Genomic DNA, 57,671 nt, shown 5'->3' on the forward strand with positions numbered 1-57,671 from the left:
TCCCGCGCCGAAATTTCGAGTCAGACTCGGAGGAGAAATTTAGAGACGCTACTTCGGAATTAGTTTCAGTAATAATTCTTTGTTATAACCAGGCACAATATTTAACCGAAGCTGTAGAAAGTATAGTTAAGCAAACTTACCAAAATTGGGAATGTTTAATTATTAATGATGGTAGTCTTGACCAAACATCTCAAGTAGCTATAAATTTAGTAAAAAAATATCCAGAAAAAAATCTCCGCTTGATAGAAAAAGAAAATACTGGAGTGCCAGATTCTAGAAACGTGGGAATAGATAATAGTTCTGGTAAATTTATTCTCTTTGTCGATGCAGACGACAAAATTCATCCTAATTTTATTGCAGAAACTTTAACTATCTTACAAACAAATCCACAAGTAGGTTTTGTTTATACGGATATTCAAAAATTTGGCTTTGAGCAGAAACTAGAAAGTTACGGAGATTTTAATGTCAAACGTTTTTTAAGTGAAAATCAAGCCCCAGTTACATCCCTATTTAGAAGAGAAATTTATCAACAAGTGGGTGGGTTTAAAAAAGTAATGAATGAGGGTTGGGAAGATTGGGAATTTTGGATTTCTGCATATCAAAAAGGTTGGTTAGGTTATCGACTAGAAAAACCTTATCTTTATTATAGACAACATCCTGTCGGTTCCCGCCAACAAAAGCTACATCAAAATTCAGTTAATTTGGCAGTTCATAAAGCTATAATTCTTTATCTCCACTCCCAGTTGTATAATCAGCAGGAAGTAGTTTGGTCAGAACAAATATTGTTTAAATATCAAAGCTCTCTCATCACAGAACTAGATCGACTTAAATCAAAATCATCTACTATGACAAATCTACCAATTCAATACCCACAAATATCACCACTTTCTGAAGTTAAAAATCGACCTTTTTGGTCTGTAATGATTCCTACCTATAATCCCACATCAACTTTAGAACAAACTTTAAAGTCTGTTTTGCAGCAAGCAGAAAATATTAATGAAATGCAGATAGAAGTTGTTGATGACTGTTCAACTCAGGTTGATGTAGAAGCGGTTGTTAAAAAAATCGGTCAGGGTAGGATTTCTTATTATCGCCAACCTGAAAATTTAGGATTAGTTGCTAACTGGAATGATTGTATTAAACGAGCATCTGGTCACTGGGTTCACATTCTTCATCAAGATGATTTAGTATTACTTGATTTTTATAGCAGCTTGAAAAATTTATTGGAAAAACAACCAGAAGTAGGAGCAGTATTTTGTCGCCATTATTATATAGATGAAAATAATAATCAAAAGATGCTCTCTCCATTGGAAAAAGAAACTCCAGGTATTATTCCTAACTGGTTAGAAAAAATTTCTGTTATGCAGAGAATACAATGTGCTTCAATAGTTGTAAAACGTAGCGTTTATGAAAAATTAGGAGGATTTTGTTTAGAAGCAAAGTCGGCAGCAGATTGGGAAATGTGGAAACGTATTGCTGCTTATTATCCTGTTAGTTATGAACCTCAAATTCTTGCTTGTTATCGTTTACATTCAACATCTGAAACTTCCCGGTTAATTAAGTTCGGCGGTAATATTTCTGATACTCGTAAAGCTATCGAAATTTCTGAGTCTTATCTGCCAAAAGAAATATCTAAAAAATTGTCTGATCGAGCTAGAGAACATTATGCTATTTCTGCTACTAAAACAGCACAACAAATGTTGAGTGTGGGAAAAGTAGAAGTAGCGATCGCTCAAATTCAGGAAGCTTTAAAATGTAGTCAGTCTTCCGAAGTAAAAGAGGGGATAATTTCTCTGTTTATTACTTCAGATGCCACTTTACAAATAGATGTAAATCAACTTTTATCTGAAGTTTCTAAATATGTGCAGGAATATCAAAAAGATAATTCTAAAAAGTCAGCTTTAGATAATCTACGTCAACTCCGACAACAAATTGCTAATTATTGGATAAATTTACCCACAGAAAAATTAGAAAGTGCTTATTTGGGGGATATGGGTAGAGCTAATCAAAAGTTAATTGGTAGTAATCTTAAATACGAAAAAATTTCAGATACGGAAAAATCCTTTGTTGACCAAATAGGAACTCATATTTCTCAAGGATTAGATCGACAAAACTCTATTCAATATCTCTTAGCTGCAACTCTATATTATTATCCCCATCAACTCTCGCCAAAATGGTTTGTAGAAGCGCCTATTCCCAAGTGGTTTGTTAATGACTACATTAAATTTATGATTGATGCTCCTAACTACTTTCAAGAAATAGGAGAGGCAGATAAATATTACCGTTATACTCTCGACTGGATTAATTATTTACATCAAAGAATCTTTAGTAATTCCGACTCAAAAATCTGGCAAGATATAGCTTGGTTTGTCGCCCATAAGTCTAACTTTATTCCTCTATACTTTAATAACGAAAATCTCAAAGACATATATATTAAGCGTGCGGAAATAATGGAACTAGGATTGCAAAGTCGAGGGTTTAATCTCGATTATGTATTTCCAGAGCGACCTGCTAATCGAAATAAAATTCGCTTAGGAGTTCTCAGCAGTCACTTTATTCCTCAAACAGAAACATTTTCTACTCTGCCATTTTTTGAACATTTAGACAAATCTAAATTTGAAATTATTTTATATGCCAAAAGTACCAGTGAATATCCCCTAGAAAAATATTGTCAAAGTCGTGCCGAGCAATTTATAAAACTACCAGATAACTTGATTAGCCAAGTTGAAACTATTCGTGCTGATGATTTAGATATACTTTTAATTGGTACCAATGTTACTGCTATTACTAATCCTATTACCTTACTTGCTTTGCATCGACTAGCGCGAATTCAAGTAACTTCAACCTCTTCTTGCGTAACAACAGGAATGAGACATATTGATTACTATATTTCGGGAAAATTAACAGAACCCCAAGAGGAAGCTCAACAACAATATCAGGAAAAACTAATTACCTTAAAAGGGGCAGCTCATTGTTTTAATTACTATGCAACTGAACCAGAAAAACCAGTTGTTAAACCAAGTCGAGAAAGTTGGGGAGTAAGCGACAAAAATATTGTATTTGTTTCTGGAGCTAACTTTTATAAAATTATTCCTGAACTGAGAGAAACTTGGGCAAAAATTATTGCTGCTCTGCCAAATTCTGTTCTAGTTTTATATCCCTTTAATCCTAACTGGACTAATAGTTATCAAGCTAGCACTCTTTTTGTTAATGATATGCGTTCCATATTTAACAAATACGGTATTGATAAAAAACGATTAATTGTAATTAAGACATTACCAAGTAGGTCCGATATTAAAGAGTGCTTGAAATTATGTGATGTCTATTTAGATTCTTATCCATTTGCCGGAGTAAATTCTCTCATAGAACCATTAGAAATAGGTATCCCAATAATTACAAAAGATGGGAATTCATTCCGCTCTTTAATGGGTAGTGCATTGTTGCGATCGCTCTCTATTCCTGACCTAATAGCTAACAGCAAAGCAGAATATATTAATCTAGCTATTAAGCTTGCCAATAATTTAGAATTTCGCCAACAAAAGCGACAAGAAATCAAGGAAAAAATGCAGCAAAATTCTTCATTTTTAGACAGTCGTAGTTACTCCGGAGAGATAGGTCAATTATTGCAAGAATTATTCCAAGAATGGAAAAACATTCATTCACCAAAAACTATAGAATCTCAAAATAATAATTCTCTGACTTCTGAATTTATCAATCGTTTAGTAGGTTGTGTAAATCTCTATAAAATTGATCCGACTGACCAATCATTAATCGAAGAATTACGTCAAATTCGTAAACAAATAGCTGATTTTTGGTTAGATGTATCCCCAAAAGAATTAGAAACTATTTATCAAGGCAGAATTAAACAAGCGTATCTAGAATTATTAGCAAGTGGGATTCAAAACGAACCTCAAACAGAAGAAGAAGAGAAATCTCTCAAAGAATTAGCTGATACAAGTATGGGTTTAACTAATCCTAAAGCTATTAATGCACTTTTAGGGGGAATGTTATATTTTCCTCCTGGTAAAATGTTAGTCCGAGATGCTAAAAATCGTTTGCCTCAGTGGTTAATTAATGATTATAAACAGGTATTTGAAAGTAGAGAAGTTGCACAGAAGTTGGAAAAAGCTTTTCAAACTAAGTCGCCTCATTTATCAGAAGATTCTATTGGTAGAGATGTGGAGACAAAACCCCTAAAAGCTGCTGAAGCTCAAACTGAGAAGAATGTAGTTTTAACAGAAAATAAGACAGATAATTTAGATTCTACCAACCAAAAGTTTCTGAATCAATTATTAGGTAGTGTGAATCTTTATTATATAGATCCGTCTGATGAATCTGTTGTTAAATACTTGCGTCAACTGAGAAAAAAAATGGCTGATTTTTGGATAAATTTAGAACCGCAAAAACTAGAAAATTTTTACTTGGGTGAAATGGGTAAAGGTTATCAAACATTACTCAATAGTCAGATTCAAAATGAATCTTTAATAGAACACGAACAGGAATTTTTACAAGAGTTAGCTACCCAACTTTCTCAAGGAATAGAAGCGCCGAAAGCCATAAATTATTTATTAGCTGCAATGTTATATTGTCTTCCACAGCAATTGCGAATAGAAGATATAACTAAATTGCCTCAATGGTTACTCGAAGATTATCAAAAGTTTGCGGGAAATTGAGCATGGTTTTTCAATTAAATTATTCTTCTAAATAGATAGATAAAATTATTTGTGCATTTACTAATCAAGGATATTCCTTTTGCCTCTTCCCTACCTCGTGCAAATATTAAATTAATTCTTTATTTACAGGTATTTATAATTACCGAAAAATCAAGGTACAAAGCCTTCTATTTCAATAGAAAAAAAGTGCTAGGATATCTCCTTATAATTCAATTTCCTCACGGTTTTAACCAGAGGTAATTATCTATTGTCCATTATCCATTAATGAAGCATAGCTAACCTATAAAGTTATGAACAAAATCTCCGGACAGGAATTGTTTATTCTCAGGAAATAGAAAAAATTGGTGGAAATGATGAAATTGAATCCATTGATAAAACTTATTTTTTCAGAAAGACGGAGAAATATTAGCTCAACAAAAACTTAAGTTTAATTATATTAAGCAATGGAAAAAAGAAGAAATTATGGAACAAGTTGGATTTACTTTTGTTAGTTTCCATGAAAGCCAAAAATTTCATGTTGATTGCAAAAAGTTAAACAGATAATCAAATAATTGTATCCATATTCAGTCTTATATAAATTCTCTCTGAAGTTCATCTAATTTTATCTCCCCTAACCCTCCTTTGGCAGGAACTAATACCAATTTGATAAATGTTTACTACAAATATCTAGGGGGATTTTTAGGAGTCAGGAGTTATAAGTCAGGAGTCGTATGGGAATAGTTTCAATACCATTTTTTAGTTCGTAAATCATCTTTTTTATCAAAGGGGCATTTGCTGTAAAATATTTTTATCCCCCTTACTATTCGTAACATTGTTTTGTCAAAATGGTATAATTACTTGCATTATTAAGAATAAACTGTATTCTGATCTAGAAAATTTGCATTTAGTTTTGGAAGATTGGCAATATTTACCCATCCGATGAATCTTTAGTTCAATAGTTGTGTCAAATTCAGAAAATAAATAACTGGTTTATTGATAAAAATTTTTAAATCAAATTATCGTGGTATAGTGACTGAAACTTAACTTATTTATTAGGGACTGCACTTTACTTCTGCAAAATTAACTATGAATAAATATACCAATATCGCTGATTATTACGATAGTTTTACTAATTATTACGATCTTTTGATGACTCAAGGCAATTATGATTATCAAGGAATGGCTAATGCAGTCTATTCTTTGATGAAAGATGGTCAGAAAAAAATACTAGAATTAGGTGTAGGAACAGGATTATTTGCTGAAAAATTATTGCTACTTGCTCCCGAAGCTGAATTTACAGGGGTGGATATTAGTTCATCAATGCTCAACATTGCCAGAAAAAGATTGGGAGAATGGGGAAAATTAGTCGAAGCAGATATCTATGATATGAACCTCCAAGAAAATTTTGATATTGCTGTTTCTAGTAGAGGAGTTTGGGTAATAAGTCAACGAGGCGATCGAACTGACTTAAGAAATCATATTAAGGATATTGATGAGGATATTAAGGGATTGATTAATGTTGCTAAACATTTGTGTCAAGATGGATTATTTCTGTTGAGTGTTCAAGGAGAACATAAAAGTCATCAACAAAATCTCCCTACAGGAATTGTTTATTCTCAGGAAATAGAAAAAATTGCCGAAAATGATGAAATTGAATCCATTGAGAAAAGTTATTTTTTTAAGAAAGATGGGGAAATATTAGCTCAACAAAAACTTAAGTTGAATTACATTAAGCAATGGAAAAAAGAAGAAATTATGGAACAAGCTGGATTTAGTTTTGTTAGTGTCGATGAAAGCCAAAAGTTTCATGTTTATCGCAAAAAATAGGGAATAGGGAGTAGGGAGTAGGGAGTAAGGAAGATGGTTTGGAGAATAGACATCTCCATAAAAGATAGCTGAATGCTTATCTCCAACTTACCCTGGATATTTCTGTTAACATAGTAGAGATTAATTTGAGTAAATTTAATTAAATATTATGAGTGTTGTTGCAGCCAGAAAATATTCAGATCGCTTAATGTTTGCTTCTGATAGTATTCGGGTTTCCGGTCATTTAAAGGAAACTCATCGTGTAACTGGAGACGAACAAGGTAAACTTTTTGAAGTTAATGGTTTAGTTATTGGTAGTGTTGGTTTGATTATGGAATTAAGTTTTATGCAGATTTTTGCCAGAAATCATAAACCAGCAGCGCCAACTGTAGAAGCTGTTTTAGATTTCATTGTTGAGTTTTACACTTGGGCTAAATCTAAAGATGATTCTTTTTCTAAGAGAAATGATTATTTAATTGGAATTGAGGGAGAAATTTTCCGCATTTGCGATAGTTATTTAGTAGAAAAAATCAACGAATTTGCAGCTATTGGTGCTGGAGAACATTTTGCTTTAACAGCAATGTATTTAGATAAAAATCCTCAAGAAGCTGTTGAAATTACTAATGAATTATGTGTTTATTGCTCCCCTCCAGTTAATGTTATTACTAAACAGCTTCATTTTAATGATTAGTTTGGTCTAGGTAAAGTAGGGAAATATGATAAGATTTGCTATTCAGGTAGTCTTATATATCTAGTGATTTATAGTCGAAGTAGGGAACAGGGAAAAGAAAAGGTCTCCAATTCTAGGTTTTAAAAGAATAGTATTTACTTACCTACTTAACTTTTTCGAGCAGATATCACTACTTATAAATCACTACCCCATTTAAACAGATAGATCAAAATTTCACCACTCTACCAAATAATTAGGGTTTGCTGAAAAAGTATTTTTAAGGAGTAGGGGAGTAGGGGAGTAATTTTTTGTCCTTGTCTATCCAAAATGCTAACTTTTTGAGAATTTTCAACTGAAACAGGCGAACTCTTTTCGACCATAAAAAAGCTTAAACCTTTATATGTTAATGCTTTAATATTTGATCGGTAAGCCCTAATTATAAAAAATCTCTAAAACCAATCTTCTTGGTCGTTATTGTGTTTTTTATAAACCTGACCTTTGCGATGAATGTCACGAGTTTTTGCATAGAGCTTTTCTTCAGTAAGTTCCCACTTTGCTAATAGTTTCTCTAAGTCTTCCTGAATATCTTTTGCCCCAGGAAAACCTCGATAACGAATTTTCAATCTTGCCAATTCTGCTAAGTTATAGTCAGTATTTTTTTCTGCTAATAGAATATTAACTATTTGTCTATCTTTATGATATTGGGGGTGCTGTTGTTCTTCTGATTTCATAAAACTAACGAAGAAGTAAGAAGGAATAAGTAATAAGTAATACTGATTTAATAAATGTTTGCTACAAATAGCTAGTGGATTTTTTAGGATTCAGGATAAACGAGTCAATAATCATAATGAATAGCTTCGATACCATTCTGAGTTCATAATTTATTTTTTTAGTCAAAGGTACATCTTCTGTAAAACCTTTTTATCGCCATTATTCTTCCTAACATTCTTTTTTATCGCTTGCTATAATAAGGAAAAAAAAAATTGGCTAAACTACTTTTTTATGACTAAACAAGAAGGAAGAAACAAAAAGGGTAAAAGCAATTTATGAATTGAGAGAAGATAAACAATTACTGCCGAACTACCCTTCCTTAAACCTAGCAGTAATTTTTCATTATTAATTGCTGATAACTGATAACTGATTTAACTCTCTAGATTATGCCACTTTTGAAAATGACTATCTTGATGATTATTTTGAGTATGATTGACTAAACTAGGCTGAATTTCTAGAGCTTTTTCTTGAAAAAAAAATGCCTCATAAAATCTGCCCTCTTGCTCCAAAACCTTGCCTAAATTCCAATAAGCTACTGCTAGATCTGGTTTCATTTTAATTGCTTTTCTATAATTAATCATTGCTGCATCAATTTGCCCTTTTTTATAAAACATACTCGCCAAATTGACAAGAGCTTCAATAAAATTAGGATTAATTTTTATTGCCAATGAATAAGCACGAATAGCAGCATCTATTTTATTTTGTGCTTGCAGGATGTTTCCCAAAGTTTTGTAGACTGGAGCAAAATTTGCCTGTTTTTTTAATGCTTTGTGACAAAGAGTGATCGCTTCTGTAAAATTTCCCTGATTATAATAAGTCTCGGCTAAATTATTAATAGTATAAACATCATTTTGTTCATATTTCCATAACTCTGAGTAATCGTTTTTTACCTGACTTAATTCAGTATAATTTTGAAATTTATTATTCTGTTTAAAAGTTTTTTTATCTTGTAAATTTTGATTCATCTTCTAGAAACTACCTATCTCAAGCAAATTTTCCCCTTTATTTCTTCCTTGTTCCTTCTCCCTTCTTCCTTATAAAAAAGAAACATGAGCACTGACAACTCGCCAACCAACAGAAGTACGCATCCAAGTTTGACTTTGCCTGCCAATTTTTCCAGTTTCTTGACGTTCAAATTCAGTATTTGCTGTAGCAAAATCTTCACCATAAGTTGTAATAACAGTATTCATTAATACTCGCTCTAAATTAACTTTTCCACGTGCTTTTCTAAAAGCTGATATTGCCTTATATCCATACAGATTTTCATTGACTCCATAACGGATAGTATGAGGACTATGCCAAAATAATTCATCTAAAACATCTAAATTATTACTAATTAAAGCAACTTCATATTGCTCAAATGCTGCTGTTACCTCTGCCACAACATCAGGAATATTAATCTCCATTTTTATACCAATTTCATCAACTTAGGCTACACTACTTATCTTATACTGAAACGTGAAATAATTTTCTGAAATTACTGAGTGCGTCAAAGTTTTGAACCTATAAAATCTTACTTTATAACTGTCTTGAGTGCGTCTTACATTCTGTTCGCGAAGCATTTCCGTAGGAAATAGGAATCTCAAAATTAGGCACTCGCTGACTTTTAACTTTTAAGTTCCTTGAAACAGTATAATTATCCTCCTAATCACAGTATTCTAAAAAATTTTCTGGAACTATTTTCAATTCTCCAGATTTAAATCTATCTATCAAAACCCAAAGCGCCGTTTTTTTTCGTTCCTTCTCCCAAAAAGTTAACTCCTTTATTTGATAAAACTTTGGGTCAACAAAATCACATTTATATAATTGAATTAACTCATGTCTTTCCTCTCCATTAAACATAAAAATATTTTCCATACATCCCAAATATTTAATATTAGTCAACTCAGCTTCAATCTCCTCTTTAAACTCTCTCTGTAAAGCATCACGACTATACTCTCCAAAATCAACACCCCCACCCAGAACCCGATAAAAAGTTTTCTGTTTTATAGAATCATAACCTTGAGAAATAAACAAGCGATCGCCATCTCTAATCAATCCCAAAGCTAGCACTCTAATTTTATTCTTTTTATTCATAATTTTCTCATATAAACAAAATAGTATAATACCTTTTTTAAGGATCTATAGCTTGCCATGAGTGAGATTTGTTATAACTACCTTTTTTAAATTTGCAATTAAACCTAATTATACTTCTGCACAAAAGCAAGCTAAGTAACTGGGAAAATTAATTTCCTATTATTTAGTTCTATCTCCTTGATAGGATAAGCTACAGAGACAAATGAGATGTGGAAATAATTTTCATTACTACTTACCGAAAAATTAAGGTTTAAAGCCTCTCATTTCAAGGATAAAAAAAGAAAAAAATTTCCTTTTAACCAATCCTCTTCTTAAAAAGAAGAGGTAATTATTAATTATTAATTGTTAATTGTTAATTGTTAATTGTTAATTGTTAATTGTTGATTATTAATTATTGAAATCTGCTCCTATCTACATAATTCTCTTCTCAATTATTAGTTTATATCAAATTCAACAAAGATAGTTAGAGTGTGGGAGTAAGTAGGAAAGTTGTATGCAAAGTCTTTAGGTCGTAGGGGAGTTGGAAAAACTATTTTCTCCTAGAAACAAAACTAAGGTTGCTTCTAACTACTACAAAAAAATCAATGTAGCAGTATTTTTTGAAACTGGTATTATGTCAGCCATCCAACTGCCTTCTTAGCTAAATTATTTATTCATAATTTACAAGTAAATTGCTGAATATAAAAAAAGGAAAGTACCATTAATTGTCATCATAAAAACCCTGTTCATACTTATTTTCTGGTACAGGCCAATCTTCATTTTGACCGCCAATAATCAGTTTTTCTATCTTGACCAAATCTTCACTTAATTGTTCAAAACTATTCACCAAAATATCAATTGCTAAAGCATCGCTAGTTCCCAAATCAAACCAACAACGACCCCATAATCCTTCATATTCTACATCTCCCATATTGTGCATAACAGCCATCATACTTTGACTAGCCACATCCTGACTATATTCCATATAACTAATCTCTATTCCTACTTCTTGAACTTGTAAATTTTCAGCATTAAACCCACCCAATTTTCCCAATAAAAACCATGAATCAAATAGTTCTTCTATGTAATGCTTTTCTGCCATAGAAGGAACAGTGCTAAACTCTAACCAAATCCACAGATCAAAAGGATTAAATTCGCGAAATTGTACTTCCATAAATATTTAAGTAGTCGTGCCAAATAAATTTCCTAGTTGAGAGAAGCAAATCTGTAGTGCGGGCATCTTGCCTGCTAGTATTGTACCTAACTGAGATGAAATTCACTATAAATTTTATGTAGGTACTTACAATGCCAAAATTTGCTTAGACTTCCTTAGATAGACTTGCAAAAAAACCAGAAAACTAACAAGAATAAATAAAACTTTCTAGCTACAAACCATTGGGTTAAGATATAGCATTCCTCATTTTTTGTGATGTACATTTATTTTTCTTCTTATGTGTTTCCTATTCCCTGTTACTTGTTCCCTAAAACCTAGAGGTTTCTAGCTCACCACTATAAAAATGTCTGATAAATTAATTTTGAGTTTTAAATTTGCGAAGAGTTGGTAATTCTGAAGGTCCCCATAAACCTAAACCATCTCTAATTGCATCTCGCATCGGGTCACAAGGGCGTTTACCATTATCTATATTATTAATATTTTTACACTGTTCAAAAAATATTTGTGCTACCAAGCGTCTTGGCATTTTGTCTGACTTCGCTAAAGCCTTATCAAAATTTTTCCTCGCTTTTTTTCTGATAGATAAATTATTATCTTTATCCCTAGCTTGAGCTACTAAAATTTGTGCTTTTAGGTAGTGTACTTCTGGATTTTCTGGAACTTCTGATAAAGCTTTATCTATATATTTTAAAGCTTTTTTGAGATTATCTAAATCTCGATAAGCGACTGCTAATCCCCGATAAGCTAAATGATGAGGATAAGCTTTTTCTTCTAATGTTTCTATTGCTTTAGCAGGGTCAGAAAATGGCAAATTTACTGCCAACATTAAATCCATATATCCTTTCAGCAAATTTAACTCTGGGTCCGATGAATTTATTCTTTCTGCTGTCTCAAAATGACTGAAAACTTTTCTGAGTTTTTCTAAAGCTTTCGGCGCTCCTTTTAACGTACCTTCAGTAGATATAATATAAGCACCTTCTAGAAAGTAACCTGTTGCAACGTAAATATTACCACGGACGGGATTAATTGCAATTAAATTTTCTGCTACTTCAGTAGTTTTTTGAGCATACAACTTTAGTGATTCCCAATTTTCATCTAAGAAATGTAAGGAAGATATCATGGCATAAACAAGAGGCTCATCTATCTCTTCAGATTCAGCTATTTTCAGATAATCTCTTGCTTCTTTATAATTTCCTGCTTCAAACATAGCTTGAAAAGCTGCTTCAGTTTTTTCTCCTATTTCGATAGGATTTTTTTGCCGAAATGGGTCTCCTGTTGCTGGAGTTACCCAAAAATTTAAACTGACTAAAGTAGCAGTAGAAAAAACTGATATTTGTTTCAATACTGGAAATTTTTGACACAAATTAAATAAGGTTTTTAGCATAAGTTATTTTAAGACTAACTATGATTTTTAATTTCTCAGATTTGTGTTATTATTTTAGCTAAATTATAACTATAATGTTTTTCTTTATTGGTAAAATACACAAGTTTTAGATTTTCAGAAGAAAGAGCAAAAAATACTGTATCTCATAAATATTAATTAATATGAGAACTGCCATCTAAATTCTTTAGACATTACTAAACCAAGAAATAATTTTAACACAAACTATGAATAATTGCTGAGTGTAAATAACAAATAAAGATATTTAATAAACTTAGTGTAGGATGGTTAAAATAACCAGTCAGTTACAAAATCCTCAAAGCCTTATCAATCTATAGTTTTAACTTTTAACTTTTAACTTCTAAATGCTATATCTCAAAAATTTGTATTATCATCCACCAGCTAGTACCACTCCTATCCTCAACAATATTAATATGGAACTAGCACCTCAACAAATGGGCTTAATTATTGGTCGTAGTGGTTCCGGCAAAAGTACATTATTAGAAATATTAGCTGGTTTAGCTCAATGTTCCAAAGGAGAAATATACTGGCGAGAACAAAAATTAACTTCCGAACATTTACAACAACTGGGTGGTTTAGTATTTCAATTTCCAGAAAGGCATTTTTGTGGCGCTACTATTCTAGAAGAATTACGGTTAGGTCATCCAGAATTACGGCCAGAACAAATATCTTTTGCCTTGGAAGAAGTAGGACTTCAGGACTTACCATTCAGCGCCTCGCCCCAAGCATTAAGTGGTGGCCAGCAACGTCGTCTTGCCTTGGCAGTACAATTAATTAGACAGCCTCATTTATTGATGTTAGATGAACCAACCGCTGGATTAGATTGGTCAATACGGAAGCAATTGGTAAATTTATTAGCTAAATTGAAAAATCATTGGAGTTTATTGGTTGTCACCCATGATTCGAGTGACCTTTTACCCATCGCTGATAAATGTTGGACTTTAGATAAAGGAAATTTGGAAAAGTCATAGGAAAATAACATCATATCTTTTCCTAAATAACAACAACTTCCTAAAATATAGGGTATTAAATTTGTGACTGAAACTGTATATATCGAAACCAGTATAATTGGCTATCTAACTATCAGATCGAGTAATAACTTAATCCTAATGGCTAATCGAAAAATTACTATTGATTGGTGGGAAAAATGCCGGAGTCAGTTCACACTTTACATCTCTCAGATAGTTTTAGATGAAGTAGCTTTATGAGATGCCGAAATAGCTACTAAGCGACTGGAAATTTTGCAAGATTTTCCCTTACTTGGATTAAGTTTAATGGTAGAAAACTTAGCCAAACAATTTTTGAGTCTCAGCAACCTTCCCCCTAAAGCTGCTAATGATGCCTTACATATTGCCCTGGCTACAGTCTATGGTTTAGATTACCTTTTAACATGGAATTGTAAGCACATTGCTAATGCCCAGATTCAGAAAAAATTAGGACAAATTAGCCGGGAATTTGGATATCCTCTACCAACTATTTGTACACCTTTGGAGCTAACAGGAGATTAAATAAATATGTGGGATAATGAAGTATTAGCAGAAATTTATAAATACCGAGAAGAATATGCTAAATCTTTTAATTATAACTTACACGCTATGGTTGAAGATTTAGAAAAAAAACAAGCTGCTAGTGGCAGACAAATCATTTCTACACCAATCAAACCTACTCAACAAAAAAACAAATCTTTAGTTGAAACTTAAAATTATGTACAGTAGTGAAACCCAGCAAAACTTTACTATAATATCGACTCTTATCTTTAAAATACTGAATAACAGCGATGCTACCGAATTTGATATTAAACGTAAATTTTATTTAGATTAAAAACTATGAATAATCTCAAATCTGAAGCTCAATTTGCCGTTTGTATTCAAAATAAAGATTATCCTGCTTCTTTGGAATTACATAAAATTTATGTGGTTTTAACTGATGAAGAGTCAATAAAAGATGGCGATTTAAGAATAGTTGATGAAAGTGGAGAAGATTATCTTTATCCTGCCGATTATTTTGTAATAATTGAATTACCAAAAGTTGTTCAAGGTTCTGTTTTAACTATTGCTTAATAGCGATCGCTACCTCAAAACTCTCAAAAATTACTACTCTCTAATAGTATTTATTATTACTTTTCCTCAGTTTCCATTTCTTTAATTAAATCTGATTTTTTAATAATATAAGATTTAAGTTTTGGTCTCTTAGAAGGGTTTTTTCATGTGGATAAATATCAATTGTCAAAAAGTATAGTAGGGTATGTTAATGAAATGTAACCCACCGCCTACTCCAAATTTTTCGGTGCGTTACTCTCACTCAGAGAGTTTGGTGTAAGCTTAACCACCTTCGAGGATTGCCCAAAACAAAAGTTGACTTTTTAAACAAAATGGAAGATAATTAAATATATAGATTAAATACATTCATCTAAAACTTTTTTTAAATACCTATATATGAAAAAACCATGCTAGAGAATCTAATCAAGTTTTTTGTCTATGAGACAAAAGGACATATTACAAAAATACAGTTAGTTAAGTTCTTATATCTCGCCGATCTTTACTCCGTCAAGTGGACAGGAAAACAACTAACTGAATTAGATTGGTATTATTATAAACACGGTCCGTGGCATGAAGATATAGATATGGCTCTAGAGCGCATGAATGGTAAAGAGATTTGTCAAGAATTAGAAGGACGGGTAAAATTTATTAAACTTGGTGTGGAAGCAGGAAAAACAGAGGACTTAAACTTACCTAGAAGTCTAATGTTAATGCTAGATAATATTAGGAGAGAATGGGCAGGTTCAGGTTCAGATAAACTTAATCAATTACTAGAATATGTTTATGAAACTGCTCCAATGGTAGCGGTGAAATGTACTTATGAACCAGAAGAAAAAGTTAAGCTTAACTTGCAAAAAGAAAGAGAAAAGCTAAATGAGGAGTTAGGACTTTAAAGTGGTTGAACAAAAAAACCAAACACCTAGAAAGGGTTGGATTTATATTATCGATCCCCAAAAAGTTTATTTGACTTGCAAATTAGGCCACACTTATTCATATAATATAGAACCTCTCGATTATGTTGAATGCCATCACCCATCTTGCAAACATACAGTGAATCCTAGCAGGGTTTTAAGAGGTAAACATCCCTATATTGTTTTGACAAGCGAAAAATTTTTAGATCAATCTGGATATATAAAAACTTTTAATGCTATTCCTTTAACTTCTCAAAAGACATATAAAGGTCTACCAACAGCCTATCCAATTAACCCAACAGCTAAAAATTGTTTAGACAAAAAATCTTTTGCCCTTGTTCATCAGATATGTACTATTGATGCTAATTACTTTAAAGATAGAGAAGGAAAATGGAAAAAACGGGTTGGACAACTAGACAAAGAAGATAGAGAAGAAATAGGAAAACGTCTAACAGACCTTTTTGATTTAGAACCAGATGATTGGTTTACTAAAAATGCGTCTCCTGAACTTTTGATTAAGATCATGTACAAAATACCAGAAAATGAAAGACACTTGGCTATAGAAAGACTGATAGATGAATTTACTTCTTAAATAAATCTACTTATTACTGTTACTAACCTCTAATAAATTTCAGTTCTTCAACACTTAACTAACATATACTTTTAACTTTTTTCCTCCGGCAATAAATCAACCTCATAAACCACCTTTCCCTCAATATTTCTCAACGTCACAGTCATTACCTCCGTACCTCCATCAATTTTCACCGTGCCAAAAAATTGTAAACCCTTACTCGGAGGAAAATTTATCACCTTATCCTCAACCTTAACACTTTGATACTTCACCACAGGACCAAAAGTATTATCTAACTCATTTGGACCAAAAGTTCCCGAATTTAAAGGTCCACTTACAAATTCCCAAAATGGTTTAAAATCTTGAAACTGAGCCAAATTCGGATCGTAATAATGAGCCGCAGCATAATGAACATCTGCCGTCAACCACACCACATTCTTAATATCCTTTCCTTTGATAAACCGCAATAACTCCGCCATCTCCAACTCTCTACCCAATGGCACCCCATCTCCATTAGCCAAATTTTCCGCAGCACTATCCCCATCCGGTACAACCAAACCCAAAGGCATATCACTACCAATAACCTTCCAAGTAGCCTGAGAATTAACCAACCTTCCCTTCAACCATTCTATTTGCTGACTTCCCAGAAATTCCGTTTCCTCACTGCGACTTGTTTGACGATTTTCCGTATTAGGTCCCCGATAACTCCGCATATCCAACATCATAATATCCAATAAAGGCCCGTAACTGAACGAGCGATAAATTCTTTCCGGATCATGCCCATTAATACCGATGGGAGTATATTCCAAAAAAGCTCGTTTTGCCCTAGCTGCCAAAAGCGCAACACTCTTAACCTTGTAGCGGTCATCATCCAATAACTTCTCAGTCGGATACCAATTATTTGTAGTTTCGTGGTCATCCCATTGCACTATCTGAGGCACCTCAGCATTAAAACGACGAAAATTTTCATCCAGTAAATTATAGATATAATTACCCCGAAACTCCGGCAAAGTTTCTGCCACCTTAGACTTTTCCGGTGTAGTTAAATTTCGCCAAATAGTACCATCATCCAACTCAACCTCAGATTTTATCGGACCATCAGCATAGATATAATCCCCACAATGGATAAAAAAATCTGGATTAAATTTTCTAATAGTTTCATAAATTTTCATACCTCCCCATTCTACATTAATACCCCAACCTTGACCCGCCGTATCTCCAGACCAAGCAAACAAAATATCCTGCCCTGGTTTTGGCACAGTGCGAAATTTACCAATCACTGGAACGCTATAAATGTTAATATCTGACAAATCTTGGAAACTGACACGATAGAATATCTGCTCCGAAGCAGGTAAACCAGAAAGATTAACTCTGGCCGTAAAATCTGTAGTTTCTAGAGCAGCAGACCCAATAATTTTCTCAGCATTTTGGAAAGACTCGTTAGTGGCATATTCCACCATCATTCGAGCTGGGCGATCGCTCCGACTCCAAATTACTCCTGTTCCTTCAGCAGAAATATCTCCACTAGCAACTCCATAGGGAATTTGAGGACGCATCTTCTCTGAAGTAATAATTGCTGGTCCAGATAATTGCTCTGTTTTTGACTTAAGTATTAACTTACTTGTAATTAACCCACTGCCAACCAAAGCAGAGGTAAGTAAAAATTGACGACGGTTAACCATTTCTATAGCAGTTGAAGTGAAGTATAGTTGACGATAGTTAGATTACAAATATTTTTAAAAGAAAGAAGCTAATAGCTAAGTTTTAATATCTATGGTACAGATTTACTGTAGTGCTAATTTCTGTGATATACTCCCAGAGCTTATGGCGGTAACAATAAGCTAGTAGGCTTCTCAACTCACTATCTAAATATTAACTATAACTATATAAAGGGGAATAATTTGATATGGAATGGCACATCACAGACGCCCAAAGCTTAGGAATTATTGACAGGGAAATTGGCCCTCATGCTTTATCTCCCGCAGAGTATGAGATAGTTCGACGGGTAATATATGCTACGGCAGACTTTGAATATAAGTCTCTGATTAGTTTTTCTGAACACGCTTTACAGTCTGGAGCTGCTGCTTTGGCAGCTCGTACAACTATTGTGGTAGATGTGCCAATGGTGCAAGTAGGTATTACCTCAGTTATTCAAAGTACCTTCGCTAACCCTGTTTACTGTTCAATGGATGCGATAACTAGACCTCAGAAGGAAAAAACTAACGCTGCTTGGGGAATTGAAACTTTAGCTAGACGTTATCCAGAGGGTATTTTTGTTATTGGTCAGGCTCAAACAGCTCTGTCTGCAATTGTTGATTTAATTGAAGCAGAAGAAATTAGACCTGCTTTAGTTATTGGCACTCCTTCTGGTTTTGTGGGGGTGGATGTAGCTAAGTCACGTTTGTATGATTCGATGATTCCTCATATTAGAATTGATGGCCGTAAGGGTAGTGCTGTGGTAGCAGTTGCTATTATTAATGGTTTAGTAGACTTGGCTTGGCAGGCTTATGGTAAACAAGGCCAAGGTAATTAGAGTCTACGGAAAAAGGTTTTGGTAAGGATAGGCAACAGGTAAGAGTGTTTTTGAGGTTTAAGTTGAGTGAAATCTTCCAGCATAAGAGTTTAACTTCTGTTTTAGGATTTTATTATTCCTGATTGTGGAACGTCCTAAAATTAATACCCTCAAATTAAAGCCCTATAGCATTTCACTTTAAATATGTCACAAATAGTTTCATACCTATTATGTGAAATAATCGTTTGAAATTACTTATATTATGTCCAGATAAACACTAATCGTCAAGTCATTGCAACTGGAACGGAGTGGAAGGAAGCAATCTCATGAGTTTTAGATATTTCTTCTTATATCTAATAGACCTCTCCGGAAAAGAGGGAGTAGGGAGTAGGGGGGAAAGAATTAATGATTTATGAACGATAATTGATTTGATTTTTAATTATCACCAGATGTCTAATGATAACTATTTAACCGGACATAATATGAGAGTAAAAGTTTTCAGGTTGTACAATCTCAATTCATGACTTTTGAATACATGAATTCTGTGAAACGGTATAGAATTAATGCCCTATAATTAATAACTGTAACTTTAAGTCTGGGTAGTAGTCAATAAAATTCTATATTACTTGGTTGGCGTTGTTTATTTTTCCTGCGAGATGAGCGCACCTGATTAATTACCTCGATAAACTCATCTCTTCTGAGGTATGGATAATCACTAACCCATAAATTTACAGTGGGAAGATAAACATCTGAATATTTAGCAATTTTTTCTAAATCTTGTTGATAAGACATTACCAACATTACAGCTACCTGACCTCTAGAAATACCTTGATGATAACGACGTAGAGGAGCTTGCATTTCAACTGTAAATCCTGTTTTATCCCCCAATTCTAAATTTATTCGTTGCTCTAAATTTTCTACTATTATTAATTCCCCTTTTTTATTAACTTTTTCTTCTTGACCGACTACTTCTTCAGTAAGATATACATCAATAACTTTTCCCTGCCATAGACCACTATATGGATAGCGTCTAAATTCTGCATTGCGAAAACTAGCTAATAAAATAGGTCCCCACAACCAATAAAGACCTGCCGTAATACCAACCAATAAAAATAAAGGGTCACCATCATCATGAACAAATACATTAATTAAAACAATCGTCAAAACTGAGATAGCAGAAATTAAAGCTCGTTTTAAAATATCAGATAATCTGCCCCAATAATATTGATATTGATCGCTTGTAGCTACAATAGGAATTAATTGTTCAAATATTTTACGAGTTAAAGGAACTAGCATTTATGAGTTTAAAATTTGAGATTAATTGATTTATATTTAATTTATAATATTTTTCAGACGGATGAGTTACAATAACAATCCTAGAAAGTAACCCAAAATTAGAGAAATCAAAAACCACTCTAACTGATAGCTGATTCATTAATGGATAATGGATAATGAATAATTACCTCTGCTTAAAACCATCAGATATGTATAAGGAAATATCCTAGCACTTTTTTTTCCCTGGAAAGCCTCTCCTTTGAAGGGTGAATAATTAATTATTAATTATTAATAATTCCTATATATTCTTGAGGTGAGACAGGTTTTATTTTTTTGATGATTCATGGTATGATTATAATTATTTATATTATATGATGGAATACCCTATGCAAAAATTTATCCCACCAATTATCAGTAGTATAATTCTGGCATTGTGGATAAGTGGGATTGCAATCCTCTCTGTTCAGAATGCTACCTCAATATCTTTAAAGTTTATTGGTTTCCAGTCCATTCAGCTCCCTGTAGGAGTTATCTTGTCTTTTAGTGTTGGTATCGGACTTATAATTAGTTCCATTCTACTGCCCCCACTTTTTAATCTTGGACAGATGAAAGAGCGTCAAGAAGATTTTTGATTTTATCTGAGAAAACAAAGTTTTCCTGGTTTTAAGTTTTAGTATTTTCCCCTGGTTACCCTTGAAGGACAAAGCAAAATTAGTTTACCTCAAGATTTATGCTTTATCCCAATCACGCATTTTTCTCCAAGCTCAAGTCTCTTTTTAGTTTTATTGTTACTCCACAGATTTAAAGTGAGGCAGGTAAATTTATTTATAGTAGCAAATTGCCCTTCTAAAGGGCAATATTGATTTACCTAATTCTGACTCTCACTTGACCAAAAGCGCAGGTCTGGAAGTAAAGCGATCATAAGTTTTCATTATAACTTGTAAACTTGACCATCAATCAGTAGTCGAGTAATTCCTTTAGCTTGCAAATAAAGTGTAGTTTTTTGCAACATTCTACCATCAGGAACTTTCAGCACCCTTTGATTATGGGCAGAAAATCTATGAGCTACTCGGTGATTATCAAAAACTGGTAAAGTTTTCTCCTGAGACTCTTCCACAGGTATTTGTCCTAATTCCCCAAAAGCTATCAAAGGTTTAGTAACTAACTCTGTAAATTTATCTACTACTAAATAACAAGTTTTTGGCAAGACGGACTCCGTGAGAGTATAAATTTTAACTTCAGAGTTACTAGAATTGTGGATAGGAATAGATAGATTATAAGAGCTGTCTACATCTTCTTCTACATCAAACTTATCCTCATCATCAAACTCCCCATCAAAATCTTCTAAATCATCGTTCTCAAAATCATCTAAATTTTGGGGTTGCTCTCGTAAATCTGCGGCTAAAATCTCTTCTATTTCTTTTTTGGTAGGGGGGTAATTACTCTCAAATGTATCGTTTAATTTATGATTTTCTTGAGGAGCTAAAGATAATTTAGGGCTTTCTGTCAGTTGCTCAGTTTCATTATCATTAGATGAAGAAGAACGTCGGCGTCGTCTTTTTACTACCCCATCTGCTTCACTTTCCTTATCGTCTGATTCAGAAGGATCTAAACTTTCCCTAGCTGCTGATTCATCTAAGTCGTTAGTATCGTAATCTATATTTTTTGAGGAACGAGATGGACGCTTTTGCTTCTGTTGAACTAGGTCTTTATATTCATCTTCTGGTATGCTACTTTGTAATAACCGTCTAATTGTAGAACTACTCACTCCATAGCGGTCTGCTAGAGTAATAGTATTCTCTTCTGTAGTTTGATACAGTTCAACAATTTCTAATTTTTCTGAATCTGACAGTTTTGTAGGTGTCATACCACCTTCCCTAAAAAATATTTAATTAATTTATCTGCTATACTCTAGCTTAAGACTAATATATATAAAATATTAATATGATATTTGAGTATACATTAAATTTAATACTAAAGTTTGTTTAACCTTAAGTAATTTAGGAAATATTTCAGCTTTTCTGATTTGGTGTTAAGAATCACCATATTTAAGCCAAACAAATAACTCCATACCTTACTTTCTTTTTAATTATTATGGTATGTTGGTATTAAAACGATAAAATAATTAATAATAATTTTATTTCTTTGATTTATTTCTAAAAGCCCGTGACGAGGATTGAACTCGTGACCTCACCCTTACCAAGGGTGTGCTCTACCACTGAGCCACACGGGCGTTTTTATTTCAATCCTTTTAATTTTAGTGAGTGGGCCGAGCTGGATTTGAACCAGCGTAGGCGTAGCCAGCGGATTTACAGTCCGCCCCCATTAACCACTCGGGCATCGACCCTTGCAACTCACATTTATACATAATAACACAAAAAATTTTTATTGCAATAGTTTTGTGAAAAAAAATTATTTAGGGTTTGCTGAAAAAGTCTTATGGGTGTGAGTAGGAGTCAGGAGTCAGGAGTCAGGAGTCAGGATAAATGGGAATGACATGAGGATGTAGTTGGAAGAATTGTCCCTCAATTTTTCTGCCCTTGCCTACTCAAAATCCTCACCTGTGTGAGCTTAAGGGAGAACAAAGCTTGTACTTTTTTTTGCATATGCAAAGGCTAAAGCTTTTAGATTGAATCAGCAAGCCCTATTTACTGATTATAAAGTTCAACCTACAATCCTGCTACCAGTCTCTTGCAATGAATGTAGTCGGTGATAAATACCCTCTTGGCGCAATAAGTCCTCATGGCTACCCACTTCAACAATTCTACCTTGGTCAAGTACCACAATTTTATCGGCCTCCCGTACTGTACTAAGTCTGTGAGCAATAATAATGGTGGTGCGAGTCCCAAAAATATCGTGCATTGCTAACTGAATAGCTCGCTCACTTTCATAGTCTAAACTAGAAGTTGCCTCATCAAAAATTAGTATATCTGGGTCTACTAACAAAGCTCTAGCTATTCCTATACGTTGTCGTTGACCGCCGGATAATCGCATTCCTCTTTCACCCACAACTGTATAGTAACCTTGAGGCATTTGTTGAATAAATTCATCAGCTTTAGCAATTTTACAAGCTTCTTTAACTTGCTCAAAAGTGGCTTGAGGATTACCGTAAGTTAGGTTGCTTAATAAAGTGCCGTTGAATATATCTACCTCTTGATGAACAATCGCTAATCGACGTCGATAACCTGTAATATCAAGAGTATTAATATCTTCTCCATCGATTAAAATTTTGCCTTTATTTGGTGAAAAATATCTAAATAGTAATTTAACTAAAGTAGATTTTCCTGAGCCAGATTTTCCGACTAAAGCAATAGTTTGACAAGGTGTAATTAAAAGGTTTATATCTTTTAAAACTGGCTTGTTGGGATTGTAACCAAAGCTCAATTTTTCAAACTCAACTTTGCCTGTGAATTTGTAGGGATTAATATCTGTCGATTCTGTTGATTTGCCAATTAATTCTGTTAAATTGGCAGCATCAGAGCCTATAGGTAACTCCATAAATTCATGGAAACGAATCATGGAAGCATAGCGACGGACGAATTCTTCAGTTAAATGACTGATGGGAGTTATTTCTGCATAAGCCATACTAGCTAAAGTGTATATTGTCACAAAATATCCTAGAGATATTTCACCAGACAATGTTGCAAATAATGTCAAACCTAGAATGAAGAATAGGCAAAATTCAACAATACTTATCTGATACATGGATAGCCAGACATAGCTTTTATGAATTTTACCTATAATAATTTTGAGGGCGCGGTTAATTCGAGTAGTTTGCCTTTGCAATTCTTTAGTTTCTGTCGCAAATGCTTTGACTGTTTTTATATTGGTAATAATTTCTGAATTGTGACTTTCTGTGTTTTCTTCATATTTATCAAAAGCGATTTCTATTTTTGCAATATATTGAAGGCTTTTGAGAGTAAAACTCAGGATAAAAATAAATGAAGCAAGGAATAAAAGAGCAATTCGTGATTCTATTAAAAAGATGACAATAAAAATGCCGAATACCCGCACTAATTTGGGGATTAAAATACCTGCAATTTCTGGGTAAGTCCAGGTGTGGTTTAAGACTCCTTTAGAAATACGGTTGGCGATACGTCCTGCGTTATTTTCGTCGTAGAATTCTAGGGGTAGGGTGAGAATTTTTTGGATGGCTTTTTGGAAATGGTCTCGACGTGCTTTGAGGGGAACTACCCAATGATACCAGTGGCCGAGCCAAGCTAGACTTGGACCTTTAGTGATGCTGACTAAAAATATTAGTCCTAATGGCACTGATAGGGATAATAGTTGATTAGTGGGTAATCGGGTTAAGTTGGCAATTGCCCCAATGAATTGTTCCATTGGCCAGTCTGTGGAACGGCCTGAGAGTACGTTCAAAATCTGGCCGATGGCATAAGGAACTATGAGGTCTGTTAGTTCTAGGGCGCTTGATACTCCAATGCTGAGGATGGAAAGTGGCAAGTATGCCTGGTAGTATTTAATGAGATCCCTGAAAGTTGCCATAATTCTATTTCAATTTTATAACCACAGCTATTTATATTAATACATAAATACTACTTTTGTAATATAAGATGGGAAATTTCCCTATTTAGATTTTGGATGATAAAACTAGATCGTTATAGTTAAGCAGTTGCGATCGCCACAGTAAGTTTATAGCAGAAGGCAGAGAGAGGGTATAGCTCAAGTCAAAAGTCAAAAGTCAAAAGTCAAAGGTGAAAAGTTATCTCTAATTGGGTTTTCTGTGCTGAAAAGCTAGATATATTTAAGTTTGAGACTTTTGTTATGTTGGGTAGCTTTATTTACTAGATAAATCTCAGTTAAGAATTATAAGTATAGAATTTCTCAAGTTACTGAGATACAGTTGTTTTTCTTTTTTTCTATTTACCCGAATTACTACTCTGTACGGATATTGCATACAACTTCCCTACGTACTCTGTAAAACAATTGAAATAATTATGATTGATATTTATTGTGAACGTGTACAACCTGGTTTATGGGATGAACCAATAAATGCTATTAGCAACTTCGCTTTTTTTATTGCAGCATGGTCAAGTTGGCGTTTAGCACAGAGTTTAAATGTGAAATTTTTAGATGTCAAACTGTTAATTTATTTAATGGTAGCTATTGGTATTGGTAGTAGTTTATTTCACACTTATGCTACAGGTTGGGCATTGTTAATGGATGTCATACCTATAACTATGTTTCAAATATTTTATTTGTGGGTTTATAACCGTAGGGTGATGAAATTAGAATCTATAATATCTATGATTTTAATTATAGTTTTGGTAATTTCTAGTTTAGCAACTCTGCCACTAAAAGTACTGAATGGTTCTTTTAGTTATGCACCAGCTTTGATTTATTTATTAGGATTAGGAATTTATCATTTTCAAGCACAAAAGCAAATTATTAGGATTAGGAATTTATCATTTTCAAGCACAAAAGCAAAGTAAATTTTTACTTTTAGCAGGAGTAGGTATATTTTTAATAGCTCTATTTTTCCGAACAATAGACCAATATATTTGTGCGATATTTCCTATCGGCACTCATTTCTTGTGGCATATATTTAATGGATTTATGCTTTACATTGTTTACCAATGTCTAATAATTGATTAATTACCTGTGTAAAAGCCTGAGTTGCATTAGTACCTGTTCCTGAAATCTATGTATTTTATATTAATGAAAACTGCTATAACAGCGGGACTTGCACAACTAAATTAGAAAAGCTGATTCAATATCTTTTTGTGTTCTTCAACAATATTTTCGGGAATATAATCAAATACTTGAATTTTTTCTCCTTCTTGATTTTCTGAAGGAAGGGAAGAATTTGCAGTACATAAAAATACTAACCCCACCGACCAACCAAAACCCCGTTGTTTTACTTCACTAGGATATTCTAAATATCCTAATAACTTTTGTTTTGTAACTGTAATACTCAACTCTTCTTCAGCAATTCTCTGAATAGCATCCTCAATATATTCTTGATAAAAAACTGTACCTCCAGGAATATGCCATAGATTATTCCAAGCAGCATCTTTTCTAAGAGTTAGTACCACACCTGCTTCAATTTTCACAACTACTTCTACAACAAGTCTGGGAACTTGAGAATATAAAAATTTGAACTCTTCTGGAGAAAAAGGTTTTTTGCGAGTCATTTAATTTTATCTACCTGTGTATCTAGCAACTAGCATTTAGCTTTGTATTTCATATAATTTCAACAGACAAAAACTGGCATGAAACCATAAAACTTGGAATCTGCCAGCCTCAAAATAAGAGTCATTTCAGTTATCAGTTATCAGTACAGACAGTTGAAACCGGAGGCTTTAAATCCGGAATTTTCTTTTTTATCCCCTGGAAAGGGTAGAAGCTTAAAACCTTATTTCTTGGTCAAGAATTAATATTAATTTGATCAGGAAATTACAAAATTAATTAGGGTTTGCTGAATAAATGAAAACAGTCTTAGAGAGAGGAAATATAGGGAAAGGGGAAAGTAAGTGTTGAATCAACTTTTTGGGAGTTTCTTACTCCCCACACTCCCCACACTTCCCACCCTCTGTTTTTTCACCTAATTAGCAGGTGTCAAAATAATTACTGTGCGCTGGTTTACATCAGCAGCGGGATCGGTATTAGGAAGTGGTTGAGAATAACCTACTCCTTCGCCAACAACCTGATAAGGTAAATTCTGCCCTTTTAAATATTCAACCACCGCATTTGCTCGGTCTTGGGAAATTAGTTGATTTAACTGAGCATCACCAACCCTAGATGTATGACCTTCAACTTTAATGGCAACTTTATTAGGATCGTATTCCTTAATTTCTGAGATGAGACTATTTATAGTTTGCTCTGCTGTGAAAGGTAATTCAACTTCATTAAAACCAAATTTGACTTGACCTAGAGTTTTTGGTTGAGTCAAAGATTTTCCTTGTGACTGAGATGTTGTCGTTATGTCTGTTGTAGTAGTGGGAGTCTCAGGTTCAGGTTGTAATGTAGCAGTTGATTGTATAGTTTCGGTGTTAGTAGTAGTTTCTGTTGTATCAGTAGTGGGTTGTTCGCTAGAGGTTGTTGTTTCTGTTGTATCAGTAGTGGGTTGTTCGCTAGAGGTCGTTGTTTCTGTTGTATCAGTAGTGGGTTGTTCGCTAGAGGTCGTTATTTCTGTATTTACCTCTGACTTTTGATCTGTCGTTGCACCAATTATTGTCTCCGTGTCTTCTGTTTCTGTGGTTGTAGTTGAAGAGTCTGGTTCAGTATTAGTTGTAGTTGTCTCAGTTTCTAGCGTTTCTGTTACTTGAATTTCTTCTGTTTGAGAATCTGCATTTTCCGAATCTACATTTTCAGTTAATTGAACATCAATAGTGGGGCGTTTAAAAGCGTTAGGACCAGCAAAAGCCCAAGCGCAAATAATCATAAAGCCCATACACCCTGCTAAAATTGTAGGACCTAAAACTTGTTGGTTATCTATTTTGTTTTCTGCGCTCATATCTAAAATATAGCTCCAAACTAGGTTGGTATTATTACTTTTATTGAACTAATCTGACGATCTAATGATCGAGGTTGATAGAATCTCTCAATAAACCAAATTTTAGTAATGGTTATGATATTAAGATTCTTGCCCTTATTTATAACAGGATTTTATGAGAAAGGATATAAAGTGTAACGTATTTTTCCGAAGTTCTTTATATTCCATTGAATTTGGCTCTGCTGAAACAGTAGAATGCTATTCTTTTTCACAGAAGTCACCCATCCAAAAGTCAAAAGTCATGCATCAGGATTTTATAGACTAAAAACTTTGACGTTACAGTAATTTCCGGGAATTATTTCACATCCAAAGTTTGAAAGTATTTGTGACATCTTGAAAGTGAATTGGTATGGAAATTTAATTTTCTCACTGAGGAAGTGGAAGATTAATAATTCTGTATAATGATTAGATTTTAATTGGAAATTTTTTAATAAACCGACAACTATTGTATCCTGGGAATAGTTAGAGGCGTTCCTGTGGAACGTCTCTAGAAAGTTTTGATTAGTATTAATTAACCAACTGTATAAGCGGTACTAAGTCCCCACAAAAGGAGAAAGACTATACCACCTAAGATAAGAATCGCAGAAATAGCGATCGCGCTGGGAGTATCTGCTCCCTTAAATTTCATTATTCCACGGTCGAGGTCAGACATGATATTTATCTCCTAAATTCTGCTTTTTATTTTAGCTGATAATTTCGAGAAATATGTCTATGCTGTTACTGTATTTTCTAATACTTCTGTGGCGAATTTGTCTCGAATTTTAAAATAATAATAAAGATTGGCAATGGTCATTTCAGTTATCAGTTATCAGTTATCAGTTATCAGTTATCAGTGGTCATATTTGAGGCGGTTATTAGATAATTCCAGGGTTTTGTAATTTGTGTTAATAGTTCTTTGACTGATATAAGACTCAAATTGTTTCCTTAATTCTGGTTTGATTAAAAATTCTATTTGGTCGTGCAAGCATAGGAGATGAAATTTTGGTTTTAACTCTTCATAGAATTGTTCTTCTGGCGTTTCTGTATCGAACAATTTGTAGCAGATACGAAACAGGAAACTGAAGAAATTGTTCAGATGGTAGTAGATATTGAATATCAACAAGTAGACGTTCATAAATTATCTCAAGATATTACTTTACTCAGGGAAAAGTTGGAGGAATTTTCTCATCTGGAAAGTAATTCTTTAGAGCTTGAGGAAAAGGTCGCTAAATTATCAGCTCAGATATTATACTTGCAGCAAGAAAGGTCGAATATATGAGTTGGTTTAGAGCCGTTGTTTCGTCGAGTTGGAGTCTTGTTTTAGCAATAATACCTTCTATACTTAATTGGTATATAGATAATCCCAATATTTTTTTGATTCTTCTGTGCTTAGTTTTAGCATCACCATTTTTATTAACAAGCTTGGTAATTTTTTTCTGGAGCTATTTTTCTATAAAAGCGGAAATAGTTTGAAACCCTAACTTGAGATTAATTAAATCCCCTGGAATATGTTCTGCCATCGATTTTAGAAAGTCAATTTCTCGCACATCAGTTAATCCCCCTAGTTGCACTTCATCAGTTAATAACCAAGCTATTTCTGATTTAACCGCATCCAAAGAATCTTGAATTTTTCCATCTATAAATAAGAATTGTTTGGATAAATCTGTTCTGACAATCAGTTAATAACCAAGCTATTTCTGATTTAACCGCATCCAAAGAATCTTGAATTTTTCCATCTATAAATAAGAATTGTTTGGATAAATCTGTTCTGACAATATGTAGATAACGACTGTAAGCTTCCGTATATGAACCCAATCTATTTCTATCTTTTTTGATTTGCTCTACAGACTTAGGGATAGATGGCAGTTTCTGGCAATTTTCTATAACTTCATTGACTTCTTTTCGGAAAGTCTCATCTGTTTTATCGCTTGCCAACTCAATAGTTTCTAAATATGGCTGTAAAGTATTAGTTAATCTATCCCAAAATTGCTTAAACGACTTCTGAAAAAGTCTTTTATCTCCAGCATATTGTTGTAGAGCAGAACTGGCTTTTTCTAACTCAACTTGCAAATTTTTACTTAACTAAATCAACTTATTTTCAAAAGTTAGGGCATATTTATGGTCTAACAGAGACCTACATCAGAATCTTTATCCCAATAATCTCCTCCAGGGTTAGGTTTTCGCATAAATAAAGCAAAGTCTACATCTTCACTCAAAACTTTAATCATTCGCTCTACATCTCCTACCCCTGTATCACCTAAACCAGGCAAATCTACTACTGCTATTTGACCAATATCTGAGTGGGGAAACTGAGATTCAATTTCTACTTTTTTGACAGCTAAATAATTGTAATAAACTTGTTTACCTTTAACATCATCTTGGGCAACATATTCTCTAATTTTTTCCATTCCCCAGGAAAAAATTGGTTTGCACTCTAACAAACCTTTGTATTTAGGATGATGTTCTCTATAAGGCTTCAAATATTCATATTTTGCTTGGTCTACTTTACTAGCAACATTGTTTGGTAATGGAGGTAAACCTTTGTTAATAAAATCGTCAAAATTTTCTGGTGTTGTTCCTAATGATAAGTCTTCATAGTAAAGCTTAATAACTTCTTCGAGTAAACTTTGTGGAGAGTGAGGGTAGACTTTTCCTGTCGTTAATTATGCTTCTAATTGATGATAAATAATACTCATAACTCCCGTACAATGTTGTCCGCTACCATCAGGAATTTCATTGCGACTTAATCCGGTTAAAGTCTGTAAAAATTTGCTTTTGCCTTGTCTTGGTTTACCAACCACACCAATATTTAGAGTTTGACGAGAAAAGCGTGCTTTGAGTTTACTAATTGTCGTTAAATTCTTAGATTTTAAAACAGAGTGATCGCTCCGAATTTTCGCACCTCAAAATTAGCATAATTATCAATCAAACTAACCGTTGCATTAACCAGAATCTATTTTACTAATACCATTTCACAGAATTCATAATTCTGAATTATGAAGTTAGATTAGATAGGCTAAAAACTTTGAAAATAGAAAGGTTTGAGGCAATTATTTGACATTTAAAGTTTGAAACTATTTGTGACATCTTTAAAGTTAATTGGTATAAGTAATATGGTATCTGCTTAATTAGTCATAAATAAAATTGGATAATTTTTGACTTCCTATATCTCTATCTTTACTCTGTATTCCCTCTAGACTCCAGACTTCTATTTAATTGTTTATTTATAACTGTTCAACTCGAAATGATATAACTTATCTACTGTACCTTATCTCAAATTTAATTCCAGCTATATTCAGATTTTATTCTCTGATAAAAGCTGCTTACAATTATTCATACGCCTAAATTTTTTATGGCTTTTTCTGTTATATAGCAATCATAAATTAGATGTGAAAATTGAGGTATTTTTTAAAAGTACAGAATATAGCACTTATCTTATGAATAAGATACATTTTTTTCTTCTTCCCTGTTCCCCAAAAGTATGCAATATCTCACAACTTAAGTCATATTACTATATAAGTCATTTAGTATAGTTTTTTATCGACAAATTAAGATTTTTATCATTCTAGCTGTTAATTGTAGATTTTTTTACTTTCCCATAACTGATACTTAGGTATAATTAAAAAACACCACTAAACTATCGCATCTACAGACCCATGGATATTGCCAAAATTAGCACCGAATCAGTAGAATTGCTCTCCCTTATTACTGGAAAAAATTTGACGAAAAATGATATTACGCCACCAGTATTGTTTTTAGCAAATCTAGTAATCATACTAATAGGTGTTATCTATGCAGATGGAAAAGTAGTAGAAGAAGAAAAAGCTAGACTGAAAATAACCATCCATAAATTTATCCCTCCTAAAGGCAATGTCTTGGAATTAACTAAATTAATGATTCATGGAGTATCTCAGCAGCAGCTTTACAAAAAAATTGAGACAATCTTGACATTAATTTATCCTCTTTCTACTCCAGAAAAATTGTTACTAATTAGCTTTGGTTATGAAATGTCTGCTGCGGATGGAGATATGGATGTACGCGAGAAAAAATATCTAGAAATTGTGGGAAAAAAATTAGGTGTTAGACCCCAACGTTTACAACTTTTAGAGGCAGGATTTATTCATCAAGACAATCTCGATAAAAAATCTATCGATGAAGTGAAATATTTACTTAATCCGGCGCGTTTCCATCAGTTAGATAATATTTTTGTTAAAGCTGCTAGTGAAATGCTAAATTCACTTTTGCCCAGTTACAAGCAAAAACAAAACAAAACAAATAAGCTCAAACAAACTGTTGTTTATAAAGATTTAAAAGAGTTTCAAAAATATAGACAGGAACTAGAGAATATTTGCCACCAAACATATAAAATATTTGCCGAATCAAGTGAACGAGATTTACTGCCTAATACATTAATATCTGAACTAGATAAAATCTTAGAAAAAATACAATCCCAAAAATTCCGAGTTGCAGCGCTCGGAGAATTTAGTCAAGGTAAATCAACTTTATTAAATGCTTTATTTGGGGAGGAAATTCAACCAGTAAGAGAAATTCCTTGTAGTGGCACGGTTACAGTTTTAAAATATGGGGAGAAAAAACGGGTTGTTTGTCATTATAAAGATGGGAAGGAAGCAGAAATTCCTTTGAGAGAATATCAGTCAAAAGCCAGTATTTCAGAAACAGCAGCTTTAGGAAATATGAGTGAGGAATTAGCCCACTCAGAGCTAGAGGAAATAATTTTTGAACATCCAGATTTAGAATTATTTCAAAGTGGGGTAGAAATTCTTGACTCTCCTGGTTTAAATGAACATCCAGACCGGACTGCTATTACTCAAAAATTATTAGAAAATACAGATGCAGTAATTTTCCTAACTAATGCTTCTCGTCCACTAAATCAAGGGGAACGAGAGTTAATTCAAAGTTTGAAGTTGCAGTTAAATGGAAATAAAATTGATTTGCCTGCGGATAATTTATTTGTGTTAGTGAATTTTATCGATCTAGTCAGAAGTGAAAAGATTCGCCAGCAAATTAGAAATAGATTAGAAAATTTTCTGTTGGGTGAAAAACCGATTATTGCTGATGGGAGTCGTTTACATTTTATTTCTGCTCAAGCTGCTTTAGATGGAATTTTAGAATGTGAAGAAAATGAATATTTGACCTACTTTAATAATTTCACGCACTCGATAGAAAAGTTTCTTACTATTGAGCGGGGTGCTGTAGAAATTCAGCAAATTTTCACTAAGATTAATGCTTTGATTTCTGAAGGAATAAAAGCATTAGAGCAAGCCGAAAAAGTTTTAGATGGTAAGGTGTATTTGTCTGTAGAGGCAAAAGTAGAAGTATTGAAAAAAATAGAGGATGCTAGTGGGCGAGATGTGAAAATTTTATCAACTACTGAAAAATTAAAAAATAAGAGTATTAAACAAGCTACTGAGGCTTGGAATAAATGGGTAGAAGGATTAGGCGATCGCCTAGAGAAAAAAAGTTATGAATGGTGTTCAGAACATTCTCTTCTCTGGGATAAGGAAAAAGTTCTCAAAGATTATGCGGAAGGATTTGCAAATTCTCTGGCAACTGAATTAGAAAACTGGAGTAATCGGGAAGTTAAAGAAATTGTGGTGAATAATTTACAAATTTTAACCAAGGAAGTATGCCAAAATCTAGAAGTTATTAGAATGGATTTACAGGCAGTAGATTGTCAAATAAATTCTAACTTGAATGAGCAATTTGATTTGGCAATTGAAAATATTAAAGCAGATGGATTAGATATCTCTTCAATAACTAAGTTAGGAGAAAATTATGATGATAATAAAAGAGGTGGTTTATGGGAAAATTTAACATTAGGTGGTTTAACTGCAGGTGCTTTATTTATGTTTACAGGAGTAGGATTTTTACCCATACTTTTAACTGGAGGTGCTGTGGTTTTGATTAGCTCATTTTTTGGCATGAGTCCTGATGATGAGAATCCAGAAATAAAAATTAAACAGCAAGTTTATGATGCCTGTTTTCAGAAGTTTGATAAATCTACTGCGGAAATATTTAATCGGATTTGTGAAAATATTGCTGAAGTTTTCTACAGTCAGTTTAAATCAGCAAGTAAAGTGATTGAGCAGGCAATATTTCTTTACGAAAATCTCCTAGAACAAGAAGACAAAGCTCACCAAGAAACTCAGGAACAATTAGAGTCACAGAAAAAGATCATCGCCGAAAAAAAACAGCAACTTACAGAAATAAAAAAGAAAATTGAAACAGTTATAACTAAAATTATTGACAGGAAATAAACTTCTCTTAGTTTAGAAAAAATGAACAGATAAATCTCTATTTAGTCAATGCAAGTAACACCGTGTCACTGAAGTTAAAAGTCAAAATCAAAAAGTCAGAGGATATCAACTTATAGCTTTATTTAGTCAATGCAAGTAATACCGTGTCACCGAAGTTAAAAGTCAAAATCAAAAAGTCAGAGGATATCAACTTATAGCTTTCTTTTAAATAGCATTATTTTTGATAATTTGCAATAAGCCAAACCCTAATAAATATGCTATATTCAAAGACTGTTGCTTATAAAAATACATAACTAATTTATAGCTAAGAAAGAATTGGTTAGGACATAGACTGATGATGAATCTTAGACTAGGAAATGTTTTTCCAATTGTTCCCTGTTCCCTGTTCCCTGCTATAGTATCCTGGTATGCGAAAAAAACCGCATCGATACCGAACATATCATCAGTTTATTAGCACAAGGCGATCGCCAGGTAACAAGATTTTCTTGTTAAAAAAATTTTCAGGTAGTAGGTTTTAGGTTGTAGATTACTGACAGCTTTACCTACAATTTCAAACCTATTACCTTCTACACATTAGGTAAACTCTGCTCAAATACTATTTATATCAAATAATCATTGATTATGAAAACTTTCTAGGCTTTTTAATGAACTTTGCGCAGCTTAAACCCAAATGCTAGGGCTACAAGAGAACCGAAGATTATTGAAGGCTCGGGTACAGATTTTGCTTCTACCCCTGTGAAGTCTCCCATCTTAACGATAACCTCGTGCTCAGAAGATCCGCCATTTGGTGTCATTGCAATTCTACCTGTCATCTGCCAACCATCTTCTAAACTATCCCCTGTAACGAAAACGTTTGTCCAACGACCTGTGTTTTCCTCTAACTGGTCAACTTCGTAGTTGAAAGCGACACCATCAACTTCTTCTATGAAGAGGTATGACTGTCGCTTCACCAAAAATTGAATAGCATTGCCCATCTCCCAATCAGCTTCGTAGGAAACTTCTTCACCACCAATGTTTGCAGTTACTTTGGAACCAACTTCCCAGTTGATTGAGAAATCATAAAAATTATACTCATCATTATCATCTAACCATTCTAAACCTATTTTTTTATTGAAACTACCATTAACACTTGTTTGTGTTCCTACACCCAATTGCCAGTCCTGATTAGGATTATTTTTACCACTTCTTACTTCAGCACCATAAACGCCTGGCTGGACATCATATCTTGTTTGGTAGGAACCAGCATCACCAGTAAAGGTCTTCGTGCTGCCATCATATGAAAGATTGTCTAGTAGTTGCAGAGTGCTAGCTTTAGCACTTTCAGGTGCTAACAAGCTAATACCAATCACAGTAGCAATCGCAGTAGTGGATAATAGTCTATTAATCATAATTCTTTACTCCGTAGTGTTTATTTAGCTATTTGGTTTTGTTTTATTTTATTCATGTACAACTGTACTTAATACATTTATCTGATGTCAATTATCTTGACTGAATCTTTACTGAATCTTTAAGAAACTGGCAATAATGATTTTTTTCTTCATCGTTTCTTTACATAAGCAAGTTTTCATCGGTTGTGAGTGAGTATGATTAATTTTCTGAGGGAGTAGCCTCTGTCTGATACTAAATCAGATTTATAGAGATCCTTTTGTGCAGACGATGAGATGGGGTATAGACGAGATATGGAGAGGATTCAAGAGGATTTTTAAAAGAGCATTTTAATAACCGGATTTGGAATGACCTATGTATAGAATACTACATTAGGGATGATGCAGTAGAAATTCGGCGTTGGTAATTGGTTAAGATGATTTTCTATTAGAGGTGATACCCATCACTTATTCTAGTTAGATATTTATATCATGTCCGGATAATCAGCGATAGAACTCCGTTCCGCTTACGCGACCAAAAAACCTTCTCCCTTTAAACCAATATTTCCTTCAGCATAGCTGCCTTCCTTCCTCCAAAGTGTAAGTCTTCAACCGGACATGATATTAGAGGTATCAGAAACAGATTACTCTTAAAGTTTCATCTCTTGATTTACTAACGCCAAAATTCTATTATTCTCAACTCTGCAGTTTCAAGATCGGCAGCAACATTAACTGATAATTTGATCTCACCTTTCCGATTGGCTATTAGACATCTGCGATAATCAAAAATCAAATCGATTATCGGGTATAAATCATCAAATTTTTCCGCCTACTCCCTACTCCCTCTTTTCCGGATAGGTCTATTGAACTTATAGCACTTTGCGCGGATGGTGAGGTACAGTTGAAGAGTAATCTCTCTTCCCTATTTACTAAAGCGATCAAACTTTCTACTTCACTAACTCCGAAACTGCTGTAATCTACTTTGAAAGAGGGTTTAATTTGAGTAGACCGCAAAATTTATGGTGTTGGGAGTCATTTCATTTATCAGTTAGACTCCTGGGTCGTAACTTCGTTAACAATACCTCCAGCAATAAGGAAGCAATAAATACAGAATTTTCTTTTTTTATCCCCTGAAAATTTAAAGAAGAGGCTATTAACCTTATTTCTTTGGTCAGGAAATATGCTACACTAAAAGGCTGTTGCTGATAAAAATCCATAAATAAAATGTCTACAAAACCCACCATTGCATTTAGTCACCTGGGATGCGAAAAAAACCGCATTGATACCGAACATATCATCGGTTTACTCGCACAAGCAGGTTATCAAGTAGATGCTAACGAAGAATTAGCAGATTATGTGGTTGTTAACACCTGTAGTTTTATTCAAGCTGCTAGAGAAGAGTCTGTCCGTACTTTGGTAGAATTAGCTGAAGCTAATAAAAAAATAGTCATCGCGGGTTGCATGGCACAACATTTCCAAGAAGAATTACTCGCTGAGTTGCCAGAAGCAGTAGCATTGGTAGGTACTGGTGATTATCATAAAATAGTAGATGTGATGCAACGGGTAGAAAAAGGCGATCGCGTCAAAGAAGTTACTCCCGAACCAACTTACATCGCTGACGAAACCACCCCCCGTTACCGTACAACATCCGAAGGCGTTGCTTATGTAAGAATTGCCGAAGGATGCGACTATCGTTGTGCTTTCTGTATCATTCCTCATCTGCGGGGAAATCAGCGATCGCGTACCATAGAATCTATTGTCGCTGAAGTCCAACAATTGGCCTACCAGGGCGTTAAAGAAATCATCCTTATCTCCCAAATAACCACTAACTATGGAGTCGATATTTACGGCCAACCAAAACTGGCCGAATTGCTCCGCGCCTTGGGACAAATTGATATACCCTGGATTAGAATGCACTACGCCTATCCCACTGGTTTAACACCCAAAGTCATAACCGCCATCCAAGAAACTCCCAACGTTTTACCTTATCTCGACTTACCTCTACAACATTCTCATCCCGAAATTCTTAGGGCCATGAATAGACCTTGGCAAGGTCAGGTTAATGATGATATAATCGAGAGAATTAAAGCAACTATGCCCAACGCCGTGTTGCGGACAACTTTTATAGTCGGCTTCCCTGGTGAAACAGAAGAGCATCATGCACATTTAGTGAAATTTGTCAAGCGTCACGAATTCGATCATGTTGGGGTGTTTACTTTCTCTGCAGAAGAGGGAACCCCTGCTTATAATTTGCCCAATCAGTTACCCCAAGCAGTGATGGATGCCCGCCAGAAAGAAATTATGGAAGTGCAGCAGTCCATATCTTGGCAACAGAATCAAACATCAGTGGGGCAAGTGGTTGATGTGCTAATTGAACAAGAAAATCCCCAAACAGGAGAGTTAATTGGTAGATCGGCCAGGTTTTCTCCAGAAGTAGATGGACTTGTTTATGCTCAAGGGGAGGCCAGATTAGGGACTATTGTTCCAGTAAAAATTACAGATGCAGATATTTACGATTTGTATGGTTATGTAGATTAGATTTTTTGGCTAATCGGCAATAATTCTGAAGTGGGGTAAAACTTTCAGGACTTACGCATCCAAACAAGAAACCGGGTTTATCGCCCTAATTATTGTTGCTCTAATCCCCGTTACAAAAACAACTTCTGACTTCTGTCAGGGCTAATGGCCATTCGCCCCTACTGAGTTCGTTAAAGACTCTCGATCCAAAAAATGATGTAGTAAAAAATTATCAGAAAATCTAGTATCTAAAAAAAGAGCTGAGTTGAGGAAAATGTGTAAAAAATACACTAAATGTTAAGTCATTTGTTATTATGTAAATGATTATGAAGTTTAACAGGGGCCACTGAGAGTAACAAACTGTAGATTATCTAAACTGCTTGTTGAGACTAATGCTGAAGTGCGAAGACGCGGTTAAGCAAAGAGATAAAGGTAATTTTCCTTTACTGTATTCAATGGGCAACTGTAAAGATGCACAACAGCTTATTACTTTTAAACAGAGGCTCCAACCTGCCTTAATGTACCCAACTAGGGAGAAAAGGAACAGGGCATTTGGCCTTTATCAAAATCTCGGCAGAAGACCCACGTTCTCCTGTATAGGGAATGTCGGTATAAATGCTGGGCCATACTGACTACTTACAAATATAGATCTAAAAAATTGTAAAAGCAATTTGGCCGCTGGGCTAGGGCTGACTAAGGAAGCCTTCAGATTGGCGATGTACTGTGGAGCGACCGTAACACCAAAAGAGAGTAGTGGTAATTCAGAAATTGCCCCTAACTTGAAAGGTAGGTCTTAAGAAACAGAAACCTAAATTGTGTTTTTCGGCTGTCGCCGACATGAAAAGCGCAGCGGTGTGTAGCAGGGTTTAGGAATCCCCTACTGTGGTCTCAGGGCAGTGTTGGGAGGATGTAAATCTGTCGTTATATCTTCAGGTTAAACCTTAACCGTTGGGAAAATACAGACATCGCTTAACTCTTAGCAGTCAACTCTAGTGCTATCAGTTGAGTGTAAATTGTGAGTGGCAAAGGCATACTGCCCTACCAATAAGCTAGCTATAACTACAGCAAATAAGCTGGAAATTTGTGGCTAGTGAGGGCTTATGAGCAGCTATGGTTGACCATAAATCCGCCTCCAAGTTGGGTGAGAAAGGAACCAGATGTAAATAGTTTACATAGGAGAATTAATGGATTTATCGTTTGCAAATTTAGGAATTTCAGAGGAGCGTGCAAATCATCTGGAAACAATTGGTTTTACCGAACCTACTCCGATTCAAGCTCAAGCAATACCACATTTGCTGGCAGGAACGGATATTGTAGGTCAAGCTCAAACAGGAACAGGTAAAACAGCAGCGTTTTCTTTACCCATATTGGAGCGGATCGATCTAAATACAAACGCAGTTCAAGCGTTAATTTTAACTCCCACTCGTGAGTTGGCACTGCAAGTTACAGAAGCGATTCGTCAATTTACTGGTTTGGATAGCAAAATTCCGAGTAAACGGCGATTATTTGTTTTAACTGTTTATGGCGGTCAGTCTATTGAACGTCAGATTCAGCGTTTGCAAAAGGGTGTTCATATTGTAGTGGGAACACCAGGGCGAATTATAGATATGCTTAATCGGAATAGTTTGAAACTAGATCATTTGAAAATGATGGTTTTAGACGAAGCTGATGAAATGTTGAGCATGGGTTTTATTCAAGATGTGGAAAAAATTCTGGACGCTGCACCTCTTGAACGTCAAACAGCTTTCTTTTCTGCTACTATGGATTATTCAATCCGGAAACTGGTGAATAAGTATTTGCGATCGCCAGTAACAGTTAAAGTAGCCCAACAAAAAACTACTCCGAAGCGCATTACTCAAACCGCGTACATAGTACCTCGTGGTTGGTCTAAAGGAAAAGCTCTACAGCCAATTCTAGAATTAGAAGACCCAGAAGCAGCTTTGATATTTGTGCGCACAAGGCAAGCTGCAGCGGAACTGACAAATCAATTACAATCAGCAGGTCACAGTGTTGATGAGTATCACGGCAACTTAAACCAATCTCAACGGGAACGGTTGTTAAGTCGCTTCCGGAATCAACAAGTACGTTGGGTTGTGGCAACTGATATTGCAGCTCGTGGTTTAGATGTGGATCATTTAACTCATGTGATTAACTACGATTTGCCTGATAGTGTAGATAGTTACGTTCACCGCATTGGTCGTACAGGTCGTGCAGGTCGCGAAGGAACAGCAATTTCGTTGATTAACCCTGTAGATAAACGGAAGTTGCGGTTGATAGAACGTCATTTGCGTCAACGTTTGGATACTCGTTCAATTCCTAAGCGCTCTCAAATTGAAGCCAGGCAGTTACAGAAATTACAGGATAAGGTGCGAGATGCTCTGAGTGGGGAGCGGATGGCTTCTTTCTTGCCCTTAATTTCTCAGTTAGGTGAAGAATACGATCCCCATGCAGTTGCTGCTGCTGCTTTACAGATAGCTTATGATGAAACTCGTCCTGCTTGGATGGGACCTGATTATGCTCAGGAGGAAGAAGCGCCTATATTTGAAACTCCCAAACCAAGGCTGAAAAAGCAGCCACCTAAGAAGTCTCGTAATCAAGGTTATTCCGATAAAAATCAGAATGTCAAGGATGAGACTTATGTAGAAGAGGCATCTGTTTCACAGAATAATTAGATAATTAGGGAGTAGGGAGTCAGGATAAATAGGAATTTTAGAGACGTTGGCGATCGCGTCTCTAATTTTTTTTAAATAGGGAGTAGGGAGTAGTAGGATATCTAGACTAAAATTGTGGGTAAAAAAACCTAACCCCCCAACCCCACAACTATCCCCTCTTACCCCCCTTTGAAAGCTATGCTTTATAAAGATCTTTCTTAACATAAAATTTGACAACATAGACAAGTTATGTATAAGCTTTTGAGAGGCTTTTTCCTGAAAAAAGTGTATTGAAAAGTACATTTTTTTGAGAACTTTAGACAAAATTCTTACGGACCACACGGACCACACGGACTACCCTCCCTACAAGGTTTTCAGGAGTTCCTTATAAGGGATAGCTTTGAAAGGGGGAGTATTTCTCCCGGAGCAGGAGAGGGGTTGGGGGAGAGGTCTTCATTGACTCAAATTTACCCACCTTTTAAAGCTAGACGCGCTAGGAGGAGATGGCGAGATGGGGTGTGTTGGAGTATTTTTCAATCTTTTTCGTAAAAATATCTTGTTCACCAGATGTCTATTAATTTTGCTGTCTCAACATATCTCGCACTTCCATTAAAATTTTGCCTAATTTATTTTCTCCACTACCGTCTTTTCTCCGACCCCAATACAAATCTACTGGAGATTTATAAACAATTTCTTCATCCCCAGTAGATAGCAATATTTCTTGGATTTCAGAATTAGCAGCAAATTTGTTGAATACTGCTGTGAGCATAATTTCATATTTGACCTCTTCCCAATCTGAACGTAATGGTCGGTTGCGATCATTGCCTAGATTTGCTGCTTCTCCTGGCGTTGCTGCTAGACGAATTTCCTCAGCATCAGGAGTATCAGGAAATTTTTGGGCTTGAAAATAATGTTCGCTGGTTGTCCACCAATAACCGTCTAATTCAAAACCGTCAGCGGAACAATTGGAAAAACAACCGTATCTACTAAGAGTACTATAAAATGAAATTGCCATAATTTTTCTCACTAATAGGAAAAAATAACAGTGTTGGTAATGGGTGGCTATGATTTTTCTGGCATTGTAGAAACTGAGTTGGTATTAGATGCTGATGCTGATATCTGTCTCCAACAAACCCGGTTTCTTATAACACCAGAACTATTATTTCATAGCTAGATTAACCAACACCAAAATAACAATAGATCGGGATTTGTAACAAATTATTTAATGTTCCGATATTTTATGAATATTTAGTGTATAAATTGTTTGATAAAGATTCTGTGAATACTTATACATATTGTGTATCTAAATTTAGAATAGACTCAATAGTTAAATAAAATTACAATTATTAGATGATTAAATCCACAAAAACCTTAATTTTAGGAGACCATGCTATTCCTTTTGCTTTACCAGACCAGTCGGAGGAATTATTATATTTCAGAGATGAAGCTGGTAAGCCAGCAATTCTAATTTTTTATGCCTCTAATGAAATTCCTGCTTGTCAAGATATAGCTTTTGCATTTCGAGACTTAATACCTACTTTTAATAAATTTGATTTACAAGTTTATATAATTAGCTCTGACTCAGTGAAAGTTCATCAAAAATTTGCTGAAGAATATAATATTCCTTTTCCATTGCTGTCAGATTCTAATAATAATATCAGTCGTAAATATGGTGTTTGTTTTCCAGGAGATAATGACCAGAAAAATATGCAATATAGCCGGGTAGCTTTTTTGCTCGATCCTAACCAAAGAATAGTAAAAATTTATCCTCTCAAGTATTTATCAAGTAGTATTGAAGAAATTTTAAAAGACATTAAAAATATACTGCCTCAAGAGGAACCGCGTCATATTCAGGTGCAGGCTCCGGTACTGTTAATTCCTAATGTTTTTTCTCTAGAATATTGTAATTATTTGATTGATATTTGGCGTACAAAAGGTAATGATGAATCAGGTTTTGTGCGTAAAAAAGGTGAGAAAACTGTGGGATATATCGACCACACTCATAAGATTAGAAGAGACCATTTTGTGAAAGATGAGGAAATTATTGCCAGTTTAAATAAAATGATGAAGTCAAGGGTATTTCCGGAGATTAAAAAAGCTTTTAATTTTAATGTTACTAGACAAGAAAGGTATAGAATAGCTTGTTATGATGGAAGTCTTGGTGGCTTTTTTAATGCACACCGAGATAATACCACGCCAGGTACGATACATCGAATATTTGCAATGACATTAAATTTGAATGTAGGCGAATATGAGGGAGGGTTTTTAAGATTTCCCGAATACGGACCTCATTTCTATAAACCTGATACTGGTAGTGCGGTGATTTTTTCTTCTTCTTTGATGCACGAAGCTACTCCGGTGACATCTGGTTTAAGGTTTGCACTTTTGAATTTTTTCTATGGAGATAAAGAGGCAGAAGCGAGGGTTAATTATGAAAATAGAGCGCAGAATGATTATGATGCGGTAGTTAGGGTGAATAGTTAGAATTAAAGCTCGTAGTAAGGCTTGAGCAATAAGAGGATGTTTAAAAAGTATGAATTTTGATTTAGATCCCCCCTAGCCCCCCTTGAAAAGCTATCCCTTATAAGGAACTCCTGAAAACTTTGTTGGAGGGTGGGGAGAGGGGGAAGAGGGGGAGGAGGGGGGAGTAAGAATCTTGTCTGCATTTCTCAAAAAAATGTCTAATTCAATACACTATTTCTGAGAAAAAAGCTGATTCAAGACTTAATCATAACTGACTGAATTTGTTAAGTTTTATGTTAAAAAAGATGTTTATAAAGCATAGCTTAAAAAGGGGGAAATACAACATAAAGTCCCCCTTATTAAGGGAGGTTTAGGGGGATAAATGACTTCTCAAACAACCTCTAAGATATATCGGACTGAAGCCCTACTACAAACATTTTATCACTTATATCATGTTTACTTTAATGGTTGTAAAAAAAATTAGCACAGATATAATTACTGTGCCATATATTTACGGAGCATTTCGCAGGAAAAAGGGTGATTCGTAACGCATCAAAATATTGTGGTGCGTTAATGAAATATAAAAGACTCTACTAGACTGACACAGTTAAAATAGTGCATTATACAGCAGATTCCAAGTATATGAAGTACAGGTATTAACAATTAAATATTTGTAGTGCGGGCATCTTGCCAGCTATGGGTATACCTCACCAAGATGGAGGGGCGGGTTTATCTAATTTCAGGTGAAAACTCATTAATTTAACGCGGAACCCGCCCCTACTATTGCAACATTTTAGGCGTGTCACTTTCCACTATCAAGAAACTCGTAAATTAACAGAGTTTGCTGTTGTTTAAATTAAAGTTTTATTTTAGAATAAAAAATATGTGCTATATATTCTAGCTAGAAAAATGAACCAAAAACTAACGTTAAATATTGAAGAAGCTCAACTCCATTTTCTTCTCCATCATAAAAACTATGGCTTTAAAGATCAAGGAGAAATGATTAGGGTTGCTTTGCAGAAGTTACAGTCAGAATTAGAAGGTCAAGATTTAGAAGAGTCAGCACAATTATATGCAGAAATATACGAAGAAGATGCCGAATTACAAGAATTAACTGAGACTGCTTGTGCAGATTTTAGAGAAACATGAAACTAAAACGAGGTATGATTATTGATGTTAATCTTGAAAGGAAATAATGCCAGCAAAAGATACTTATCATCAAGCTGTCAAAAATGCTTTAATTAAAGATGGTTGGATGATTACTTTTGACCCTTATCCTATTAAATATGAGGAAGTTAAGTTATTTGCCGATCTAGCTGGTGAAAAAACAATTTCTGCAACAAGAGAAGGGCAACAAATTGTGATTGAAATCAAAAGTTTCCTGAGTCGTTCTCCGATGCGTGAATTTGAAACAGCATTAGGACAATATTTAATTTATCAAACATTTCTTTCTCTTACCCATCCGAGTTATAAAGTTTATTTAGCAGTTGGTCACAAAATTTATGAAAAGTTTTTTGCACAAGCTGCAATTCAATTAATTCTCCAAAAATATCAAGTTTTACTATTAGTGATTGACATTAAAAAAGAGGAAATTCTTAAATGGATAAGCTAATTCATTATCAAAATATAATCAAACAAATCCTAACTAATTATCAAAGAATATCAGCACAGATTCCCGATCCTGATATAGATGAGGTATTAATGTTTGATGACCAAAGAAGTCAATATCTTTGGTTTAATATTGGCTGGAAAAATGATAGACGAATTCAAGCAATTTCTGTTTATATTCGGATTAAAAATGAGAAGATTTATATTGAGGAAGATTGGACAGAGGATGGAATTGCTAATGAATTATTAAGGGAAAATGTACCGAAAGAGGATATTGTTTTAGCTTTCCACGATCCTGAAACTCGTAAGTTAACTGAGTTTGCTGTTGTTTAAATTAAAGTTAAATACATTAGGCTGGGTTAGTGTTACATTAACCGAACTTTCGAGGCTATAATTTAGAAGATATCACTTTTAGATACAAAGCTATGTCAAACAAAACATTTGACCTGAAACAACTACCAATGAGTATTACTGAATTACTCTATTCGATTCAAGATGAGCAAGAAATAGTCATTACTGATGATAATATTCCGGTTGCTAGATTGACTATAATTAATCCAGTCGCTGAAACTAGATTGAAATTAGAAAAAACACCTCAACCTGGATTAAATTTAGGTGCTATGGTAATGAGTGATGATTTCGATCAACCTTTACCAGATGAATTTTGGTTGCAAAATCCATGAAATTACTGTTAGATACACATACTTTTATTTGGTGGGATAGTGAGCCATCAAAACTTTCTCAACCTGCATTAGAGTTATTAACAGATAAGAATAATTTGAGGTTATTGAGTGTGGTTAGTCTCTGGGAAATTTCAATTAAACACCAGTTAGGCAAACTAACATTAAATAAAACTTTGGGAGAAATTGTTGCTATTCAACAAAATAATTTTATCGAAATATTACCAATTACTGTTGCTCATGTTTTAGCTTTAGATAGTTTGTCTGTTTATCACAAAGATCCTTTTGATCGTTTACTGATTGCTCAAGCTAATATAGAAAATGCAGTGTTGATTAGTTGTGATTCTATTTTTGCTAATTATTCAGTTAAGGTAGAGTGGTAGTAGATTTTATTCTACCAAGAAAGCGATCGCTTTTTTAGGGAATTCCAGAAATGGCAAAGGGAATTTGGGATGAATAGAATCAGTTCTGAGGCATCTGCTTGGTTTGCGATCGCGCTTGTTAGATACCACAAATACAAATCCAATCTCAGACATTCTTCAAAGCCGTTTGAATTGTGTTGATTAGAGATGCCAATTCTGAGGGAGTGATGAAGGCTACCCCACTTTCGCTTTTACTTACATCCTTTTCAAGTGCCTTGTTCATGTGTTCCAGGTAGGAACAGACTATGGCTGCGGTGGCTTGATTGACCATGACATCAATCTGATCCTGCTTAGGCATGGCAGATGTGTCGAGAGAGGGGGTAGCAAAAGTAATTCCTGGCATTTGTTTATTCTCCTTTCAAAAGTAATTTCGGTTTTTCTCTTTCAGCTAAAATTGAGACGGTGAAATACTCTGGCAACTGCTTATCCATTTAGCGGGTATTGACTAGAACATATCAACTTCCGCAGTCCCACCTCTTGTTTCAATGTCATAGAGTTATCCGCGTTTGTATTACTTGTCCCCTTCGCGTTATAAACAAATGTGTCGCTCCTTTGAATAGTACCTAATTGATGATCTTCAGCGAGCAAAATCTTATAATTTGCCCTACCCCCAACTATAGTATTTTGATCGTAAGAGATTTCTTCTACTCTTGCAGCCTTGCTTCGATTTGGTAGCCCTGTTGCTGGTATTGTTGGACAAATATTTCCATGAGAACCAATCTTAGTCCATGTCATTGCTTATACCTCTTTATTACGTTACGTGAATTTTACTTACATACATTCTACACTTCAAAATTTAAGTTTTATGGAAGCTTTGACTCGCTTCAGAAATCCTCCATTGGTAGTGCTCATATTTGGCACTGATTCTGAGGCTTTGGATTGCTTCTATCGGCATCTCCTTTAAGGTTTCTGCATTGACAATTACATCGGTATTCGGACTTCCTCTAACTTTTTGAATCATGGTTTCAATATCAATTTCCTCATAAGCAATAATATGTCCACAATTTAGACAGAGTTCCTCAAGCTCTTGTCTTTTTTTCTGAACTTCTTCCACTTCCTTGGAATCATGAAAATTCCTTATTTGAAGCTGGTTTTGAATATCCTCATGCTTGAATAATTCATCTTTAATGTTTTCAGCGATAGTATTTTCTATATCAGGTATGGTTAAATTATTTCCTGACATAAAAAAACTGTTACATAAACGAAACAAACCTTGAGAAATTCTTGTCTGGAGTCTCTTATCAAATTCTGGAGTCAGAAGTTTTTTGGCGATTTTTTTAGACTGACTATTCCTATCTTCATCTGCAATATCAAGAAGTAAGAAAAGTGCTGCTGTACGCCCTATTTCGTCACATTTGCCCTGGGTCTTATTAACATCCAGAGCGCAACCATCAGGGTCGATCTCTTTAATGACAAACTTCAAATCAAGACTAACCTCGCCTAGAACCGCAGACGGAACCTGAAAATTGCTCAAGACACTATCATCTTCCCCCACGACTTGCTTTTTTTTGTATTTGTAGCTAAGCTGCCTTGAATACTCATTTGCCAAGTCTTGAGCCGCAGACAAATCGTTAAGGATAGCACCGACTACTTTACTGAGCTGCATAGGTTTCTCTTAATAATTCTATAGATCAAAATGCTTGTGTTTTTCTATGTTTTCCATTTCTTTATTGACTTTTTGCAATATTTCTAAGGCAGACCTAGACTGATTGCGATCCATGCTTAAGGTCAATAAACAGCCTGGACATTGAAATGAAGCTTGGTACAGTAAACTCTGGACAGACATTTCAATGAAAAAACCACACCGTGGACAGGGAATCCCTGGAGAGCGTTGTTGTGAAGGATTGATAGACATAGTTTACCGATAATAGTAGGACAAAAACTGCTAAATTAAACGATGAAAATTTAAAGCAACTTATGAATCGCCAGAGGCAGGAGAATCACTACCCTCATCTGCTGGTGATTCTGACGATGAATCTTCTGAATCTTGCTGTGGTAGTTTTACTTGATTGACTGATGTAGCATTATTAAATGCAGACATCCAATAAGCTAATCCCCCTGGTAAATCTGCTTGCTTCATTTGCACTTTGAGCTTCATATTGGCATCAACAGTTGAGGCAACTTCTCTACTCTCTGAACGTCCAACTATAGGGGACAATCGAGCCTTGAATCCTAGGAACGGTTCTTTCAAAGGACTCTCTCCTTTGAGTCCACCGTCGCTGGCGATCGGGGTGGTTAGGTTAATTTCTGAAAAAATCCGAATATTAAAATCAAACTCGGCTCGCTCAATTTGTAAAAGAGGCAGGGGAATCAATGATATCAAGGGCACTTGAACACGAAAAAGCTTTTCTTGTCGATCGCTAGGATCTATTTGTCGATACAAAAATGTCACCATCTTTAACTGTAATGAACCAGATAAGTTAGATCCGGATAATAATTGAGATAAGGCAGCATTTTCACCTTCCTCTGATGGAACATTATCAACTTTTTCTAGCCCATATTCGGTCATGAACTCCACAAAACGCTGAGCGGTATAAAAGTCAGCCTCAAGAGTTGAAATCAGAGGTTGTGACAAAAGCTTTCCTAGAGCGATAATTTTATCGTCATCTATAATCGTCATAATTTGTTAGCTCCCAGTTTACCGTTGTTCATTTCAACAAAACTTTTGCCTAATTTTTCGCTTTATGTAAACTTTCACCCCTCTCAGTTATGGTCCATGTATAGCTATCCATTTTAACTGTCATGGTCAGAGATGAAAGGGTTTCGATGGGCAACTCTCTCAGTAAGCTTGGGGTTATCATAATATCAGCATGGGGAACTATCCCTGGAAGTTTTTGAATGAGTTTTCTGACTTCCCTCTCTTTTGTCTGAGCTGCAGTGTTACTAAATATCTCTTGGGCTCTTTCTTGAACATACTCAGGAACGTTGGCCTCACTGCTATAAATTTTGGCTCTTTCCTGTGTGTCCTGGATGGCTTCTTGAATGTCTGGATGTTTTAACACCCCTTCTTGAAGTTTGTCTTGAACAATTGTTTTGACAGTTTCTATGTCAATGCTCTCACGTCCGCGCAAGAATATACTTTTACAGGTCTTAAATAACTTTTGAGTTATCATTTGCGTGACAGATTCCAAATATTCCTCATTATCTAGATTGTCATGAATTTTGTTCCACTTTTCTGTTATCTCTCTTCTATCTTTGTCCCGATCTGATTCTTGAGCTTCTGCTGAGAGGGTAATTCGTCCTTGTGGTTGTGCCGGTGATATCAAGTTTCCTATTGCTTCAATTGCCTCTGTACTAAGAAAGTTTTGCATTTGCTTAATAGCCTCTTTAACCGACTCCTCTGCAATATCTCGGCAATTACCCCATGTTATTTCTACATCAAGACCTAAACCAGCATCGATCAAGTCCGTAAAACCAAATTTCAAATCAAAATCAATTTCTTTCAAAACACTAGCAGGTGCATCAAAGTTATTGAGAATATTTTCTTTACTATTTCTGTACTGCTTATATTTTCGACTGATCTGACTTGCATATTCATTGGACAAGTCTTGAGCACTCACCAAATCAACGAGAATTGCACTAACAACTTTTCTAAGTAGCATATCGAATACTAATTTTTAGGTTTTAAATGGCTAGAGAAAGCTGATTTTAAAGCTTAATTATGCACTGGTAATGAAAAGAAGCAGACATCTATTTAAGCCTTAATCTAGATGGCTGCTTATCAATAACCTAGTTAAGCAACAGTAAATTCGGGAATAATCAAAGTAGCCTTCTTCTTAGCAGCTGGATCTTTAGACTCAAACGAGAGTTTCACTCGCGTCACTGGTTGAGTACCAGCCGTCGCCGCTGCAATTGTAATTGTAAACTCTGCGGTACCATCTTCATCGGTTGAAACGGTATCGGGGGCAACTGTAACAGCAGGATTGGAAGCACCCTCAATAGTAACCTTAATCTCTTTACCTTCAGCACGCATAGCTTTTTCATCAAATAAGATAGCTGTAACAAGCAAGTTTTGCGTGCTTGTGGTATCGTTGATGCTATCAGCTACTAACGTTGCAGGAACTACTTGTATATTTGCTTTGTTGGCAGTTGGCGTGATACTATCACCTAGAATGTTCAGAACTTTCGCCAAACCAGCAGGCATATCCTCCTGACCAGCATGAACATGAACATCCATTGTGTACTCAACTGAGTATTTTGACTCTTGCGTCGCTTTGGAATCCTTTTTGCTGGAGTAACTCGCTTCCATATGAACTTTAGCAGAAAATAGCCCCCATCCAACCTTGACATCTGCGCTCCCGGCAGCTTTGGTTTCTTCTTCAGTTGTCTTTTCTTGATAGGTTGATGAAGACGCATTGATACTTGCTTTAAAGTTAATGTCAACTGAGTCTACAGACAAGTATGGAATAGGTAGAATTGTCAGAAGCGGGACAATCAGTTTCGCTTCTCGTCCATCAGCGTAATAGACAAACTCCACTTGCATGGCTTTTGGATTATCCGGTGGTCCTGTCATTCCAAATTTATTGATGAATTCTATGGTTGTCTGTGCAGACTGTGCTTGGGCATCAACAGCAGCCCCTAAAGGTCCCCCAATCAATGAGGAGAAGGGAATACCTTGTAAAGCAGTAGTTGCGACTCTAGATGGTGTGGTATCAATTGCAGGCATTAAAGTTATCCTCTATTTATTTTATAGAATAATTCTGACTTTTTTTTATAGTGCTGACTTTCTGCCGTAAATACCACCAAAGATTGCAATTTTAAGAAAAAAGTTAAGGGTTTAGCGCTAGCAATTCCTAAAAGCAAATTCTAATCTTGATTTCTGAAATTAGAAACTTAAGAACCTGGGCACCATTGGGGATAAAATTGCTTAACTTTGGAAAAATTGCCAACTTAAAAGTTAAGCACTGTACTTCCCATTTCATACTTAACAAAAAGACTAAATTTTTCACATATCTACACACAATCTAAATTCCAATATTCTCAGGAATTTACATCCTAAAAGTTAGGTCTATAATACCATTTAGATAAATATTAGTTACAAAAGGATAAATATTTACTACAAATTCCTAATGTCCTACATACATAGTTTTGTCGGATTATTTGACCCAATATTGTATAATAGCTACAGGGTAAATATCAAGGCTATTTCATTCTAGAATCAAGTGAGGATTTTACTAGCTTTTAGAGATTGGTTGATATAACCTTCAATCCTTGACAAGGGATATTTTCGTGGTTTACACAAAAAGTCAGAAATTAGAACGAAATAGCCCTGGGGTACATATTCACTTTTTCAGATAAACTATAAAATTTATTAATATAATAACAATGAACAACCATGCACGCCGACGAGGTGTAACCTTAACTATTCAAGGCTTAAGGAAGCTCAATCAGGCAAAAGCTGAGGCAGAAATTGAGCAAAACTTTAAGCGATACACCCTGGAATCTCTCAGTGAGGAAACAGGCTTAACCTCCAATACCCTCAGCAAAGTCTTTACCTGCTCATCAGGAGTTGATAAACGAACCTTAAAGTGCTGCTTCCATGCCTTTAATTTGACCTTATTAAGGGACGATTATATCTATCTGAAGTCGAATCAAGATAATCTGGCCGAGATTAACTCAATACCCCTTGCTGAAACTTGCTCGGAGCTTGATCTAGCCGGGGATTCTCCTTTCGAGATTCTGAAAGGCAATCGCAACAATACCCCCCAAACAAAAAAAATGGTTCAACCACAAGACAATCTGCAACCTCGTCCTCCAACCGCACCGGGAGGACAGATGCCTCTAGATTCTATCTTTTACATTGACCGTCCCATCATCGAATCCCTCTGTTACGAAGCCATCCAGGAACCCGGTAAACTGCTCAACATCCGCGCTCCCAAGCAAATGGGCAAAACCTCCCTAATAAGTCGCATCCTGGCTTTTGCTAAATCCCTGGGGTATCAAATCGTTTCTCTGAACTTACAACTCGCCGATGCTGAGATTTTACAGAACTTAAAACGCTTCCTACAATGGTTTTGTGCTAGAGTTAGCAAGGAATTAGAATTTCCCAATGCGCCATCGCCATAGGCGATGGCGCATGAGCGGATAGCCGACTGTTGGGATAACTCCCTGAGTAGCAAATCAACCGCCACCGACTACTTCAATGATGTTATCTTAGCCAACCTAGACCGACCTCTGGTAATAGCTATTGATGAACTCAATCAGCTTTTTGCCTACCCAGATGTTGCTCGTGAATTTCTCCAGCTTCTGCGAACCTGGTCTGAGCAAGCAAAAGCAAGGGTAGCAGACAGTAATGCTTGGCACAAACTCCGACTGATGATAGCTCATTCTACTGAAATTATGATGCCTTCCTCAATTAATCCTTCCCTGTTGAATACTGGGTTAGTCATCAATTTACCTGAATTTACCCCAGCTCAAGTCCAGGATCTAGCACGGCGGTACGAACAAGAAATAACCGAACAACAAATCCAGCAACTAATTACCCTTCTGGGCGGACATCCCTATCGCTTGCAGTTGGCGTTTTATTACCTACAGCAACAGACAATAACCCTGGAAGAACTTTTAGAAAATTCTGGTAGTGCGACTGCTCTTTATGCAGAACATCTACAACAACAATGGTGGAACCTGCAACGCTACGATGAATTATTGCCTATTTTTACTGAAATGGTGAACAACCCCAAACCCATAGAAATAAAACTATCCCTTGGTTATCAGTTGCAAAATATGGGGTTGGTTCATTTGGAAGGCGATCGGGCAAGTCTGTGTTGTGAGTTATTTCGTCCGTTTTTTATGGGAGTATTGAATTGATTGTTATTTGGACTACTGGAGTGAAACGGCTAAAAATTTAGGTTAGGGAGCGTGGGAAGTAGAAGTAGGTTGGGTAGAACGAGCAGTGAAACCCAACTAAACCTTATTATGGTTTGGTTTGAAACGTTTCGGTTGTTCTTTAAAACTTCTCGCTTGGGCGTTGCACAATCAGGAATGATGAAATCTGAAAGTAGATATTTTTGGAGAATTCTTTCCTCAGTATATGTAGAGTTTAAAATCTATTATCATTCTTTAATGTGGAACCCCCTCGCTTGAGGTTTAAAGTGAGAACTTTGAGGTTTGAAACGTCTCAGTCCAGTAGTAGTCCTTTTCATTAATTTTGATGGGTAAGCAAATTATTAAATTATAAATAATAAGTTGTTGTGACAAATTACAACCCTTCAGAACTAATGAAACAAACCAGTAGGGTGTGTTAGCGGAGCGTAACGCACCATTTTCCAGGGAAGTATAACCCACTTCACAGATTACTTGATAACCCATTCTTGATGTGATTTTTAAATTAATGGTAGTGCGTTACGGCTAGCGCCTTTTCATGTCGCGCAGCGAAACACACCCTACTAAACCAACTATCTTTAATTATCAATTATCCATTATTAAATAATATCTTTTCGTTTCTGAAACCAAATAGTTAAACCTAAATAAATCAGCGAATGTAAACATAAAACCCCCCAACTTAAACCTAAATTTTCCCAGTTAAGATTATAAACATCTGAACCAGAAAATGGTAATGGAACGGTACTTCCGTCTGGTAATCTAGTTGCTTCGGGCACCATTTCATTTACATTTACCAGTGCGCCATAGGCAGCTACAGACCAACGACTTAACATTACCCAAGAAAATTTACTAGCTATACCTGTCATTTCAAATAAAACACCAGAAAAAATAATCTGAGGCAGCAATATTAAAGGTAAAGCACTATTAGCTTGAGAACCATTTTTAACAATAGAGGAAATCATTAATCCCAGACTAATACAACTTATTAAAGTTAAAAAGGTAGTAATACTAACTCCTATCGGCCATGAAATTAATTCGGGCTGTGGATTTTCAAATCCTAGGATAATTACTCCTGCTATTAATAGAGTTTGGAAAATTGCTAATAATCCCAAAACTATTACTTTTGAACCTAGATAAGCAAATAATCCTAAATTCACTAATCTTTCTCGAATATAAATAGCCGATTCTTTGACTATTTCTTGCAGAGAACTAGAAAGACCAACCCATAAACAGGCACAAGTAAATACAAATAATACTCGCAAAGCTAAAGGAGCTAAAGTAGGTTCTGGGTCGCCAACTAATGGATTTTTATCTCTAACTGCAAATAAAATTAGACCAATGCCAATAGGAGCAGTTAATAAAGCTAAACCTAAATTAATCGGGTCGCGGAAAATTAATTTCAAATATCGTTGGATTAAAATAAATAGTTGTTGCCAAAAAGAAGCTGGTTGTTGTTTGGGAGGTAAGTTAGTAGGAGGTTTTAAATTATCAATACTCAGATGATTGGAAATATAATGCCGATAATATTCTGATTGACGAAAATTATTTACCCATTCATTGACATTTTCATCACTGGTTTCTAGTTCATTGTAAATATCGGCAAAGTCACCAGTATTTACAGAGAAAAAAGTTAGAGCTTCTCTAGAAGAACCAAAGTAACATAACCGCCCACCTCTACCTAAAAAGACTACCCTATCGCAAATTCTAATATTAGCTGTGGCATGGGTAACTAAGATAATTGTTCGTCCTTGATTTGCCAACTTTCTTAATAGTTGCATCATTTTTTTATCTAAACCAGGGTCGAGTCCAGATGTCGGTTCATCTAAGAAAAATAATTTCGGATCTGCTAATAATTCCACGCCAATACTTACCCTTTTTCTTTGTCCTCCACTTAACTGACTAACTAATACATTTCTTCTTTCTGTCATTTCTATTTGTTCGATGGTTTTTTCGACTACTTCTTTAACATTAATATCTGGAGGTAAGCGCAATTTTGCAGCATAAGTTAAAACTTCCGATACTGTTAATTCCGGATGAATAATATCGTCTTGAGGAACATAACCAATTTGAGTCCGATAAATATTAAAATTATTCCTTAAATCTTCACCATTAATATAAACTTTGCCTTTAGTTGTAGGGTCTATTCCTAATAATGTTCGCATCAAAGTAGATTTCCCAGTTCCACTTCCTCCCACTAAAGCAACAAACTGCCCCGGTTCGATCGCGAAAGAGAGATCGTTTAGCAAAACTCGCGTTTTTCCCCGTTGGTCTCTGACTATTCTGTAGAGGCGATCGGCATCAAGACGAATTTGGTTACCAGGGTCGAAGACTTCCAAATTATCGCCTCGACGAATGAGGGTAAAAGGTCCGATTTTAATTACCGCTCCGTCAGTCACAGCAATAGAATTTTTAACCCGCACCTCATTGACAAAAACGCCATTTGTACTATAATCCCGTAAAATGTAATTACCTTGACCATTCGGTTCAATAGTGGCATGACGACGGGAAACAATGGCAGCATCTAATTCTAGATTGGCATCAGGATCGCGACCAAGTAACACCGATCTATCTTGCAAAGATATTGAACGCGTTTTTGGCAAAGATGCTATAGCTACAGGATTATTTGGTTCAAAATATTTGAGTAGGATTTGGTTTTGGGGGTCGAGACCGATTTTGATTTCTATACCATTTTGGAGCAGATGACCTTCAGATGGAGTAATGCGGGTGCGGTCGAGAAATAATCCGTTAGTGCTTGCTCGATGACTATCACCATCATAAATATGGTAGCGATCGTCAACTTTCTGGATGATGGCGTGATAACTAGAGATAACTAACCAATCTGAAGGTACTACTAGATCGGCACGGAGGCGATCGCGTCCTAGTATATGATGGTCTTGTGTCAGTTGGAGAGTGATAATTTGGCCTTGATTATTTAATTCTATATAGGGATTACTATTTAAAAGGGTAGTTTGCCCTGTTTTGTTACTCATAATAATATTAGATTTTAGATTTTTTGGCACAGATTGACAAAAACTATTTATATTTAATCAGAAGTGGGTAAATTTTTCTAGTTTAATCTACCATTTATAGCTTGAAGCTATCAGCATTTAGCTATCAGCTTAAGTCCAAACTATTGACTGTAAATAATTTCAATTTTATCAATGTCATAACACTTTTTTGTAGTGCTATTTATAGCTTGAAACTCTCAGCTTTCAGCTATTAGATTAAGTTAAAATTATTGACTGTAAAGGATTTCAATCTCATCAATTTCATAAGACTTTTTTGTAGTTATATATTATCTTAATTTTAGGAGAAACCTGAGATTATTTTTTACCGAAAAATAATGAGAGATTAACTAAATTATTAAATTATCAAAGATTGATATAGCAATCCTATTTCAATTGTAGTATTTCTGTGATAGTTAGGAGTCATCATTCAGGAGTCAGGAGTCACAATTTTCAAGGTTTTTCATCAATATTAACTATTATAAAAATTCTCACAAATCATTTAGGATTGCTATACTTATCAGCTTACCTAAAATTCAAAATTTGTATATCTCACCAAGAGGGAGAAAAGCTATATATCATGTTTACTTAATTGACAACTGATAACTTAATTATGTTATAGTAGTTTTGATATTAATGAAATACAGAATGTAAGCATTCAGCTATTAGCTGTAAGCTCTCAGCAATAAGTCCAAATATTAAGGAGGGAGTTTAAATTAATATATACTTTAAAGTTGGCTTTTGTAGTCAGATTTAATTCTGGCTTAATTAATAAAGCTTTTATCTAAAACTAAAAAATAGCTGATAGCTGAAGTTCGCAGTTACGACCCAGGAGGCTAGCTGACTGCTGAATGCTTACTACAGCATTTTTTTTCTTTTCCCGATCGCCTATTACCTAAAATTCAAAATTTGTATATCTCACCAAGAGAGAGAAAAGCTATATATCATGTTTACTTAATTGATAACTGATAACTGATAACTGATTTGTGTTGGGTTTCGGTTCCTCAACCCAACCTACATTTACTGAATTTTTACCACAATAATTCTAGATGAAACTAATGCAAAAAAAACTATCTATAACTACTCTGTGTATATCCTTATATCTAACTGGATGTCAATCTCCTGAACCGGAAATAACATCTCCGAGTCCCGAAACAACTCCTTCCCCACAAGTATCAATTGAAATTCCTCAAAAACCTTTGACATTATCTCCAAATAATCCAGAAAAAATAGCTTCTACTCAAGTACAAACATATCTCACTACATTAGCAAATCAAGGATTTTCTCAACAAAATCAAGGAATTTGGATACAATCAAATGATACTTTATTAGCAAATTATCAAGGTACAATTCCTTTACCAGCAGCCTCAATTACTAAAGTAGCAACTTCTTTAGTTGCCTTAGAAACTTTTAATCCCGACCATCAATTTATCACATTAATTGGTACAACAGGAAAAATTGAAAATGGTGTATTAAATGGAGATTTAGTCATTCAAGGAGGAGAAGACTCATTTTTTGTTTGGGAAGAAGCGATCGCTATTGGAAATTTATTAAATAAAATAGGGATTCAAAGAGTTACTGGGAATCTAATTATTACTGGTAAATTTTACATGAACTTTGAATCTAATCCTCAGACTGCTGGTAATTTTCTTAAACAAGGATTGAACAGTCAAATTTGGCCGGGAGAAGCTTTAAGTCAATATGAAACTTTACCTCCAGGTACGCCAAAACCTCAAGTAATAATTGATGGTGTTGTAGAAGTTTCTCCCACTCCTCCTGAAAATATAAAACTATTAATTAGGCATTATTCTTTTCCCCTAGCTGAACTGGTGAAGAAAATGAATCAATATAGCAATAATTTAATGGCAGATATGTTAGCTGAAGCTGTGGGAGGTTATCAAGTAGTTGCGACAAAAGCTGCTGAATTTATCGGAGTACCAAAACAGGAAATTCAATTAATTAATGGTTCTGGTTTAGGGGAGGAAAATCGCATTTCTCCTCGCGCTGCTACGGGAATGTTTCTAGCAATTAATAAATATCTTCAGCAATACAATATGAGTGTGGCAGATGTATTTGTTATGGTTGGCAAAGATAAAGGTATTTTAGATGAACGTAAACAGCTTCCAAATTTTGCAGTAGTTAAGTCTGGAACTCTCGATTATGTTAGTGCTTTAGCAGGAGCTTTACCAACAAAAGAAAAGGGTGTTGTTTGGTTTACAATTCTGAATAAAGGAGCTAGTGTAACTCAATTAAGAAATCAACAAGAAATTTTACTAAGAGATATGTTGAACAAGTGGGGTACTGTTGAGTTATTGCCTCCAGAATTAACAGCTAATCCTGAGAGAAAAACTAAAACTTCTCAGAGTGAAATTATTGAAAATGGGAAAAAATAAGAATCTAGATAAGTCAAAAGTAAGATTAATACTATTACAAAAATTTCTGAAAAAAATCTTAGAGATTGAATGTATTAGGAAATATAAAAAGGAGATATAGCAATCCTATTTTATTCGTGGCAAAAATCTTACTACTTT

Annotated in this window: 51 protein-coding genes, 2 tRNA genes and 2 pseudogenes; 25 read left to right on the plus strand and 30 right to left on the minus strand. The window is 34.8% G+C overall.

Translation table 11 applies throughout. The features are described from left to right. From ACP6PM_RS17770 to ACP6PM_RS17780, 3 genes are all read left to right on the plus strand, one after another. Window positions 1-4,673: glycosyltransferase (locus tag ACP6PM_RS17770; protein ID WP_426586900.1), on the plus strand; the 4,673-nt coding region annotated here is incomplete at its 5' end. Window positions 4,674-5,738: 1,065 nt separating this feature from the next. Further along, window positions 5,739-6,479 carry a class I SAM-dependent DNA methyltransferase gene (locus tag ACP6PM_RS17775; protein ID WP_426586902.1) on the plus strand — a complete coding sequence of 247 codons (741 nt, stop codon included), beginning with the start codon at window positions 5,739-5,741 and terminating at the stop codon, window positions 6,477-6,479. A 148-nt stretch (window positions 6,480-6,627) separates the two neighbouring features. Then, window positions 6,628-7,149: a hypothetical protein gene (locus tag ACP6PM_RS17780; RefSeq protein ID WP_426586904.1), complete on the plus strand. Its 522-nt coding sequence runs from the start codon at window positions 6,628-6,630 to the stop codon at window positions 7,147-7,149. 428 nt (window positions 7,150-7,577) lie between these two features. On the opposite strand, the gene ACP6PM_RS17785 is transcribed toward ACP6PM_RS17780, so the two are convergent. The 6 genes from ACP6PM_RS17785 to ACP6PM_RS17810 form a co-directional block, all read right to left on the minus strand. Next, a complete protein-coding gene (locus ACP6PM_RS17785) occupies window positions 7,578-7,859 on the minus strand; it encodes a DUF3288 family protein (protein ID WP_293092516.1) in 282 nt (93 codons plus the stop codon). Between the two features lie 411 nt (window positions 7,860-8,270). Continuing rightward, the gene (locus ACP6PM_RS17790) at window positions 8,271-8,864 is read right to left on the minus strand and encodes a tetratricopeptide repeat protein (RefSeq protein WP_426586907.1); all 594 of its coding nucleotides are present in this window, start codon (window positions 8,862-8,864) and stop codon (window positions 8,271-8,273) included. 69 nt (window positions 8,865-8,933) lie between these two features. Beyond that, window positions 8,934-9,305 (minus strand): oxalurate catabolism protein HpxZ, encoded by a 372-nt coding sequence (hpxZ, locus tag ACP6PM_RS17795; protein WP_426586909.1) that lies wholly within the window; start codon window positions 9,303-9,305, stop codon window positions 8,934-8,936. 238 nt (window positions 9,306-9,543) lie between these two features. Next, window positions 9,544-9,975 (minus strand): NUDIX hydrolase, encoded by a 432-nt coding sequence (locus ACP6PM_RS17800; protein WP_426586910.1) that lies wholly within the window; start codon window positions 9,973-9,975, stop codon window positions 9,544-9,546. 700 nt (window positions 9,976-10,675) lie between these two features. Further along, window positions 10,676-11,128 (minus strand): DUF3531 family protein, encoded by a 453-nt coding sequence (locus tag ACP6PM_RS17805; protein ID WP_426586912.1) that lies wholly within the window; start codon window positions 11,126-11,128, stop codon window positions 10,676-10,678. Between the two features lie 355 nt (window positions 11,129-11,483). Continuing rightward, window positions 11,484-12,512, minus strand: coding sequence for a Sll0314/Alr1548 family TPR repeat-containing protein (locus ACP6PM_RS17810; RefSeq protein WP_426586914.1), 1,029 nt, complete (start codon window positions 12,510-12,512; stop codon window positions 11,484-11,486). 362 nt (window positions 12,513-12,874) lie between these two features. Here ACP6PM_RS17810 and ACP6PM_RS17815 point away from each other — a divergent pair, with 362 nt between their 5' ends. The 6 genes and pseudogenes from ACP6PM_RS17815 (at window position 12,875) to ACP6PM_RS17840 (ending at window position 16,072) form a co-directional block, all read left to right on the plus strand. After that, entirely contained in the window at window positions 12,875-13,501 is a 627-nt protein-coding gene (locus tag ACP6PM_RS17815; RefSeq protein WP_426586916.1) for an ABC transporter ATP-binding protein, read from the plus strand. A gap of 63 nt (window positions 13,502-13,564) precedes the next feature. Then, window positions 13,565-14,038: pseudogene (locus ACP6PM_RS17820) on the plus strand (type II toxin-antitoxin system VapC family toxin). A 6-nt stretch (window positions 14,039-14,044) separates the two neighbouring features. Further along, window positions 14,045-14,230: a hypothetical protein gene (locus tag ACP6PM_RS17825; RefSeq protein ID WP_426586918.1), complete on the plus strand. Its 186-nt coding sequence runs from the start codon at window positions 14,045-14,047 to the stop codon at window positions 14,228-14,230. A 126-nt stretch (window positions 14,231-14,356) separates the two neighbouring features. Next, window positions 14,357-14,590 (plus strand): hypothetical protein, encoded by a 234-nt coding sequence (locus ACP6PM_RS17830; protein WP_426586920.1) that lies wholly within the window; start codon window positions 14,357-14,359, stop codon window positions 14,588-14,590. 386 nt (window positions 14,591-14,976) lie between these two features. Next, window positions 14,977-15,462, plus strand: coding sequence for a type II toxin-antitoxin system antitoxin SocA domain-containing protein (locus ACP6PM_RS17835; protein ID WP_426586922.1), 486 nt, complete (start codon window positions 14,977-14,979; stop codon window positions 15,460-15,462). A gap of 1 nt (window position 15,463) precedes the next feature. Next, window positions 15,464-16,072: a type II toxin-antitoxin system PemK/MazF family toxin gene (locus ACP6PM_RS17840; RefSeq protein ID WP_426586924.1), complete on the plus strand. Its 609-nt coding sequence runs from the start codon at window positions 15,464-15,466 to the stop codon at window positions 16,070-16,072. 71 nt (window positions 16,073-16,143) lie between these two features. On the opposite strand, the gene ACP6PM_RS17845 is transcribed toward ACP6PM_RS17840, so the two are convergent. After that, a complete protein-coding gene (locus ACP6PM_RS17845) occupies window positions 16,144-17,733 on the minus strand; it encodes an alkaline phosphatase D family protein (protein ID WP_426586926.1) in 1,590 nt (529 codons plus the stop codon). 224 nt (window positions 17,734-17,957) lie between these two features. Here ACP6PM_RS17845 and ACP6PM_RS17850 point away from each other — a divergent pair, with 224 nt between their 5' ends. Then, the gene (locus tag ACP6PM_RS17850; RefSeq protein ID WP_293108894.1) at window positions 17,958-18,584 is read left to right on the plus strand and encodes a precorrin-8X methylmutase; all 627 of its coding nucleotides are present in this window, start codon (window positions 17,958-17,960) and stop codon (window positions 18,582-18,584) included. A 585-nt stretch (window positions 18,585-19,169) separates the two neighbouring features. Here ACP6PM_RS17850 and ACP6PM_RS17855 read toward each other — a convergent pair. Further along, a complete protein-coding gene (locus ACP6PM_RS17855) occupies window positions 19,170-19,859 on the minus strand; it encodes a phosphate ABC transporter permease (RefSeq protein ID WP_293108892.1) in 690 nt (229 codons plus the stop codon). Between the two features lie 350 nt (window positions 19,860-20,209). On the opposite strand from ACP6PM_RS17855, the gene ACP6PM_RS17860 reads away from it, so the two are divergent. Then, the gene (locus ACP6PM_RS17860) at window positions 20,210-20,470 is read left to right on the plus strand and encodes a DUF1049 domain-containing protein (protein WP_426586928.1); all 261 of its coding nucleotides are present in this window, start codon (window positions 20,210-20,212) and stop codon (window positions 20,468-20,470) included. 299 nt (window positions 20,471-20,769) lie between these two features. Here ACP6PM_RS17860 and ACP6PM_RS17865 read toward each other — a convergent pair whose 3' ends face one another. The 4 genes from ACP6PM_RS17865 to ACP6PM_RS17880 form a co-directional block, all read right to left on the minus strand. Further along, complete coding sequence (locus tag ACP6PM_RS17865; protein WP_426586930.1) at window positions 20,770-21,705, minus strand: transcriptional regulator; 936 nt, start codon at window positions 21,703-21,705, stop codon at window positions 20,770-20,772. Between the two features lie 294 nt (window positions 21,706-21,999). Next, window positions 22,000-22,071: transfer RNA gene (locus ACP6PM_RS17870), tRNA-Thr, on the minus strand. A gap of 32 nt (window positions 22,072-22,103) precedes the next feature. Continuing rightward, window positions 22,104-22,185: transfer RNA gene (locus ACP6PM_RS17875), tRNA-Tyr, on the minus strand. A 317-nt stretch (window positions 22,186-22,502) separates the two neighbouring features. Then, window positions 22,503-24,341, minus strand: coding sequence for an ABC transporter ATP-binding protein (locus ACP6PM_RS17880; RefSeq protein ID WP_426586931.1), 1,839 nt, complete (start codon window positions 24,339-24,341; stop codon window positions 22,503-22,505). Between the two features lie 452 nt (window positions 24,342-24,793). Here ACP6PM_RS17880 and ACP6PM_RS17885 point away from each other — a divergent pair, with 452 nt between their 5' ends. Further along, window positions 24,794-25,288 (plus strand): ceramidase domain-containing protein, encoded by a 495-nt coding sequence (locus ACP6PM_RS17885; protein WP_426586933.1) that lies wholly within the window; start codon window positions 24,794-24,796, stop codon window positions 25,286-25,288. Between the two features lie 264 nt (window positions 25,289-25,552). Here ACP6PM_RS17885 and ACP6PM_RS17890 read toward each other — a convergent pair whose 3' ends face one another. The 3 genes from ACP6PM_RS17890 to ACP6PM_RS17900 form a co-directional block, all read right to left on the minus strand. Further along, window positions 25,553-25,990 (minus strand): NUDIX hydrolase, encoded by a 438-nt coding sequence (locus tag ACP6PM_RS17890; RefSeq protein WP_426586935.1) that lies wholly within the window; start codon window positions 25,988-25,990, stop codon window positions 25,553-25,555. A gap of 410 nt (window positions 25,991-26,400) precedes the next feature. Further along, window positions 26,401-27,312 carry an OmpA family protein gene (locus tag ACP6PM_RS17895; protein ID WP_426586937.1) on the minus strand — a complete coding sequence of 304 codons (912 nt, stop codon included), beginning with the start codon at window positions 27,310-27,312 and terminating at the stop codon, window positions 26,401-26,403. 550 nt (window positions 27,313-27,862) lie between these two features. After that, window positions 27,863-28,003 carry a hypothetical protein gene (locus tag ACP6PM_RS17900; RefSeq protein WP_426586939.1) on the minus strand — a complete coding sequence of 47 codons (141 nt, stop codon included), beginning with the start codon at window positions 28,001-28,003 and terminating at the stop codon, window positions 27,863-27,865. Window positions 28,004-28,354: 351 nt separating this feature from the next. On the opposite strand from ACP6PM_RS17900, the gene ACP6PM_RS17905 reads away from it, so the two are divergent. Next, window positions 28,355-28,609, plus strand: a complete 255-nt coding sequence (locus ACP6PM_RS17905; RefSeq protein ID WP_426586941.1) for a hypothetical protein — start codon at window positions 28,355-28,357, stop codon at window positions 28,607-28,609. A gap of 163 nt (window positions 28,610-28,772) precedes the next feature. Here ACP6PM_RS17905 and ACP6PM_RS17910 read toward each other — a convergent pair whose 3' ends face one another. From ACP6PM_RS17910 to ACP6PM_RS17925, 4 genes are all read right to left on the minus strand, one after another. Continuing rightward, window positions 28,773-28,946 (minus strand): hypothetical protein, encoded by a 174-nt coding sequence (locus tag ACP6PM_RS17910; RefSeq protein ID WP_426586943.1) that lies wholly within the window; start codon window positions 28,944-28,946, stop codon window positions 28,773-28,775. Next, on the minus strand, window positions 28,933-29,400 hold the full coding sequence (locus tag ACP6PM_RS17915) for a hypothetical protein (protein WP_426586945.1): 468 nt from the start codon (window positions 29,398-29,400) through the stop codon (window positions 28,933-28,935). Before ACP6PM_RS17915 ends, ACP6PM_RS17910 begins: the two co-directional genes overlap by 14 nt. A 53-nt stretch (window positions 29,401-29,453) precedes the next feature. Then, a complete protein-coding gene (locus ACP6PM_RS17920; RefSeq protein WP_426586946.1) occupies window positions 29,454-29,810 on the minus strand; it encodes a hypothetical protein in 357 nt (118 codons plus the stop codon). Between the two features lie 183 nt (window positions 29,811-29,993). Continuing rightward, window positions 29,994-30,131 carry a hypothetical protein gene (locus tag ACP6PM_RS17925; protein ID WP_426586947.1) on the minus strand — a complete coding sequence of 46 codons (138 nt, stop codon included), beginning with the start codon at window positions 30,129-30,131 and terminating at the stop codon, window positions 29,994-29,996. 855 nt (window positions 30,132-30,986) lie between these two features. Here ACP6PM_RS17925 and ACP6PM_RS17930 point away from each other — a divergent pair. Beyond that, window positions 30,987-33,608: a dynamin family protein gene (locus tag ACP6PM_RS17930; protein WP_426586949.1), complete on the plus strand. Its 2,622-nt coding sequence runs from the start codon at window positions 30,987-30,989 to the stop codon at window positions 33,606-33,608. Between the two features lie 641 nt (window positions 33,609-34,249). On the opposite strand, the gene ACP6PM_RS17935 is transcribed toward ACP6PM_RS17930, so the two are convergent. Next, complete coding sequence (locus tag ACP6PM_RS17935) at window positions 34,250-34,996, minus strand: hypothetical protein (RefSeq protein WP_426586951.1); 747 nt, start codon at window positions 34,994-34,996, stop codon at window positions 34,250-34,252. Between the two features lie 1,200 nt (window positions 34,997-36,196). Between ACP6PM_RS17935 and rimO the strand changes: the two genes are divergently transcribed. Together rimO and ACP6PM_RS17945 are read left to right on the plus strand one after the other, a co-directional pair. Next, entirely contained in the window at window positions 36,197-37,510 is a 1,314-nt protein-coding gene (gene rimO / locus ACP6PM_RS17940) for a 30S ribosomal protein S12 methylthiotransferase RimO (protein WP_426586953.1), read from the plus strand. A 1,163-nt stretch (window positions 37,511-38,673) separates the two neighbouring features. Next, on the plus strand, window positions 38,674-40,161 hold the full coding sequence (locus tag ACP6PM_RS17945) for a DEAD/DEAH box helicase (RefSeq protein ID WP_426586955.1): 1,488 nt from the start codon (window positions 38,674-38,676) through the stop codon (window positions 40,159-40,161). 553 nt (window positions 40,162-40,714) lie between these two features. Here ACP6PM_RS17945 and ACP6PM_RS17950 read toward each other — a convergent pair. Further along, window positions 40,715-41,155, minus strand: a complete 441-nt coding sequence (locus ACP6PM_RS17950; RefSeq protein ID WP_426586957.1) for an NADAR family protein — start codon at window positions 41,153-41,155, stop codon at window positions 40,715-40,717. 30 nt (window positions 41,156-41,185) lie between these two features. Here ACP6PM_RS17950 and ACP6PM_RS17955 point away from each other — a divergent pair, with 30 nt between their 5' ends. The 7 genes from ACP6PM_RS17955 (at window position 41,186) to ACP6PM_RS17985 (ending at window position 45,274) form a co-directional block, all read left to right on the plus strand. After that, window positions 41,186-41,314, plus strand: a complete 129-nt coding sequence (locus ACP6PM_RS17955) for a hypothetical protein (RefSeq protein WP_426586959.1) — start codon at window positions 41,186-41,188, stop codon at window positions 41,312-41,314. Window positions 41,315-41,490: 176 nt separating this feature from the next. Beyond that, a complete protein-coding gene (locus ACP6PM_RS17960) occupies window positions 41,491-42,624 on the plus strand; it encodes a redoxin domain-containing protein (protein ID WP_426586968.1) in 1,134 nt (377 codons plus the stop codon). 888 nt (window positions 42,625-43,512) lie between these two features. Beyond that, on the plus strand, window positions 43,513-43,752 hold the full coding sequence (locus tag ACP6PM_RS17965; protein ID WP_426586970.1) for a hypothetical protein: 240 nt from the start codon (window positions 43,513-43,515) through the stop codon (window positions 43,750-43,752). A gap of 46 nt (window positions 43,753-43,798) precedes the next feature. Then, complete coding sequence (locus ACP6PM_RS17970; RefSeq protein ID WP_426586971.1) at window positions 43,799-44,215, plus strand: XisH family protein; 417 nt, start codon at window positions 43,799-43,801, stop codon at window positions 44,213-44,215. Then, a complete protein-coding gene (locus tag ACP6PM_RS17975; RefSeq protein ID WP_426586973.1) occupies window positions 44,203-44,544 on the plus strand; it encodes a XisI protein in 342 nt (113 codons plus the stop codon). The genes ACP6PM_RS17970 and ACP6PM_RS17975 overlap by 13 nt, the downstream gene beginning before the upstream one ends. 92 nt (window positions 44,545-44,636) lie before the next feature. Then, on the plus strand, window positions 44,637-44,894 hold the full coding sequence (locus ACP6PM_RS17980) for a type II toxin-antitoxin system Phd/YefM family antitoxin (RefSeq protein WP_426586975.1): 258 nt from the start codon (window positions 44,637-44,639) through the stop codon (window positions 44,892-44,894). Next, the gene (locus ACP6PM_RS17985; protein ID WP_426586977.1) at window positions 44,891-45,274 is read left to right on the plus strand and encodes a type II toxin-antitoxin system VapC family toxin; all 384 of its coding nucleotides are present in this window, start codon (window positions 44,891-44,893) and stop codon (window positions 45,272-45,274) included. Before ACP6PM_RS17980 ends, ACP6PM_RS17985 begins: the two co-directional genes overlap by 4 nt. A gap of 6 nt (window positions 45,275-45,280) precedes the next feature. Here ACP6PM_RS17985 and ACP6PM_RS17990 read toward each other — a convergent pair whose 3' ends face one another. The 8 genes from ACP6PM_RS17990 to ACP6PM_RS18025 form a co-directional block, all read right to left on the minus strand. Continuing rightward, window positions 45,281-45,427: a hypothetical protein gene (locus ACP6PM_RS17990; RefSeq protein WP_426586979.1), complete on the minus strand. Its 147-nt coding sequence runs from the start codon at window positions 45,425-45,427 to the stop codon at window positions 45,281-45,283. Continuing rightward, window positions 45,420-45,656 (minus strand): hypothetical protein, encoded by a 237-nt coding sequence (locus ACP6PM_RS17995; protein ID WP_426586981.1) that lies wholly within the window; start codon window positions 45,654-45,656, stop codon window positions 45,420-45,422. Before ACP6PM_RS17995 ends, ACP6PM_RS17990 begins: the two co-directional genes overlap by 8 nt. 80 nt (window positions 45,657-45,736) lie before the next feature. Beyond that, window positions 45,737-46,048 carry a hypothetical protein gene (locus ACP6PM_RS18000; RefSeq protein ID WP_426586983.1) on the minus strand — a complete coding sequence of 104 codons (312 nt, stop codon included), beginning with the start codon at window positions 46,046-46,048 and terminating at the stop codon, window positions 45,737-45,739. Between the two features lie 61 nt (window positions 46,049-46,109). Next, complete coding sequence (locus tag ACP6PM_RS18005) at window positions 46,110-46,919, minus strand: hypothetical protein (protein WP_426586984.1); 810 nt, start codon at window positions 46,917-46,919, stop codon at window positions 46,110-46,112. Window positions 46,920-46,937: 18 nt separating this feature from the next. Beyond that, entirely contained in the window at window positions 46,938-47,168 is a 231-nt protein-coding gene (locus tag ACP6PM_RS18010; RefSeq protein WP_426586986.1) for a hypothetical protein, read from the minus strand. A 60-nt stretch (window positions 47,169-47,228) separates the two neighbouring features. After that, a complete protein-coding gene (locus ACP6PM_RS18015) occupies window positions 47,229-47,933 on the minus strand; it encodes a DUF2589 domain-containing protein (RefSeq protein WP_426586988.1) in 705 nt (234 codons plus the stop codon). 49 nt (window positions 47,934-47,982) lie between these two features. Beyond that, window positions 47,983-48,915, minus strand: a complete 933-nt coding sequence (locus tag ACP6PM_RS18020; RefSeq protein WP_426586989.1) for a hypothetical protein — start codon at window positions 48,913-48,915, stop codon at window positions 47,983-47,985. A 131-nt stretch (window positions 48,916-49,046) separates the two neighbouring features. Continuing rightward, on the minus strand, window positions 49,047-49,979 hold the full coding sequence (locus ACP6PM_RS18025; RefSeq protein WP_426586991.1) for a DUF2589 domain-containing protein: 933 nt from the start codon (window positions 49,977-49,979) through the stop codon (window positions 49,047-49,049). 1,109 nt (window positions 49,980-51,088) lie between these two features. Here ACP6PM_RS18025 and ACP6PM_RS18030 point away from each other — a divergent pair. Continuing rightward, window positions 51,089-52,120, plus strand: a pseudogene (locus ACP6PM_RS18030) (AAA-like domain-containing protein). Between the two features lie 614 nt (window positions 52,121-52,734). On the opposite strand, the gene ACP6PM_RS18035 reads toward ACP6PM_RS18030, so the two are convergent. Then, complete coding sequence (locus ACP6PM_RS18035) at window positions 52,735-55,125, minus strand: ATP-binding cassette domain-containing protein (protein WP_426586993.1); 2,391 nt, start codon at window positions 55,123-55,125, stop codon at window positions 52,735-52,737. A gap of 1,073 nt (window positions 55,126-56,198) precedes the next feature. Between ACP6PM_RS18035 and ACP6PM_RS18040 the strand changes: the two genes are divergently transcribed. After that, window positions 56,199-57,533 (plus strand): D-alanyl-D-alanine carboxypeptidase, encoded by a 1,335-nt coding sequence (locus ACP6PM_RS18040; protein ID WP_426586995.1) that lies wholly within the window; start codon window positions 56,199-56,201, stop codon window positions 57,531-57,533. The last annotated feature ends 138 nt before the right edge of the window (window positions 57,534-57,671 follow it).

Source organism: Dapis brunnea BLCC-M229, from assembly GCF_050015995.1.
Lineage (GTDB): Bacteria > Cyanobacteriota > Cyanobacteriia > Cyanobacteriales > Microcoleaceae > Trichodesmium.

Excerpts from the sequence above, each read along its gene's own strand:
- ACP6PM_RS17775 (WP_426586902.1), top strand. The coding sequence starts at position 5,739 with ATGAATAAATATACCAATATCGCTGATTATTACGATAGTTTTACTAAT.
- ACP6PM_RS17780 (WP_426586904.1), top strand. The coding sequence starts at position 6,628 with ATGAGTGTTGTTGCAGCCAGAAAATATTCAGATCGCTTAATGTTTGCT.
- ACP6PM_RS17785 (WP_293092516.1), bottom strand. The coding sequence starts at position 7,859 with ATGAAATCAGAAGAACAACAGCACCCCCAATATCATAAAGATAGACAA.
- ACP6PM_RS17790 (WP_426586907.1), bottom strand. The coding sequence starts at position 8,864 with ATGAATCAAAATTTACAAGATAAAAAAACTTTTAAACAGAATAATAAA.
- hpxZ (WP_426586909.1), bottom strand. The coding sequence starts at position 9,305 with ATGGAGATTAATATTCCTGATGTTGTGGCAGAGGTAACAGCAGCATTT.
- ACP6PM_RS17800 (WP_426586910.1), bottom strand. The coding sequence starts at position 9,975 with ATGAATAAAAAGAATAAAATTAGAGTGCTAGCTTTGGGATTGATTAGA.
- ACP6PM_RS17805 (WP_426586912.1), bottom strand. The coding sequence starts at position 11,128 with ATGGAAGTACAATTTCGCGAATTTAATCCTTTTGATCTGTGGATTTGG.
- ACP6PM_RS17810 (WP_426586914.1), bottom strand. The coding sequence starts at position 12,512 with ATGCTAAAAACCTTATTTAATTTGTGTCAAAAATTTCCAGTATTGAAA.
- ACP6PM_RS17815 (WP_426586916.1), top strand. The coding sequence starts at position 12,875 with ATGCTATATCTCAAAAATTTGTATTATCATCCACCAGCTAGTACCACT.
- ACP6PM_RS17825 (WP_426586918.1), top strand. The coding sequence starts at position 14,045 with ATGTGGGATAATGAAGTATTAGCAGAAATTTATAAATACCGAGAAGAA.
- ACP6PM_RS17830 (WP_426586920.1), top strand. The coding sequence starts at position 14,357 with ATGAATAATCTCAAATCTGAAGCTCAATTTGCCGTTTGTATTCAAAAT.
- ACP6PM_RS17835 (WP_426586922.1), top strand. The coding sequence starts at position 14,977 with ATGCTAGAGAATCTAATCAAGTTTTTTGTCTATGAGACAAAAGGACAT.
- ACP6PM_RS17845 (WP_426586926.1), bottom strand. The coding sequence starts at position 17,733 with ATGGTTAACCGTCGTCAATTTTTACTTACCTCTGCTTTGGTTGGCAGT.
- ACP6PM_RS17850 (WP_293108894.1), top strand. The coding sequence starts at position 17,958 with ATGGAATGGCACATCACAGACGCCCAAAGCTTAGGAATTATTGACAGG.
- ACP6PM_RS17855 (WP_293108892.1), bottom strand. The coding sequence starts at position 19,859 with ATGCTAGTTCCTTTAACTCGTAAAATATTTGAACAATTAATTCCTATT.
- ACP6PM_RS17860 (WP_426586928.1), top strand. The coding sequence starts at position 20,210 with ATGATGGAATACCCTATGCAAAAATTTATCCCACCAATTATCAGTAGT.
- ACP6PM_RS17865 (WP_426586930.1), bottom strand. The coding sequence starts at position 21,705 with ATGACACCTACAAAACTGTCAGATTCAGAAAAATTAGAAATTGTTGAA.
- ACP6PM_RS17880 (WP_426586931.1), bottom strand. The coding sequence starts at position 24,341 with ATGGCAACTTTCAGGGATCTCATTAAATACTACCAGGCATACTTGCCA.
- ACP6PM_RS17885 (WP_426586933.1), top strand. The coding sequence starts at position 24,794 with ATGATTGATATTTATTGTGAACGTGTACAACCTGGTTTATGGGATGAA.
- ACP6PM_RS17890 (WP_426586935.1), bottom strand. The coding sequence starts at position 25,990 with ATGACTCGCAAAAAACCTTTTTCTCCAGAAGAGTTCAAATTTTTATAT.
- ACP6PM_RS17895 (WP_426586937.1), bottom strand. The coding sequence starts at position 27,312 with ATGAGCGCAGAAAACAAAATAGATAACCAACAAGTTTTAGGTCCTACA.
- ACP6PM_RS17900 (WP_426586939.1), bottom strand. The coding sequence starts at position 28,003 with ATGTCTGACCTCGACCGTGGAATAATGAAATTTAAGGGAGCAGATACT.
- ACP6PM_RS17930 (WP_426586949.1), top strand. The coding sequence starts at position 30,987 with ATGGATATTGCCAAAATTAGCACCGAATCAGTAGAATTGCTCTCCCTT.
- ACP6PM_RS17935 (WP_426586951.1), bottom strand. The coding sequence starts at position 34,996 with ATGATTAATAGACTATTATCCACTACTGCGATTGCTACTGTGATTGGT.
- rimO (WP_426586953.1), top strand. The coding sequence starts at position 36,197 with ATGTCTACAAAACCCACCATTGCATTTAGTCACCTGGGATGCGAAAAA.
- ACP6PM_RS17945 (WP_426586955.1), top strand. The coding sequence starts at position 38,674 with ATGGATTTATCGTTTGCAAATTTAGGAATTTCAGAGGAGCGTGCAAAT.
- ACP6PM_RS17950 (WP_426586957.1), bottom strand. The coding sequence starts at position 41,155 with ATGGCAATTTCATTTTATAGTACTCTTAGTAGATACGGTTGTTTTTCC.
- ACP6PM_RS17960 (WP_426586968.1), top strand. The coding sequence starts at position 41,491 with ATGATTAAATCCACAAAAACCTTAATTTTAGGAGACCATGCTATTCCT.
- ACP6PM_RS17965 (WP_426586970.1), top strand. The coding sequence starts at position 43,513 with ATGAACCAAAAACTAACGTTAAATATTGAAGAAGCTCAACTCCATTTT.
- ACP6PM_RS17970 (WP_426586971.1), top strand. The coding sequence starts at position 43,799 with ATGCCAGCAAAAGATACTTATCATCAAGCTGTCAAAAATGCTTTAATT.
- ACP6PM_RS17975 (WP_426586973.1), top strand. The coding sequence starts at position 44,203 with ATGGATAAGCTAATTCATTATCAAAATATAATCAAACAAATCCTAACT.
- ACP6PM_RS17980 (WP_426586975.1), top strand. The coding sequence starts at position 44,637 with ATGTCAAACAAAACATTTGACCTGAAACAACTACCAATGAGTATTACT.
- ACP6PM_RS17985 (WP_426586977.1), top strand. The coding sequence starts at position 44,891 with ATGAAATTACTGTTAGATACACATACTTTTATTTGGTGGGATAGTGAG.
- ACP6PM_RS17990 (WP_426586979.1), bottom strand. The coding sequence starts at position 45,427 with ATGTCTGAGATTGGATTTGTATTTGTGGTATCTAACAAGCGCGATCGC.
- ACP6PM_RS17995 (WP_426586981.1), bottom strand. The coding sequence starts at position 45,656 with ATGCCAGGAATTACTTTTGCTACCCCCTCTCTCGACACATCTGCCATG.
- ACP6PM_RS18000 (WP_426586983.1), bottom strand. The coding sequence starts at position 46,048 with ATGACATGGACTAAGATTGGTTCTCATGGAAATATTTGTCCAACAATA.
- ACP6PM_RS18005 (WP_426586984.1), bottom strand. The coding sequence starts at position 46,919 with ATGCAGCTCAGTAAAGTAGTCGGTGCTATCCTTAACGATTTGTCTGCG.
- ACP6PM_RS18010 (WP_426586986.1), bottom strand. The coding sequence starts at position 47,168 with ATGTCTATCAATCCTTCACAACAACGCTCTCCAGGGATTCCCTGTCCA.
- ACP6PM_RS18015 (WP_426586988.1), bottom strand. The coding sequence starts at position 47,933 with ATGACGATTATAGATGACGATAAAATTATCGCTCTAGGAAAGCTTTTG.
- ACP6PM_RS18020 (WP_426586989.1), bottom strand. The coding sequence starts at position 48,915 with ATGCTACTTAGAAAAGTTGTTAGTGCAATTCTCGTTGATTTGGTGAGT.
- ACP6PM_RS18025 (WP_426586991.1), bottom strand. The coding sequence starts at position 49,979 with ATGCCTGCAATTGATACCACACCATCTAGAGTCGCAACTACTGCTTTA.
- ACP6PM_RS18035 (WP_426586993.1), bottom strand. The coding sequence starts at position 55,125 with ATGAGTAACAAAACAGGGCAAACTACCCTTTTAAATAGTAATCCCTAT.
- ACP6PM_RS18040 (WP_426586995.1), top strand. The coding sequence starts at position 56,199 with ATGCAAAAAAAACTATCTATAACTACTCTGTGTATATCCTTATATCTA.